This window comes from Cellvibrio chitinivorans, from assembly GCF_035117775.1.
GTDB classification, from domain to species: domain Bacteria; phylum Pseudomonadota; class Gammaproteobacteria; order Pseudomonadales; family Cellvibrionaceae; genus Cellvibrio; species Cellvibrio chitinivorans.
Genome location: NZ_JAYKKN010000010.1, coordinates 1 through 57671 on the forward strand (window position 1 = coordinate 1; position 57671 = coordinate 57671).

A 57671-nucleotide genomic window follows, 5' to 3' on the forward strand; every position below is an offset into this window, starting at 1 on the left:
TCAAAATGGCCACGTTAATCACTCCTATCTCCCGCTCAAAAAACAAGCAGGATAGTCGGTTTACGTGGGTCAATTTTCGACGCAAATATGGGGGTTTAGTGGGTCAGTTTTAAACGCAAAACAACAGCCCGAGAGCAATGCGACTACCAGCGCCAGTTTTATTTTCTTCATGATTTACCCCTGCCAATAAATTCTTGTACTGCATGTTACGCACGTTGCAGGAATGGCAGCAGAGAGGCGATGAGTGAAAAATCACCACGAAAAGTTTTTTTCCGTTAAAACCAGTTAAAACTAGTTTTAACTGGTTTTAACTGTCCGAAACTATCCAAAATAAACACAAGTTCACGTAATAATGAGAAAACCTCCAATTAAAACAAGCGATAGAATCAGTTTTAACTGGTTTTAACTAGACAAAACTCCCTAAATCCCCCGCCTTTAAATGCTTACATCGCAACGCCGCTGTCTGATCGCTTACATGATGCCAACCCCAAAGTCTCCCTAACCATACATTCAACCTAGCTCTTTCCTTAGATATAAATATCTACCGCTAACCATAATATGGTTGGCGGGGGTGCAAACTTCCTTGAATCGCTGAATTTCCCCCTAAAAAATTTACGAAAATGGCCGTAAATTAGATGTCGTAAAAAACAGGGGTTTGAGGGGGGTAAAAGGGGGGGGGGTCAACCGTAACTCTAGGTAATGTGACAGTAGTAGGCGTAAATAAAATGAGTAAAACTAACGAGGAAGGTACTGCGCTGCCAAAGTACGATGTAGAGCGCTGGGTTGAGAAGGCGGGTCAGTTTTAAACGCAAATCAACAGGGACTGAGGAAATGCTCCACCTCGACGACCTCTAACTTTGTATTTGTGTCGCAGCCACTTGCGCAACTGCATAGCGATATAACTTTCAATAGCACGATAAGCTTGCAGATGAGTTTCTACTGAAAAGTAATTCGCCCATCCCACCAACGTGCGATTTAATTGCTTTACCATTTCTGTGGTGTCCATGCACGAATAAGATTTTGTCGTCATTCCATGAAGCTTTTGCACCATGTTCTTGATGCTCTTCCTTGACGGTCGCATACCCAATCTGGCTTTGCCCGTTTTCTGTAAGTAAAGCCTGCCAAAGGTGTAACCCAGAAAATCAAAAGACTCTTCAGGTATTCGACAAATTCGCGTCTTTTCTTCGTTCACTGTCAGCTTGAGTTTCTCCATAATTTTCCGCATCAATGAAGATGCTTCGCCAGCTTTTCCACACCGACATAAAATCACCAGATCATCTGCATAAGTAACAATAAAACTTCCAAGACGTTCATTCAGACCAAATAGTTTCCACGCCACCACAAACCGGCGCATATATAAATTTGCTAGCAGTGGTGACACTGGCGAACCTTGAGGTATTCCTCGCCGCTGGTCTTTTGCTTCCGTTGTTTTCGTTGCGCGGCCTTTTGAATCTCTTTCTTCGACAGGAAATTCCAACCATGGCTTTAGTAAACTCAATACCCGTCGATCAACAACACGACGCACAAGTGATTTCAACATTTCAACGTGGGGGATACTGCCAAAGTAATCCGAAAGATCTGCATCGATAACATCGGGTCGCCCTCGATACATTTGCTCTTGCACCTCGACTATTGCCTGTTGCACATTGCGCCTCGGACGATAGACATACATCTGCGGTGGAAGATCTGCTTCGAAAATCGGTTCCAACATCAGCAGTGCTGCTGTCATACAGACTCGATCTCTTAGCATCGAGACACCCAACGGGCTAAGTTTGTCATTGGCTTTGGGGATATACATTCGCGCTACCACCTTATTTGGTGGCACGCTTCACCGGAGGTTTCAACTATTTCGTTGCCTCCATAATTGCTCCGGTTGCTTTCGACTGGAGCGATAGCCGAGTGGGATTTTCACCCACGGGGAAAGCGCCGCCTTATCACGGCCCACGCCATTAGCGGACGTTCAAGCCCGTTTAGTAGCAATGATTGACGCAGCCCCCGCAGGCAAGTATTACCCTCGGGTTCAGAATGATTTTCAAAGTAACTTTTGAAAATCGTGATTAAAAAAGTATACCTTGCAACGGCAATTGGCAAGCGGCGGAACATGAGCCTTTTGGTTTAATCGATGTAGTTAACCTTGGCATGAATCATTCTTTAAAAGCACACATGACAACCAATCGCCTGTCATCCTTTACCCATCTTTGCGCCTATCAAAAACTCACCGAAAAGCACAACGCCATTACCGATAAGAATGAATTAGGACTGATTGTGATGATATACGGGCAATTGCAGATAGTTTGTATTGATAGGCACAACAACTCTCAATATTTTTGTTTGACGCATCATACATCTAGGCTTCTGGCGCTTAGGATTTAAGCGTGCTTATAATTTCATTACTTGTGCAGGCCTCTACGTCATTGCACCTCACCCTCCACCGTGACAAGCATCTATGCAAACTCATGTATCCGCGCCAGTCGATCAAACCAAGCAACAGCAAACTAAAACCTCACAAGACCCCCCGCAGTTAACAAGTGAACAACAAGGTGTGTTTGTGGATAACCGGCCAGAAATGGCGACGTACCTGCAACTGCGGCAATTAATGAATAACAGTCGCCAATCTATAGACAATAAAGCCTTACAGGCGATGATGAATAACAGTGCTCAAGTATGTGGAGACGCGGGACAGCAAGCCAAGATAATCAGCAACACTCCTATCCGCGAAGCTCAGGCATCTCAACGCATGCCTACCTCCAGTGTGCAGTCAAACTCGCAATCAGCAACCGCCACTATGATGCCGATGCAACTCATCGAAGAGGAAAAAACCTTACAAACAAAAGAAAACCGCGAGAATAATATTCAACTTGAAACAGCAGCAGAAGCGCCAAAACCAAATAATACGGGCCTGCCTGACAACCTCAAAACAGGTATCGAATCCCTGTCTGGCATGAGTATGGATCATGTGAAAGTGCACTATAACTCCTCACAGCCGGCTCAGTTGAATGCACATGCTTATGCTCAAGGTAGTGATATTCATCTAGCGCCCGGGCAAGAGAAACATTTGCCCCATGAGGCATGGCATGTGGTGCAACAGGCGCAGGGGCGGGTGAAGCCGACCATGCAGATGAAAGGAAGTATTCCAGTCAACGACGACAATAGTCTTGAAGTTGAAGCGGATGTGATGGGAGAGAAAGCGCTGCAAATAGATGCTATGCAAAGTGTTAGGGTTGAGCAAACCAAATTAATTGGATCTGACCCTGTTTTGCCAATGATTACTGGCAATGTGCAGCGTGTGGCTGTGGTGCAGATGGTGAAAGGGGATGATTTGTTGATTGCAGCAGCCCTAATAGCCAGTAATTTGAACAACCAATTGTTGGCTAAGAACTATACAAAGGCACTTGAGCATTATGCAGAACTTAAAAATGCTGCAAAGGATTTGAATCAACGCAAGTCGCTTAGCTCAGGGGAGGATCAGGTCTTTAATCGGCACATTGATGGCGAAGAGAAAAAACCGGGGGTAAACCGGCTGCTTAAAGCTGCCATTGCCAAGTTTATTGAGGTAGCGCAAACCGATTACGATCAGAAAGTGGATGAAATTACGCTTTTTGTCGTGCAGAAGGAAGCACAATACCGGGAGGCATTTGAAAAAATGACTTTGGGTATTGTGAATGGGCAGCGGGAAGATGCAGCAATCTTACAAAAAATGCTCTCTGGTGCAGCAGAGGGATTCGAGAAAGTGGTCAAAGTCAAATCCGAGATTTTAAAGGATGTGAACGAGTATAAGACGGCTGCCAGTAAAGATACTGAGGTTCAATACATTCTAGAAAAGGGAACGAGTGGTGGCGAAGACAGGATGTCCGCCATTGCTTCAAGTACGCTACAAAAATTGAGCCTTACCAAATATGATGTACTAGCATCCAAGTATAAAGATGCTAAGAAGCTCATAAATGAAAATACAAAAAAGTTGGTCACTTTGCCCATCCCCGAAGCGGGTGAAATTTCCACTGACACAAAAACCAAGGCGCTTGTGCTGCTGGCAGGATCCGAGGAGCGTAAGGTTGAGGTTGCCAGAATTCTCCCTGATAGCATCCCCAATCAGCTTAAAGTATTCGCGGCGCTCAAGCCCCACCATTCGTCAGAGGACATAACTAATGTTACTGGCTACCTGACAGACGTGGAGCTCGTCAATCTTGACGCCGCCCTATCACTCATCACTCTGGTCGGGGGAAAGGGCTCTGTGGCTGAAATCAATGCATTCCAAAAAGCCGCCAAAGCGGTGACAGGGGAGCCAGCCCTGTCGGAAATTGTAAATTTTCTGACTGGCCTTGACTATCCTGCGCTGTCATCGCTGACATCATTCATCACCCCTGTGGGAACCCTATGTTCTTTAACAAAAGTTCGCGAGATATGGGAATTGGCAAATGCCAACAAGAGCGTGGAAACGACCCTTGGAATTTTAGGTGAAGGCAATATTCCCGGAGGATTCAAAGCCTCTACCCTAGATATACTGTCAGCATTTGCCAAGAAAACAGGTAAGAGCAAAGTTGATGATTGGAAAACATTGCTTGATATCGAGGGATGGTCGCTAGAAGAAGTACTAGGTTTGGCAATGGGGTTTGATAGCAACGATGGAAACGCCACCGCTGCAAATTGGGCGGCGGCAGCAAAAGCCGATGTCACCCTGAAAGGCAAGCCTGACGAAGTGAGGGCACAGGCTCGGTTGAACATGTTCGCGAGTGATGATTGGTACGATAAACAAGACGTAGGCAAACTCTCCAACACTGATCGCGCCAAGAAAAAATATACCCAGTTACTCTATGCATTACTGGGCAAAGAAAACCTGGATGATTTAAAGGATATTGACCTTGATTCCATACGTGGTGACTTCCTGTCTTCATTACTTTTCTTTCATAAGCATATTGCCTCCTTTCAATCAGGTGTTGGGCAAGGGTTTGACCGCGGGTCGGAGGAGCCGGGTACTTATTCTCGCAGTGACAAGACGCATCCGCTGAACAAGAAATACGAGCAGCTAGTCAATACATTGGGGATAATTCCGGGTACGCTGCTCCAGCCTTTAAATCCGAGCTTACTCAAGCTCCAAGGGAGCAGCAGCATAACAAAAGGGACGCAAAACGGCGTCGATTACCATACGGGTACGGTCGGCGTTGCGTCGGCAGGGCTTCCCTCGCATAACCTGAAAAACTTGGAACAGCAGCAGTTAATCACCAGCAAACTGATCGCCAACAAAGCCACATCAAAAGCAACCTACCTACAAAATTTATTTGAAACAAGAACGCTAGAGAAAAGCACGAAAGCTAGTCGCACCATTGATGACAAATCTGCCGTCACCGATGAACTAGCCAAGAAACAGAAGGCGGCGCTCGCCGGTAGTGTGAGTAAGACTGGCAGTTACGATAATCTACATGATTTCTTGATGACGGACAGAGGGGAGGTAATTTCCAAGCTCTCAACAGCGATCAATGCAATCACCGGTGGCAGCGAAAAACTCTACGCGATCAGTACGGAGGGGCATCCCAATCTCGTTTTATTGTGTCCATCTGCAGGCGGCAAAACCGTAAAGTATGGTGGCTCAACCTATAGCAACACCGAAGCGATCCTGCCAGTCGTGGTCAACGATTTTAATGGTGCTTCCGGTCAAGAAGTGAAAATAACGCAGCGGGGTAGCTTTGGCTTTCAAAGGCCTACCGTTACCGACACCAGCGAGTCCATACGAATTTGGCCAGGATATGCTCCAGTGGAGGCGCTCATCCCAGGGCTGAAGGCGGTTATCACCAAATTGCGCAACAAAGGCTCGTCAGAGACGCTGGCCAAGCTTAGCGACCTTGATGCAATCACAACCGCCACCAGCGGGCCGGTATTGCACATAGAGGCGCTCAAGGCTGCCATGCGTCACGCCATGATTGTGACGGAAGAAAAAGTGCCGGGCACTGCCACACCCGAGAAAAAGCGCGTGGGAGAGTGGATTAAAACCCGGCTGCTCATCAAACTTAAACAATCAGGTATCCTCATCCAAAAAGGGACGACTATTTATGGTGCGCTTTCCACGGCAACTGCAACGGAAAAGAATAATCATTATTTGATCACGGCCGATATGACCGATAAGTTGCAGGAATACAGCATGATATACACCGCTGCCACGCTGGTGGACACGGGCAATCCCAATGCATCGCATACTACCGCAGGCAAGTTCAAGGACAGCAATGATGTCTATGAAAAGCGTGTCGCATCCAAATTCAGTGGTTTGGATTACCGAGTGTATTACCTCGATAGTGGTGAGCAGGCTTTGGTTACTGCAGGCATCCTTGCTAACAGGTTTGAAAACAACAAGGACGAAAACGATACCGGGGTGGGTAAAAGCGGCTATATCAGTCACAACCCTTATTTTGAGATTGGCGTGTTCAAAGGGGATGCCCGTTCAAACTTGAAAAAGGATCCCTCCGGCAAAATCGTCCACGCGGACTTATCTCCTGTTATCACCAGTGGTCGTAACACACCCAAGCCCAGTGCCGAGATTAACAAAGAGGTGAGAGAAACCTGGCAAAATACAGATCGCCTAAAAACGGTTAAGCATGCTGATATTATCCCTATTATCGATATTACTAACAGTAGCCTCGACGGCGTCACCGGCCTAGGCAACATGCCCAACAATTTCATTATTGTCGAGAGTCTCACCAAGCATGCGCAGCTCGGCGCGGATAAGTTCATCATGGGGCGTCTCATCGCTCTGAGTAAAACAGCAGGCAGCAGCGGCGTTATCAGCAAAACCAACTTCATTGATCTTTCGCAGAAAATTGTGGGACCGGTCGCCAATGCAGCTTACAACCCACTACTTGCCAAAATCCGCGCAAACATGGATAAGGCGCTTTATACAGAGCAAACAACTTAACGTGAAAGAAGTGGGATTTTTTTATGCGAGTTAGGTTTATCATAATGAATGTTGGACTTCCCAGACTTTACTCGACACTTTCGAGCCTCTGAAAAAACGCCTCTTCGTATTTAACGGGAGATAGCCCGCCGTTATGAGAGTGGCGTTTGACTGGATTGTGGAACATCTCAATAAAATTAAATATTTCTGTTTTGGCTTCTTCCCTCGTGCTGTAAATTTTCCTGCGGGTTACACGCTTCTTGAATGTTGCAAAAAAACTTTCAGCAACGTCGTTGTCATGACAATTTCCTCGGCGACTCATGGAAGGAATGAAATTATTTGCTTCCATAAAAGCCGTGTAATCATGACTGCCATATTGGCTGCCCTGATCGCTGTGGATTAACACGGCATCTTTCGGCTGACGCCGTAGCTTTGCCATTAGCAGTGCATCAATTACCAAGTGGCGATCAATATTTTTTCCCATAGACCAACCAACGATGCGCCGAGAAAATAAATCCAGTACCGTTGCTACGTACAAAAAGCCTTCGTAGGTTCGCACGGAAGTAATGTCACTAACGCACGAAACATTGGGCGCGTTAGGGCTAAAATTCCGGTTCAACAAATTGGCGGCCACCTTGGCGGTTTTGCTTCCTTTGATATAGCGTCGCTTGTAGCCAATCTGTGTTTTATCCGGTGTTTACGCATGATTTTAGCTACGCGATGCACGCTGCATGTCTCACCCGCTTCACGCAAATCCTTGTGTATCCATGGACTGCCGTAAGTGCCGCCGCTCGCCAGATAATGTTCTTTAATTAATACCAATAGCCGCTGATCTTCTTGTTCGCGTTTTGATACTGGATTTTTTAGCCAAGCGTAATAGCCACTGGGGTGAAGCTTTAAAACATGGCACATCAAACGTACGGAATGCACCTTGATGTGGGCGCGGATACAGGCGTACTTTATTCGTGCGCCCTTGCAAAGTACACGGCGGCCTTTTTTAAAATGTCGCGCTCCTCGGTAACTCGTCTGAGTTCTGCTTTAAGGCGAGCGATTTCAGCTTGCTCGTCAACTAGAGCAGCTTGGCGGGGTTGGGGTTCATTGTATTTCTTGAGCCAGGAATACAGACTATGAGTGGTGGTTCCGAGCCGTCAAGCAACTTCCGCCACGGAATAGCCTCGCTCGGTAATTTGCTTGATGGCTTCTTTCTTGAATTCTTTGGTAAATCGTTTGGCTGACATAAACACCTCATCTTGGAGTTAGATTATGAGGCTTTTAGGTGTCTAGTGAAATCTGGGAAGTCCAGTGCCTGCCAGGAAACATTTCTTCCAGTTCTAAAACCGCTTCGTACAATTTTTTAATTGTGATTTTAAATTTATCGTGATCCATGTTTTTTATGGTTTGCTTTGTGAATTATTTCCAATCTTATTTAAATAATATTGCTTGTAATAAATTAAATATTAATTTATTTAACGTAAGTGCTTGTTGATACATCCTTAGTGGGCAATAACTCTAACTCTATCGCTGTGGTCAACTGGGGCGAAGTGGGTAAAAGCTGTGTGGAAACGCTTTAAGCGTTTTCCATGGCTTTTACCCACGGTGCGTAGCATCGTCCCGGTTGTCCATCAGCAGTATGTGTATAAGTTGGCTCTACAACAAAGTTACTAATATATGGTTATAAATACATAGTTATTAGTAGTTATTAAATAGTTACATTCTCTGAAAAGCTTGATCTATGGGGCTTAGCACGGTCCTTTGGTGTTTAAAACCACGATTTTAAGTGTTCAAAACCACGAGAGATGGTGGTTAATGTCACGAATAATGGTGGTTAAAACCACGAATACTGGGTGGTTAAAATCACTATGCAATTCACAGTAAATTCACTGCTTATTCAATGGTGGTTAAAACCACGAATGTAAAAATCAAAATAACATACCGTATGTTATTTTGGTCAAAACAACTAAACCATAAAAACTTGATGATTATTCGATCTATTGTTGATTTCTTTTATTTGTGTTGGTGGTTAAAACCACGAATCTGATGGCTTTAGTTTCATTCCGGTGGTTAAAACCCCGACTCTTTTATCCCAGTTTCTAGTGCATGTAGCTTCTTTTGCACTGATTCTTTGTCTTTATACACTTCTATTTTCTCAATAGTGCCGGACTGTTTCGCTGTTTTATATACAAGGTAATAATCAGGAATCGACTGTTCTTCAACAAGAGCTTTTATCTTGCGGCGAAATTCTTTTAACTCTGATTTAACTCCAAATTTTTTATAGAGGTTTTCGAGCCCTATTTCCCAACATATTTGATTGCCGCAATGCTTTCTACATAGTTCATACATTCTGCGATCATAAGGGGATCTTAATTTGAAATACTCGCGATTATAGGTAAGTATTTTGTTGTTAGTGATTGAAGCGAATAGGTGTTCTGACAATACAACTTCAACGTAATCTAACCGACCGTTTTTGTCTGTTACTGCGTTGCCTGAGTCAATGAGACCGAAGATCTGCCCTTTCTTATTGTCCAGATTATTGATGTTGCTTTTAAAGGTGGTACCGCGCAGCCTTGCCAAGGTGTCGGTAATTCCTGCATAAGACTTGCCATCCGTTGCTCTATTGGTACTGATCAGATAATCGTAAGCTGTGATCTTAATTCGTCTGGTAACGTCTTTGCCTCGATTCAGGGCTTCTGCTACTTGGCCGAAACAGTAGAGTAGTAAGTCTTTATCATGGATGGTTGCCCTGCCTACTACAGACGGAATAATCTCAAGCCAATTACCATTCGACCCTTCATAGCGGAATACATCTGTATCTGGTTTGGAGCTTATCGCAAAGATGGGGTATTCCATCGAGTGCAAATCTCCTTTGGGTGCAATGTCGATTATGTCTGCTACAAATAGGTCAAGTTGATCGGTTTTATCCGGCGGCTGACTCATCGAAACCTCCCTTTTCTGCAATTATCTTGGTACGTGTCTCCTGAGGAGACAGCTGCATACCTATACGTGCGAGCAGCTCTTGTGTGATCGCAGTTCTGATGATTGAACTGCGATCTGTGCGGACTTTCTCTTCAGCGAGGACTCGCTCAATTATCTGGTCGATTTGTTCATCAAGGCTGGATGAGATAGTCACAGGAATGGATTCGGTTGAACCGGGTACGATGAATTCTTCTGCAATCAAGTTAAGTGCATCGGAGCGGAGCAGAAATTTTGTTGTTACCCCTTCGATCCACTTCGATCGTTGCTTACGGTTGAAATCTGCCTCTTCCATTGCCTTATCAATTCGCACCAACATACTTGTAGGTACGCGTATGCTGGTGCGTGTGATGCCGCTGTTGGCTTTTGGTAAGGAGAACTTAGCCATTTTGGCGCTCCTCTATCCCTGCTAGTAACAGAGCAATAGCATCGTTAACCCCTGTTTGGCTGGACAGGTCAGTCTCTTTTAACAAACTATCCATTTTTAATTGCTTGGCGGCGGCTTTGATAATTTGCCCAAATTGAGGAACCTGCTGCTTACTTGTGAACTTGATATATGACTTGGGTTTAGCCTTTTGAGTTGGCGTACTGATCTTGTTTTCAAGTTCTTGTGGTGACAACTGTGCAAGTGCTGCTGCCTGTTTAAGATCATTGACTCTCCCAGCCTTTATTGCATTTAGCAGGATGGCTGATGGGTAGCGCAAGACAGCTAGATAGCGTTGGCACTCTGCCCTACTCCGCCCGATCAACTTACTGAGTTTGGTTACTGAGGTGTTATTTATCCCCTCGCCTGCTTCAATTATTTTTCTGATCAGCTCTACTCTTTCCTGAAGATTCATATCTTCACGGTGAACGTTTTCTTCCCACTGAAGTGTGTCTATCTGAGTCCGGTTATACCCCTGCTCTACAATTCGGGCCGCGATATTAAACTCGCCAAGAAGAATATGAGCGAACAAGCGGCGCTCCCCTGCTATGAGGTGAAAGGTACTTTCATCCCGCCACACTACAATTGGGTGCAATAAACGGTCTGCTGATTTCAGAGCAGCAGCAAAGGAAACCAAAGATTCCAAATCTCCTAAGGCTTTGCCAGTTAAGCCTTCTGCCTCCCCTACTCTGGAAACGTAATCTTCAATCCACTCTGTTGGATCCTCGATACTCAACAAGGCTTTGTTGAAAGGGTACTTATTCGCAATGCTTGCGACTTGCGCTTGCGTTAACGCCAGCTTACGGGGATTTTCCGGGTCGCAAATTACATAGGCAACGGGGATGGTTTTTACCAAAATTTCCTTTACGTTCGCAGCGGTAGCGACTTGAGCGGCCACCGATCCTGCCCACTTTTCTACACCACCTTCGCCGGTATCTATTTTGCCGGTTCCGACGCGATTACTGCTGCCAAATTTGCGTGCCATTTGGTTTCCTCCGAGGTGTCTCCTTAGGAGACACCCTTTATGAATTAGTTAAAAATGTGCTCTGTAATGTATGCGCCCACTGCAGAACTCTGTCTGTGGGCGGCATGTTGGGCGGAAATCTGAAAGATGCTGCGTGGTGAAATACCCTTTAGATCGCGCTCGGGAAATGCTGTCGATTGTGGTAAATAAACATCTTCCGGGAACATCACTTTGCCCAGTTCCTGATGGAGCATTTCCAGAGTGCTGCGGTGAATGTTGGTATTGGCGCGGACCTTATTGGGGCACAAACCAATCAGCTGTAACTGGTCGGTATCACTACGAGAAAAGTTTTCAGATTGGATGACCTGTAGCATCGCGTTAATACCCTGCAAACTTTTTTCTTCAGGTTCAAAGGGGATAATGGCATGGGTGGCTGCGCGGACAGCCGAACGGAAAATCGGGTTCCGGCTAGGGCCAGTATCCAAAATAATGAGATCGTAAGTCTCTGCAACATCCTCCATGTGGAGAAATTCACCCAAGCGATCAATGATCATCGAACTGATCTTTCCTGATGCGTTATCGAACTCACTGTTGATTCGTTCGAGTAGGGAAGGGTGGCCAACCATAACCTCTACGATATTTTCAAAGCCATTTTCTTCACGAATATAGGTTGGGTGAGGCAATACGGCTTTACCGAAAAAAATGTCCGCAATACTGGAGCGGGAGTCCAAATCTGGATCTCCGTCATAATCGGGGTGCAGTGGAGGGAGTTGACCACCGGTTGCTTGCGGCGCACTTTCCATGCCTACCCAATAGTCGGAGGAGTTGCATTGCATATCCAGATCGACAACCAGAACATTCTTTTTGGCAACTATTGCGGCGTATTCAGCGATTACGCTGGCGACAGTCGTTTTACCGACTCCACCTTTTTGATTCAGTACAGCAAGCACTTTACTTTTATAGGAAAACATTCTGCACCTCTGTTGTTAAAAACATACATTGCATAATATACATATGCTATTCGTTATAGTCACCCATTAATTCCTTTTCTAGTTCGATAGGATTTTGCAGGCAATACTTTCATCTGAAAGAGCCGTGAATTATCTCAGTGATATTCGAAGTCTCCTAAGGAGACACCAGTTAGAAAGAGATTGAAAATATTGTGTTAAGACCAACGAAGCCTTAACGGATAACTATCTGCTTTGTTCAAAGACTCGGTTGCCATTCGGCAGGGCGTTTCTGCCATTTCACATGGATAGCTCCCTTGGTAATTGCTCTTATCAGACAAAAGTTGTCTGGATATAGTCATTAATGATGGAATCATTGCCAGCGTAAGAGCACTTAGTTGGCTGGGATAGGGCAGGGTAGAGCTGCTGATTTAGGGCAGATGGATAGTTGATGTCTGTTTTGAAGATAAAAATCAAATAAAACAACTTTGTAACTGTATAAAGGTTGTCATGTGACAACTATTTCTGCGGGAATATGCTATAAAGTTGTCACATGACAACCAAATGGTGCCCTAATGACTGATCAAGCTAATAACGAAGTGAAAGGAAAAGAGCTATTTAATCCACTTGTGTCAGCAGGGATGACTGGGCTTGCTATTAAGAAGGTGCGATATATAGAAAATTTGCTCCATGCGAATTGGAAATCCAAAGCAATTCAGCAGCATTTAGGGATCAACAAGTTTGAATATTCACACCTGACGCGGATTTCACGGAAACTTTCAGAGCAGGTAAAGGATTTATTGCTGAGATCAAGGTTATCGCTAGGTCACGCTCGCGCGCTGACTCGTCTATCCGCAAGCGCACAGGAGAAAGCAGCACGTGACGCCATATCAAAACATTGGTCGGTAGGGAGGTTAGAACAAGAAGTTCGTTCAATAATTGAGGGAAAACCAGTAAATGACGACAACAGTTACTACGAAAACCTGGGCGAAAAAATCTCTTCCATCATCGGCCATCCAGTTAAGGTAATTCCCGGCAAAAACGACCAGTCTACCGGAACCATACAAATCACCTATTTAGGCTACGACGCTTTCGACGGAATCATGGCTCGGATGCGGGTAAATCTAGAGGAAGAGTTTTAGACCTTAATCTATTTATGTTGATTTGCATTTAAAACTGACCCACCGGAGGGGCGCAGTTTTGGCCCACCCTTAATAGTCATTTTATGGGTTTCGTTTGGTTTGAATTCTCTTTGAAACGATAGCTGTCATTGCCCGTTGGCAGTGATTGGTGACTCGATCCGATAACGCTTTGGACATCTTTGCATCACCAAACACATTCGACCATTCAGCCAAGCTGAGATTGGTGGTGATGATTATGCTGGTGTGCTCATACAACGTACTCATCGAGTGGTACAACAAAGCCCACAGTTTGACTGAAGGGTAAATAACCCATCTCATCCAGAATCACTAAATCGGTACGCATTGAACTTGATGCAATTTGCCAGGCTTCGCCTAGCTGTTTTTCGTTCTTTAATGCATTTGCCAATTCAGTTGTCGAGAAAAAACGAGCGCGCCGATGCAATTGCACAATCGCTTGAATGCCGATGGCACTGGCAAGCTGAGCTTTGCCCGTACCGGGTCGGGCACCGACAAACACGACATTCTGTGGATTACTCATAAAGTCTCCGGCACACAGTTGCAGAATCAGCACCTCATTGGCCATGCTCCTCGTAAAATCAAAGCCATTAAGATCACGATAGGCAGGGAATTTTGTGGTCTTCAGTTGATAAGCCACCGAGCGCATTTCATATTCGGCCAGTTCGGCTTTGAGTAAATGATTGAGGATGTTGGTGCTCGGCTGGAATGCTGGAGAACTGTACCTTTAACTTCCAGATGAAACCCTACTTCCCCAAAGAGGTTTCAAAAGAATTCCTATTAGTCGATTTGGTGAACAGCGTAAATAAACTGGCAGAGAATCAGGATGCGGTATTGGAGTGTATTCGTCACGTAGCTACTAGCATTAACTCATCATCTTTGAAGAAAGATGCCCAACTTTATGGTGGTGTTCGAGCCAGGAAATTATTTGCATCAATGGATGGTAGGGGTGCGAACCTTTAGCTTGCCTTGCTAAGGCAAGATGTCTTTGAGTGGGTGCTAGCCCATTAAGGCGGACTAACACTAAATGTTAACGGCTGTAGACTATTACGTCCTAAGGACGTAATAGTCTACAGCTGATAATGATTTGTTGGCAAGCTTTTCAGTACCTTAAAGACATTTCCTTGACTTATGAAAATCCGACTGCTATATGTCCTAAGGACATATAGCAGTCGGAATGCCAAAAAATGAAAGCATCAAAAGCTCTTACTCTTTCGTTGGGCGAACTTAATATGCCCGTAATAACCGAATATCAGGTGGGGCTAGCTCTCCATAAAATCTATCGCCAAAAAGAATACAAAGGCGAAACTGTGGCTCTACAAAAGGATGCAGCGGAGCGTAGGGACTTTAATAAGTATCTTTTGAATCTGATTGAAGATGGTGTCCTCAATAAGCACTCTGACCTGCCTCCAAAAGTCTTCGCTTTCGTGGGTCACCTCCGGTGGGCTCCGGAAGAGGTTGTGTGTGCTGCAGATCCTTTTTCCTACATTTCTCATTTAAGTGCAATGGCTTATCACGGATTAACGGATCGGATTCCGGTGAAGCTTTATGTTTCATCTCCTGGTCCAGCCGAGTGGAAAAAGTTTGCTCAAGAGCGAATGGAAAAAGACTTGGGTGAAAATTTAAATGAGTACACAAATAACGGACTCCCTCTGCTAACTCGATCCAACTTTTTAAAGATTGGAAAAACTGAAATTCATTCATTTAAATCCAAGCATCTTGGCGCTTATAAAAATGCGCATGAAAGAGCAATCCGGGTTTCTACAATGGGGCGCACATTTTTGGATATGCTGAGAAGCCCTGAGTTGTGTGGCGGAATTAATCATGTTCTTGAGGTTTATGATGAATATGCGGAGAAGTATTTAAGACTAATAACCGATGAGATAAATACTCATGGTGCCCCCATTGATAAGGTAAGGGCTGGCTACATTATTAGTGAAAGATTAAATATAAAAAATGATGTTGTGGAAAGTTGGATTGAATATGCACAGCGAGGAGGATCAAGAAAGCTTGATGCTACTGGTGAGTATATTCCCGAGTGGTCTGACAGGTGGTGCCTTTCTATAAATATTTTTGAGAGGGCCAAATGAATACCAAATTTGAAGAAATTAAGATTTCTCAATGGGTGCAATCTGCAGATAACGATGAAAATAAAGAGTTCAGGGCTGCTGTACATACCATTCTCTCTGCAATTTCGGCAGAGAAAGAATTAAAAGCCAATATGGTTTTGAAGGGCGGAATATTATTGGCAATACGCTATCAAAGTCATAGATTTACAAAGGATATAGATTTATCAACTGCGCAAACATTAAAGGATATTCAGCCTGAAAATATTGCTGCTGCTCTTGATCGAGGCTTGGCCAACATGGTTGAGATATTGGATTATGATTTGGACTGCAGAGTTCAAGCTCATAAGTTGCAACCAGCGAATCAGCCGGATGCAACATATCCATCAATAAAGTTCAGCATAGGTTACGCGTATAAAGGTACGTCAAAACATAAGCGTTTAATTAAGTTGCAATCTCCCAGCATAATCTCGATTGACTACAGCCTGAACGAATCAACGCCGAACATTGACAGTGTCGAGTTGACGCAAGGAGAAGAGCTTCTTGTGTATTCGTTGACTGATCTTATTGCTGAAAAGTTTCGCTCCTTGTTACAGCAAGAAGAGCGAAACAGATATCGCAGGCAGGATATTTTTGATTTATGCATTTTGTTGCAATGTATTGATGATGTTGATTCGGTTGAAAAGAAAAAAATCCGTGACTCAGTGTTAGAGAAATCTAGAGCTAGAGGTATTGATCCTACTGCAGATTCTTTTGAAAGCGAAGAGCTGAAGAGAAGAGCAAAGGAATATTACGCAACTATTGCTGATGAAATAGAGGGTGATCTGCCAGATTTCGAGGAGTCATTTAAATATGTAGCAAATTTTTATAAATCGTTGCCGTGGGAATAGTTATATCTAGTGCGCCAACATAGTTGCTGCGAGCGGTGGGGCCGTAGCAAGCAGTGTATTGAGTTCTATGCGGAAGACTGTTTAGCCAGAGGGCAAAGTAACTCGACTGTTTACACTAAACGCATACTGCTCGCTGCTTTTGCGAAGTGGTGTTTAAGTGAGAATATTCGCTTGGTTACACAGTTGGATTTGAATTCTCTGGGAGGTTATCGGCGGTTTTTAAACTGTTACCGCAAGGCGCGTGACGGTGAGCCGTTAGATCTTGCTACGCAACGTATGAGGCTCATGGCTGTCACCGGTTTTTTAGAGCGGCTTTACTATTTCGGTATTATCAAATCGGATTTCTTTGTTTATTTCAAATTACCCAGAGTAAACCGACGATTGCCAGCCGATGTTCCTGATGAAATTGAAATGGAGCAAGTGCTCCGGCAAGCAATGACGAAAGGAAAAATGGCAGTGCGTGATCGTGCGATTCTGGAAGTTTATTACGCTACCGGTGTTCGCCGCACCGAGTTGGCCAATCTGGATATCAAAGACGTTGATTTCAAGTATCAACTGGTCACTGTGCGCAAAGGTAAGGGGGGCTTGATCGAAGGGTGCCTATCGCTACCAGAGCCCTTAATTGGATTCGGCAATATCTCAAAGAGCTCCGTCCAAACCTTCAGAAGCTGGATTCCGGAGAAGCATTATTTTTGGGCGCGACGGGCAAGCGAATTCGGCCTAGTAAGCTCTCGGATATGGTTAGCGCTTGTGTACAGCGATCAGGTGTCGGTAAGTCCGGCTCCTGCCACCTGTTTCGCCATGCCGCAGCTACGGCCATGCTGAGGAATGGAGCTGATATTCGCTATGTGCAAGAGATGCTGGCCATCTGGATATAACCAGTACTCAAATTTATACCCGAGTGACCGTAATGGATCTGACCAGGGTGTATAACGATACACACCCAGCTGCCAGAAACTAAATATCAGTATTTTTGATTGCATTTTGTGGGGCACAAGCATGTCTTCATTGAATGAGTTGAAGCGGCAATTAAAGCCGGGTCAGGTATATTGCAGGGCCGATCTGGCGCAGTGGAGTAATGCCGTTGATCGCCATTTGAAGCAGTTAGTAAAGGATGGAACCTTGCAGAAGGTTTATCAGGGGGTGTATGCCTGCCCCAGGAAAGCGTCATTTGGTAAAGCTGCGCCAGAAGATTGCAAACTGGTCGAAGCCTTCTTAAAAACCAACGATTTTTTATTGTTTTCCCCGAATGCCTACAATTCGTTAGGTGTTGGTACAACACAGCTCTATAACGAGCAGGTCGTCTACAACTGGAAGCGTCACGGTAAGTTCAAGTTGGGTAACCGAACCTTCATCTTTCAGGTAAAACCATACTTCCCCAAAGAGCTTTCAAAAGAATTCCTGTTGGTCGATTTGGTAAACAATATAAGCAGATTGGCAGAAGAGGAGGAGGCTGTCTTGGAGCGCGTCAGTCAGGTAGCTGCCAGCATGAATATATCTGCCCTTAAAAAAATGATACGACGCTGTGGTGGAGCTAGAGCTGTAAGACTCTTTGCGTCGATTAATGAGATCACTGTGCATCCTGCCTGATTATTTGCTCCTCCATGAGGAAGGATCTGATTCGAATGGCGGTGCGCCACTGTCAGCATCTCAATAGTCCCAATTCCCGCATCTGCTTCGCTGCCAAGTATTGGCATGAGACTTATCTGGAGTGCTGTCCTCGCTCCAAAGTAATAGTGACTTTATTACATTAAAGGTACTATAATTATTTAGTCCATTTTATTTAAATAAAAATTACTTAAAAATCAGATACATATATATTGTGCGGAAGAAATGACAGATATAAACAAAGATTTAGTCCAGGTTGTTCGTCTTGCCCTTTCTGAGCAGACTGAAGATGTTCGCCTGTTCGTGGCTCGGCTTGTTCGAAAATATAGGGCAACTGATCCGGAGCTGTCTGAACAAATGGATGTGCAGCTGAAAACTAATGCTCCTAGAAGCCAAACCTTAATGCGAAAGGTTACCCCCCAATTTGATCAGCCGGTACCGACAGACGATCAATCTGGCTTGTCGCTGTTGAAGGTTTATAAGGGGGAGGAAGGGATTGAGACTCCAATGCTTGCATCAGGTATCCAGGAAAAAATAGAACAATTAATCCAAGAGCGGTTACAAAAGGATCTTTTAGCATCCTTGGGGTTGCAGCCTACAAAATCTGCAATTTTTGTTGGCAAACCCGGCGTAGGTAAAACGGTAACCGCTCGTTGGCTCGCCGCTCAATTGCAAGTTCCGTTATATATTTTGGATTTAACTGCTGTCATGAGTAGCCTTCTTGGGCACAGCGGAAACAATTTAAGAGCTGCGTTGGATTTCGCAAAACGAAGTCCTTGTATTTTGTTGCTGGATGAAATAGATGCTATTGCAAAAAGCCGCAATGACGATAGTGATGTGGGTGAATTGAAGCGCTTGGTGACAGTTATTCTGCAAGAAGTTGATGAGTGGCCGTCTACAGGTTTGTTATTGGCTGCAACAAATCACCCTGAGCTTATTGATCGAGCTTTGTGGCGGCGTTTTGATTTACTTGTCGAATTTGGGGTGCCGAACATCTCAATGGTGAAGGATGCTATTAAGCGCTTTTTAAGTGCAGATATTTCATTATTTGAGCGTTGGTTAGATATCTTGGTTTTTGTGTTTCAGGGCTATTCATTTAGTGATATTGAAAGAGATATCCAGCGTTTCCGACGCGCGGTTGCATTAGGAATGTCATCAGATACTCAGTTAATTGAAGATCTCATAAAAAGTCGCGTTTTTGAATTGGATCATTCCTCTCGTATTGAGCTTGCAGTAGAGCTAGCTAAGCAGGGTGTTTTTACTCAGCATAATATTCATGCATTGACGGGTGTTAGCCGCGACACGATAAGAAAATATTCCAATAGTTCATCTGAAAAAATTCAATCCTCAAGGAGGAAATCTAGCACATGAGCCAGACAAATTTTTTAATTGGTCGAGGCGAGTTATTAACTCACGATATCAAGGGGCCAAAGAGAAAGCCGGATAAAGCTGAAGTCTATACTTTGGATTATGCGAAGGAGAGATTGGCTCCGCAATTTATTCGGGCAGCTAAGGCTCTTGATAAGTTGCCGCCTGAAGCATGTCCAGATGACTTTGGTGTAATGCGGTTAGCTATGAACCCAAGTTACATTGCAAAGTCTTTTTTTCCCGCCGCTATTTTGCGTTTTGCTGGTTTGGAATCTGTTGGTAGTCGAACAGTCAAGCTTACTCCAGAGGCATGGAGCAAAAAAGGAGAGCCTAGAGAATGTACTACCACGGAGTTATTTGTGGCGGGCAAGAGAGAATCATTTCGTAATTTGGTTGAATGGACTGAGGGGCTTGAGTTGGGCACCAAAGAAGCCCTTGATCTAGCTCATATTGAAAGATTTTCCGTTTTTTCCCCGGAAGAGCGCATTGTGTCTTTGGGGGAAAAATCAGATCACTTTTTTGAGGTCGGTATTCACCTCATTTCTGATGAGAATAATCGGTTTATTCAACGATCTTTTATTGCATACGCTCAACAACTTGAGCTAAATGTTTTTGCGGATCTGAGCTTTATTGCTGGGAGCTTATGGTTTATTCCAGTTGAAGGGAATAATAAGAAGATCCAGGAACTTGCCAAATTTTCTTTGGTGCGTGTAATTAGGCCGATGCCAAAGTTACGCGCACTCCGTCCTATGCAGCGGACGGGAAATATCTCGATTAATTGTACTTTACCAACAGAGCAGCCTCTATCATCAGAACCAAAAGTAGCAATATTAGATGGCGGCTTGCCTGAAAATCATTCGATAGGGCCTTGGTTGCGCTCCTATCGGCTTCTAGACGAGGATGCTGAAGATGACTTAGGTGGGGTGGAACACGGTTTGGGGGTAACGTCCGCATTTCTTTTTGGGCCTATTAGTCCAAACGGTTTGGCCTCTCGACCTTTTTCCTATGTCGATCACTTGCGTGTTTTAGATAAGGATATTCAGCTAGAAGATCCTTTGGAGCTTTATCGTACGCTTGGTTTTGTTGAAGAAGTTTTGTTATCACGTCAATACCAATTTATTAATCTTAGTCTTGGCCCAGACCTTCCGATAGAAGATACGGAAGTGCATGCTTGGACGTCAGTAATTGATGATCTATTGAGTGATGGTGATACGTTAATGACTGTTGCTGTTGGGAATAATGGGTCGAGAGATCGAATATCTGGAAACGCTAGAGTTCAGGTTCCATCCGATTGTGTTAATGCGTTAGCCGTGGGTGCTGCGAGTAACACACAACCTGGATGGGCTCGCGCATCTTATAGTGCTGTGGGCCCTGGTCGCAGTCCTGGTGTGGTGAAGCCAGATTTAATGGCATTTGGTGGGGATGCGGGTGAATATTTTCATGTGTTGCAGCAAGGGAAGAAGGCGTCTTTAGCGCCTCAATTGGGTACTAGCTTTGCTGCCCCATATTTATTACGGAATGCGGTAGGTATTCGTGCAATCCTGGGAGCAGATCTTTCACCTCTTGCCATAAAGGCACTGCTTGTAAATGCAGCAGATTCTGCGGGTCATGACAAATTGGATGTGGGCTGGGGAAAAATTCCCGAAGATTTGATGAGTGTTATCACTTGTCCATCCGGAACTGCTCGCATTGTGTATCAGGGTGAGCTTAAGCCTGGTAAATATTTGCGAGCCTCGTTGCCTCTCCCGGTTGGTGGCTTGAATGGAAATATTCGGCTCAAGGCAACCTTCTGTTATGCATCGCCAACTGATCCTCAGGATGCTGCTGCTTACACAAAAGCTGGGTTGGAAATTGTGTTTCGGCCAAACGATAAAAAGATCAAAGAAGGAAAGGCTAACGCAGATACTAAGGGCTTTTTCGATTTGAAGAAGTATTCAACGGAGGAGGAGCGTCGTTCGGATCTGGGTAAATGGGAGACCGTAATACATGGTAATAAAAGTATGCGCGGCTCAAGCCTTGATAATCCGGTTTTTGATATTCATTACAACGCTAGAGAAGCTGGTGCCAGTGCTAAAAGCGCGGAGAAAATTCGCTACGCACTCATCATAACCATAGAAGCACCAAAACATTTAGAGCTGTATAACGATATTTTAAAATCTTATGTGAATACATTGGTACCAATTCAGCCTCAAATCGCAATACCTTTGCGTATTCGTTAAGGGTCTAAGATATTGATTATAGCCAGGGGTTCAATGTAGATGCTGCTGCGTCTAAGTTTTATCTAAGCTAAGATCAAATGAAATTTTTGATAAATACAAAGAGGATGGTGTTATGGTGTGGGAAGATTTAATAGGTTACATACTAACTTTTATTTTTGGCGGTGCAGTTGGAAGCTTGATAACAATTAAAGTTCGATCTGACGCAAACACGGTTCAGCAAAATAATAATAATGTTAATAACGGAAATATTGTTGGTCGAGACAATAAGTAGGTTTTTGCACATGTCGGACAGTATTTATCAAAATAATAATCGAGTTGTTAATGGAAGTATCGTCGGTGGCGATCTAACTATTAATCAAGCAGTTTCACCAAAAATGATTATAGGGCCAATACAAAATATATTGACCTATATAAGACATCGCAATCCTAATGTAGCACAAGAAGTATTGGATATTCTGCTTTCCACCTCCCATCTTGATAGTCAAACAAAAGGAGTTTTGGATGTATTGGCAATACTCATTGCCGTTGCTAGAAGTAACCCTCCAGAAAATGCATATTCTAAAGTAATGAACTTTCTTGGTGGTGGCCTTGAGTCAATATGCTCAGATATAGCCTGTTCTGCATTAATGCGCCTCGATATATCTAATCGTCGCCTAGCAGATGCGAAGAGTCGTTATGAAAAAATAGAATCACCGGCGAGCTACTGCCAAGAAGTGTTTTTTGAATATGTGGCTGATCAGAAATCACTAGAAGATTGTCTTGATAATGCACATCAATTTTCTGAAGCTGTACTTTGTGGAGTTGCCAGAGGGCTGCTCAGGTGTGAAAGTTATGATTTGGCTCTATCCGTTAGTGAAAAGTTAAATTCAATATATCCTTGCTTTAATAGCAAAATTATCCAGCTTATTGTCAAATGCGCTAATCTCAATAAAAACTTATATCCAACCCATTACTGGTTAACAAGCAACTCCAATAGAAAAGAAATTAGAGCGTTAGCCGATGAGACTACTCTTTTAATCGAAGAATGTAAGGGTATGGATTATCGTGCAGTGGGCCAGGCATATGCATTTTTGAATTATTTGCATGGTGACCATAAAGAACTAATTAACGTATGTTGGAGCTATATAACGAATATAGAGGCATTGAATAAAGAGTTTTCCTTCTATTTGCGCGCCACAATGGAAAAAGATTTTGAAGATGGAGAGGGTGTTTTATACGATATGAAAAAATCGGAAAATGATTTTTCATATCGTAAATCTCTCATTCAACGTTTAAGCGAAAGCGAAGAATTATCTACCGAAGAGGCTATTTTATTTGGCCATATCGCCGATAGTAAAGTTGTTAGAGATTGGGTGGGTCGAGGCGGCGTTGTAGCTACCAAAAGCGATTTGGAGCGGGATTTTATTGCAATTGAGCTAAAATGTTACGCCCATGACGGAACTAGGAGATCTAAGGAGGAAATTAAGAATTCTGTAGAAACTTTTTTAATCCATCAAAAAGGAAATTTCCATAATTTAAATCTTCCCAAGTTGTATGATTTAACGACTAGGCTTCTTGATATCAATTTGGCTCATCAAGTAGCTGTTCTGCTGCAACCAATCATTCCGCAAATAGATTTGTGGCCATCGCCAATAGTTAAAAATTATGTTCGTGCTTTGTTGGAAAGTGATCAACTGGCAACCCTCAAGAATATAGTATCGGAAATAAGCCAGGGTGATTGGGATGTTTATATTTGGCAGATAAAAGCCAGGCAGCTTGATCTAGTTGATGACAAGTCAGGCGCTATAGCAGCTATTGAGTCAGCGCTTAAGTTGTCACCATTATCTCTACAGTGTTGGCATCATTGGTTGCTTTTGAATAAGCGTAACAGTATTCGAAATGAACAATATTCAAAATTATTAGGGGAAATCCCTGATGACATTTTTGCTCATAGGTTTAAGTCTCAGCTCGCTTGGCAAATACTCTACGAGCTTTCAATGAATGGGGAGTTTTCCAGGGCAGAAAGAATTATTGTAAATTGGTTTATTCATGATCCAGATTTGTGCGCTAAAGCAATTACGAATTTTCATTTTTCTAGATCATTTGCTGGCGGCGATGAAGCTGTCGATGCTGTTGCAGCCACAACAGAGCATTGTTTAGGTGGATATCAATATACAATTAATGGAAAATCATATCTTAAATTGATTGTTCAAGGAGTGGATAGCAACCACTCTTGCATTCTAGATAGCGCGTCCAGGTTGGGTAATATTTTACAGGAGCTAAAAGTTGGCGAATCAAAGCAAAATGGAATGCAAGATATAAAACTGCTAGAGACTCTGCCGCCATATGTAGCTGTATTTAGATTGTCCTTAGAGTTAAGGCAGGCAAACAATGATGGAAGCGATTGCTTCCACTCATTCTCATTGCCTGAAGATCCAGAGGAAATGATTCGCGAACTGGAAAAGAAAATACAGGCTACGGATGATAGAAGTAAACAGCAATTGATTTATGAAAACCCGCAGTTTCCTCTTTTTCTAAAGGGGCATGCCATGGGAAGTGGCTGCCCTGTTCATTCTGCTTTGCATCATTTAACAAATAAAAATTCTGTTAAATTGCCTTTGCCAACTGTTGGAGAAATGCAGCTAAAAGGCATCATAATAGATATCTATGCTGCGACCTATCTTGGTTTGACAGGCCTGATTCACGGATTTATTGAATCGAAAGTCGAATTTACTATTACTGCTGAAACTAGAGCTTACCTAATAGATTTTGTGCGGCAGGTGACAAGCGATGACTATATGCGAATTGGCGTTACAAATGAAGGAAAGCTATGGCGTGTAATTTCTGACGAAGTTCAGCCGCAGATAGAGGAGGTGTTGCTTTCGATTAACTATATTCTTGAGTATGCAAAAAACGTTTCGCCAAAGTTAGTTGATATGCCACCTAGCATAATACAAATTGAAGATGCGTTAGATGGATCTACATATTCAAGTTTACGATTATCAATAACTAATGATTTACCTTGGCTATGTATTGATGAAGCATTTGCGCAGCTTTCCTTTAAATCAGGCTATAGAGTTATAAACGCGAGAGAGTTTTTTTCAACGATAGGAGCAGCTATTGAAATAAGAAAAAAATTACCTGGCTTGTATCATCATGTTTGTTCTGGATTGCCATACCCTCTGACCTATGAAGAAATTATTCAAATGGCAAGTTTGGATGATGAACATGTGCACTATTATCTTGCAGAAATACTATCTATGTACCCGAATGCACATGCAGATATTAATTCTGCTGTTGAGCATTTAAGTAGAGTTGTTATTCTGACTTTGGTAAAGGCTTATGTTAATGGAGAAATTTTGAATGGACTGCGAGTCGATAATCCTAAAAATAATGGCTATGCAGAAAGAGTTTTTAACGTTTGTTGTTTTATTTCCATGCAGGTTAAGAATGATTTAAATGCAGAAAGAAAATTGGCTTTTTTGCTTTTTACTCTTATTAATAGGCTTCATGATGCAGGTGACATGATACAGATTGTAAAAATATTAGGCTCGCACTTTATTTCAGGGCATTTCTTAAATTTTGAGGAAGTAAATGCGGGGGTTAGAGATTACAGTCTAAAAAATGGATTCAACACCTAAAATCTGCCTTATTATTTAGCTGGAATTAGTTTACAACTACTTTCGGGATTATGATCCGAGTATTGGAGGAAGGTTAGGGGCAGTTTTTGCATCTCCGCGATGATTCATTAAATCAAGTTTTTTTGATTTATCTAGGTAGCTAGAAAATGAAGCTACGTATTTTATTATAAATCTCTTGGTGAACCGAGGCCGAATCAATTTTGAATTTTGTTTCGGCGTAATACTTTGCGTTATCAGAATACTTCGAGGTTGAGAAAAAACTTGAAAGCGAATTACGAATTTCAATTGGTGAGTCGTTTCTATTTATTATAATACCAATGCCCCAATCTATCACTTTGCTGGTGATGTAATATTGCTCAGCCTGTGTAGGGACAAGAATTAATGGAATTCCACGGGAAAGTGCATTATTTACTACTCCTTGACCACCATGACAAATAATAGCGGTAGCATCTCTACTTGCAGCAGTGAAATCGAATGGAATATTGGTTACATTCAAGGAAGAATTTGAAAATTCCATTATCTCATCTTCTTTACCTCCTGAGTAAAAGCATAGTGTTCTGGCTTCCAAAGATGCAAGAGTTTTTAAAATGGTCTTGGAGCGAGGATCTCGGTGTTTCAAATAGGCGATAGATTTTTTACATAGCCCGGGCTTCCAATGTGGTTTTCTATTACTAATAGAGGCAGATAATGCTGCGCCACAATAGGTTGTGTTTACACGGGAGTCACAAAAATAATCTGTTTCACTGTAACCGGATAGGTATGTTGCATCTGCAGTAAAAAGATCTCCGATTGCTTGTATGGCGGGAGATAGATACTCGCGTTTTACTAAATTTATATTTCTAATAACCGCTTGATGAATATCGTTTGCTCGGTGTTCGTCAAATCCAATACCTGGCGTTAGATTAATGACGGAGCTTCCAGGGGGTGGGGTTAGATAAGGGTTACCAATAATTATTTTGGGGGTAGTTAAGCCGGATGCTGCAAGTAACGCAGTAGGTGCATAGTCAAATAAAATCACATCTGGATTAATGGCTTCAAAAATAGTTAACCATGCATCAGAAAGGATCCTCAGGTGACGGTGAGAATCATAACCTTTATAAAATAGAATCTCCGCAAAAGACGATGCTTTAAGCGACAAAGGGTTTGCTTGAAGACAAATAGGTGCTTGAATAAATTTAACGTTACTGGGCCACTCAATTTTACTGGTAGCTGATAAATTTTTAGATACCACGAAAAAGTGGATAGGATCTTCAGAAAATTGTTTCGTTAAGGCAAGAATTTTTCCGAGGTATCCATAGTCCTCGCCTAGCTCCCAACAAAATAGAATTTTACGCATACGAATTATCTTATTTAAATGTATTTAATTGGACGAGTTGGTCAAATAATTAGGTTCCGCGCCTAAATACTAACTTTCAATTGTGTATATATTGGCCTTGACGCTAGAAGTGTTGCTGCTCTAGAATTGGCGCAAAAATATGCAAAGTGCTGCTTCGCTGCTCCAATTCTAGTTCCCTCCTTAATAGTGGTGATTAATAGGAAGTTGATCGCGAGCCTCATAATTTTATGTAATTTTAATTTCCCCTACCAAGCTCGTCTGTTTACAGCTTAATAGGGTGTTCGTTATTTCTGGATGAATGACGGCGGGAATTATCCCTGTTCGTCTGATGCAATAATTAATTATAAAGAACATGGGTTTAAGGATGCGAAATATAAGCTTTATGCTTAAAAAAGTGGTGACTCTTGGGGTTTTTCTTTTATCGATTGTCGGTATTGCTTCTGCAGAAGCTCAAATTGACATACGAACATCCGCTCCCTTTGGCAAGATTGCAGGTTCCGATCCTGTAGAAGCGACGTTTACCGCTGCTATCAATACCTGCTCTTCTGTCGCAACAGTAGAAATTGGCTCGTCGACTGGACTGAAATCCTACTCGGTGGCTGATGCGCGTCGCGATTCTTCTCTGCCTGATACCTGCCTTTTCGACTTTTCTCTCAGTGGCACTAGCACGCTCACACCAGTAGTTAAAATTGTGACTATTGAAGGTGAGGTAAAAAACCATAGTGAAAGTTTTAGCTACGATGACCAGGCGCCCTCTGTTGAATTTAAGGCAGTATCTGTAACCCCTCGTGTAGATGGGCAACAATTATTAAACGTTGCATTGGTCGCAACTGATGATACCGATGTGCAATATGTTGGTTTCAATGTTACCGGTTTAAGAGCGTCCGATATTCGCAAAGCAGGCGGTGTAATTGCGGAAGCAAAAAGAAATGCATTTGCTAAAACTGATCGTGTAGTGCGTGTTTATCCTGAACGGAATAATCAGGAAAATTTTACACTTTCACTTCCGATAGCTAGCTCCCTGTCAAATGAAGCTATTGCGCAAGATGTTGTTGTTCTAGTTGATGCATTTGTAGTTGACGCATCGGGCAATCAGGCTGCTGTGTCAAAAATTGCGTTCACTGGTGATAGTATTGAAGAGCAGGCAAAAGCACTAATCCTCTCTAATAATAAAATCATTATTAATGACACCCTGCAGACACCTGTACTCAAACCTGCCGTTGATTTTCAATTTCGCGGTGTTGTCGATTTATCCGGTGCAGGCAATGGTGTTAGTTATGTATCGTCACACCCGGATTTCGTAGGTGTTACGGCGGGCGGCGTTGTTTACGCGTTGAAAGAAACGGCCGGCACACCGGTTGCTATTACAGTGTCCTATGCCGGTGTGACGCCGGTCGTTGTTCCGGTAGAGGTGGATTTCACTAAAAATCTCACCGGCATAGTGTTTAAGGGTATTGGGTCAGGTGATGCATTCCAGCTTGATCAGTTAAATGCGTTTTTTGCGTTACCCGAACTCGAAGGTATTTTTAGTGATGGGACGCGCGCGCAGATATCTTCAAATTGGACGCCAGTTGTTACCATTAATTCACCTTATAATGCTGTGCTGGAAAAAAATCGACTCGGCCAGATCAAGTCAACGGCTGTTATTAGTGCTGCTAGCCCTTCCTACATTAGTGTTTCATTAAAAGAATTGCCGGCTATCAAATCTAACCTCGCGGTGATAGCGCGTGATGCATTACCGATTGTAAGTCTGGATTTACCCAAAACCATACAGCCTGCAGAAGAATTGATTTTAAAAGCAGTTGTTGCTGACGATGTAGGTGTAGCGGAAGTTAAATTCCTGCTGGATGGAGTGCAGATCAGTAGTAAAAGGCGCGCACCCTTTGAATTGGTAATGCCAATATCTGAAGCACAGGAAGGAAAAGTTTTAAATATTAATGCGATTGCGGTAGATACCGCCGGGCAGCAACAAATTTCCCCTGGTTATCAGGTACAAGTTATTCCCAAACAGCGTCTGTCTGTTCCCGCATATGAATTTGAATTACCTACAGATGGCCAGCGCAGTGTTGAACGCTCGCGTGCAACCATGCAAATTGCTACCTCGCTTGGTATGTTCCCCGAGGTCTTGTCGGCAAGCGGTATATCCCACGTTGAATTTTTCTTTGACGGTAACAAGGTTGGTGAAGCCAGCTTTCCCATGCTGGAAATCAGACCAGTTCCTGGCACGGAGGACGGAAAGGAATTATTCGAATTGTGGCGCGTGCAAACGAATTTGCCATCCATATCTACCAAAGAAACCAGTTTGTCTGTTTCTGCACGTATTCATGGATTTAATAAAGGTGTATCGGACGCACCGGCCAAACTGATTCGCGTTATCCAGAATACCTCGCCCACCGCACGCATCGTTCAACCGGTTGCGGGGGCTACATTAACGGTAGGACAGGACACCACCGTTAGCGTTGAGGTTACCGATGATACCTTGCCGCTGGGAACAAGAATCGAGCTTTACAGCAACGATAAATTTGTACAAACCCGGACTATCGAAGAAGAGGCATTTGATTTAAATAGCCTTGTACCCATCGTGCGCACGGTAAGTTTTAAGTATAAACCGCAAGCCAGCCAGTTAGGAGATACCCTGAGATTCCGTGCGAAGGTAATCGATTTCCACCAGGAAGTTGCCTTCTCCGAGTACGCAAAAGTAACGGTAAAAGGTGATCAGGCACCGACTGTGACTTTATCGAATCCGACCGAAGGCGCGTCGTTTGTTGCTGGGCTACCGATTCCGATACGAGCTAACGCGACGGATGACCTCGGCGTTGCGCGCGTTGATTTTTTTGTGAATGACCAATTGGTAGGCTCGGATAAAACCGCGCCTTTTGCGTTTGAGTATGCAACCAATAAAGATATTAAAAAGGAACAACCGTTAAGCATTTATGCGGTAGCGACCGATACTATTGGCTCGCAAACGAGCAGCAATAAAGTGAATGTCACTCTGGGATTTGACGTCGATCCTCCGGTGGTAAACCTAGCTTCCCCTGCGTTCTCCGGTACTCACGCCGGTAAAGATAAGGCGGATCTTATTGAGAACAGCCAGTTTGTTTTCAAAATAACTGGCTACGATAATGTGCGCGCAACTCGCTTTGAAATCCGTGGCATAAAAAAACAAGATAATCAATTCACGCTCACGGGAAATGAGGCGGATCTATTAACGCAGGCAGATCTCCCGCTCCAGGAAATACCTGGCGCGCTTAACGCTTACTCAACGCTCGCGTTGATGATGTCACCGAAAAAACGGAATGATGGTGCTCCGTTTGATCCTTACCTAGTCACAGCAACCGTATTTGATGACGCTGGTAACAGCTCGAAAGTGGAAGCTTATCTGGCGGTTATTGATGACGTTGCGCCTAACGTTACAGGTATTACTTTCAATCAAACCAGCTACTTTGCTAAAGACAAGATTTCTACCACCATTCTGGCGAAGGATGATAAAGCGGTAGTGAAGTTGGATGTTAAATATAAAATCGGCTCTACCGTTCTCGCATCAAAAAGTTTTTCTGGCAATGATTTAAAGCCCATGAGCCATGTCCAGATTCTCGACATTTTAGATCTTGCCACACTGTCTATCGCAAATCAGAAACAAAAATTAATCGTTGAGGTTGTTGCGACTGATATTTCCGATCAAGAACACTTCAAATCGGAAGAGGTTGCAATCCTACAAGATTCGCTGGCCCCAGTTGCTGCGATTTCTAGCCCGGCACCGGGAAGTATTCTTTATGCAGGTGAAAGCATTAATCTCCAGTGGCGAGCTACCGATGAAAGTTTTGTCACCGAAGTTAGTTTAAAAGAAGGTTCCAGAGTCATTGGAACCCGTTCAGGTTTAACCGGAAAAGTAGAGACGGGCTCTTTCAGTTATACCGTTCCTGCGAACACCAATGAAATTACGCTTACTCTAGAAGTAAGCGATATTTATGGGAACAGAGCCAGCAAACCCTGGGTTTACAACACGAGTAGTGATGAGTTCCCTGTAATTAGTATCCGTCATCCGGCAGAGGGTACGCGCTTTGTTGAGGGTGAAAGTGTTGCTATAAACGCATTGGTGACAGATGACCGTGAATTAAGGAAAGTTATTTTTCTAGTCGATGCAGCTGAGCAGATGGTTTACGAAGGTAATGCTTTGCACAATGTTATTGAAAAAGGCGGTTACTTCAGTGCAGTTCTGCGCATTCCAAACAGCACTGCAAAAATTTATGTTAAAGCGATTGATAGTGTTGGTCATGTAACAACCAAAGAATTGGATATTAAAATTCTGGATGACAATATTGCGCCGGATGTTTTAATTAGTGTGCCTGCACAAAAACTGGAACTCTACCCAGGTGAAAGTTTTAATCTGGCGGGTACTGCGTCAGATGATAAATTTGTTAATAACGTCGCTGCGATTGTCATCGATAGCACTGGTAAGGAAACAAAACTCGCTGGCCCATTGGCCGGTGTTGATCGCACGGAAGAAATCCGGGTATCCAACCCGGGCACGTTAGGTTCGATTGTTGCGGCTACTCGTCACTTTAAAGATTACAAAGATCGTGTGACGATTCCAGTCGAGTTCAGTTCCTACGCAGGCCAAACACTTCTACTAAAAGCGCGTGCTGCTGATAATGGTATTAATCATAGTGACTCATTGCCGATAGAGTTGCTTATCAAGCACGATGATGAATTACCCAAGATTCAATTAAAGAGCCCGGCTGCCAATTTGTTTGATAGGCAGTTGGTTAATCTTGATTTAACCATCGCTGATAATGTGAACTTGAGTTCATACAGCGTTTCGGTAATTGACACAGCAAAAAGAACGTTGATTAATCAAACTGGCGTTAACAAAGCGTCGGTAAATGTCAATGAGCGTGACTGGATTAATATTGCGATAGCGCCTTACCATCCATTACCTGAAGGTGGTACAGAATTTACCGTACTCGTTGAAGCTACCGATACCAGCGGCAACAAAGCGACCTTATCGCAAAGAGTTAAAATTAATCCCGATCAAAAACCGACGCTTTCTCTCCTTTCGCGCAGTCCTGATGTGGAGCCAATGGCGGGCGCCTTGGCGTTTTATAAATTACAAGTGAACGATGATTTGGTCGCACCGGAATATCCGGCGTCGGCCAGCCTGTTGATTACCTCGTTGAATAAAATGGTTGATCGCGCTGTAACAGGCGGATTGGAAACGACGGATAATCAACAATCGATCGGGCGTTTTGTATTTAATTATCAGGAGGCAACTGGCTTCATCGGATCGATTAAACTCAATGATAAAAACACCCTGGAATTTAAAGATGGTAAAGCCAGATTTGGCGCTATTCCTGATTCAGAAATTTCCAGCTTGGCGATTACGTTTACCGGTGTGTCTACGTCCTATGATTTGACTTTCCATTCGGTCGATGTGTGCGGTGATCAAGCCAAAACTATTCATGTAAGCAGCACAGACATTGCGGCCAATGGAGGCAAGCTGGAGCTTAATCGTTGGTTGCCGCAGGGTGTAACCAATGTCAGTGTGAGCCCCATTTTCAGTGGAACCAATGTTCCGCAATTCCTGAAAGAAATTGAGCTGGAACTGGCAAGTATTCCCGGTACATTAAAGTATGCCGATGGTGAAACATCCAAATCAGTAAAAGGCACTGCGCGCGCCACAGTATTTCTTGCGGATAAATCGTCTGATACCGAATCAATCGAGTTTGTACAACTCAGTACGCTCAATATGGTTTCGAAGCTACCTGCGGTATTTAGTGAATATATTTCGGTACCCAAAATCCACGCTGGCGATAACTATTCGCTCTACGGCGTGGCGGCAGATCGTTTATCCAGTGCGCGTGGTTTATTGCCTTTGCAGCCATTGTTGACTGGAAAAATTGCTAGTGACGAGGTTGCACCAACGGTGAGTATCCTCAAACCTATTGAGGGTAACCAGATTGCACGCCGTGCACGTATCCCTGTATCAATTGAAGTTTCGGATAATTCCTTGGGGCTTGAGAAAGTTGAATTATTTGATGACAGTGGACTGTACGCCGAACTTGGTGGGGTATTTGCCAAAACCCAATACGATTTTATGTATGACGTTGCCGATACTTATCGTTCAGGCGAGTTGAGCTTGAGAGCTGTTGCAACAGACAGAGCCGGACGTTCTACGATGCAGAATCTAATTCTGCCAGTTATTAATAATGAACTCCCACAATTGGCATTTAAGGAGTTTGCATCGTATAAACATGACGGCCGTTATCAAAAAATTATAAATGATGTAAGCCGTCTTAATTATGGCGAATTCTGGCTAAGAGTAGGTGAAGCATTCAAGGTCACTTCAGCGCTAACGGATGATGTTGGCCTAGCGAGTTATGTTATTAATCGCATTGATCGTACCGGTGTGTCCCATCCGGTTTTCCCAGAGCGCAATTTGTTAACACAATGTCCAGCAGAATTAAAATACAAGTCCGATGAAGTCGATGAAATTATATTTGATCAGAGTGAAACGACAGAATACGAAATTATCGTTAAGGATAATGTAGGCCAGCAAACTCGCCGTACTTTCTTGGTCCATCCTCTGTCAAATGTTGCACCAGAAATACGCATTACTACACCTGCTAACAATGCAAAAATTGTTGCTGGTACTTTCCTGATCAAAGTAGGTATGGTTGCCAGTGATGATCGCCGGTTGGATTGGGAAAAAATCAAACTTTTTGCAAATGGGGTTGAGTTACACGGTAGTAAAGTTAGTAGTGGTAATACTGGTGGCGCTGCGATTATTGATAGTGCCTTTAGTTCAATTTATTCCGCATTTGCCAATAAATATTCAACGGATATCGCCAAAGAATTTGGCCAATCAAATAGTCCTTACGTGCTTAAGCAGGAATTTGCGTTTGCGGTACCGTCCGGATTGTTGCGTGCGGATGAAGAAATTGTGCTTACCGCACAAATTGAAGACGTTGACCATGCGATAGGTCGCCATGAAATACGATTTACAGCTGCGCGCGATGACATCAATCCTGAAGTTGCGGTGGTGCGACCAGCGGTAGGTTATGGCCCAACAGAATTTTCGGATTTTGAATTGGCCGTGCGCGCATACGACAACGTAAAAGTCGCCAAACTGGAAATTTACACCGCTTATGGTGTGAAGGAATCCAATAGCCAATATCACCAGCCAATCTACACCAATCCGATTCGCACTATTCACTCAATACCGGATGTAGATGTGGATCCAATAACCACAAATAACATCGATACTCCAGTGTATTCACAGCTAGTACATGTGGATCGCCTGACCGAAATTCTTGGTCGGTTCCCTGGCCTGATGTTCACTGAAAATTCACGGGCAGATATCTGGATAAAAATCATTGCTTATGATGCATCGGGTAATGCGCGCACACGTGAAGTTAGTTATCCCGTTCGCGCTGATCAGCGTCCAGTTGTGGATTTCATTCAGCCATTAAGCAACAGTAAGCAAGTTGAAAGCACTGCGCTTTACGTTAATGTAAACGCGTACGACGATGTAGGTATTGATTCGCTACGTCTAGTAGCCTATCGCGGTACTGGAACCAGTGAGGCCGAGTTTTACGAAATGTCGCTGAAGCAGGCACCTTATAACTTCAGCGTTAATTTGCCGGCTCTTGATAAAGATAATCTCGAAAATAATAAGGTTCGCTTGTATGTAGAAGCGATTGATTCCTATGGTGCCGCGTATGGCGATCTGGATAATCACATCGCGACGGAAAGTATAAGCATTGAGATTGTCGGTGATGTACCGCCGACGGTGAATATTGCCAAACCGATTAATGGTGCTGATCCTGCAACGGAAGGTGAATACCTGTTAGTGCAGGTGAATGCCGTTGATGATGTCGGTATTGATAATTTGGTGTTGAATGTAGCGAATTTGATTACTGGCGATCGCAGCATGAGCGATGATTCGTACCCGTACGAATTTTTAGTGCAAATTCCTTATGGCCAAGCGGGGAAAAATCTCGAGTTAACGGCGGTGGCTACTGAAAAGCGCTTGAATGGCGCTGCGCGTTCAGTAGAAACTCCGACACCTGTTATTGTTCAAGTCGTGAAGGATACTTCCAAACCCGAATTCACTATTGAGCTGCCGTTAAGTAGTGGAACGACGGTGGCTGAAAGCCGTCTGTTACCCTATAAATTAGCTGATGTAAAAGATAACGTGCGTGTTGCTTCTGTGCGCACGCAACTATTTGTAGACATCAATAACAACGGAACAATTGATAGTACTGATCCTAAAGTTGATGAAGCACTGATGCTCGCTCCACCTTATGCAGGCAATATGCGTGTGGGCAAAATTGCAGATTATTTTTCAACAGGCGAAAGCATTCCTGATTTTCTGTCATTACTCTTTGTGGCAACTGCGCGCGATGGAGCGGGCAATGAAACAGTTTCACCGGTGCGCCCGGTAAACTTGGTGCGTAATTTGCCGCCGACAGTTACTGCTATTCAAATTCTTGATTCCCGTGGATTCGCGTTATCCGATGATTTGAAGGAAATTACCTCCGGACGTGAAATTGTTATAGCTGTAACTGCAGAGGATCATGAGGGTGGTGGCATCGGTAATGTTAACTTGTCCATAGGGCAGGGGCCTGTTGTCAGCAATCTGACTTATAACGTTCATTCCACAGACTCAACCGCGCCGTTTCAGTTCCACATTCAAGTACCAGCAGGGCATGTTGGAGAGTTCATCAGCTTCCGTGCAACTGCAAAGGATGTTGATGGTAATACATCGGAATTGTCGGCACCGCGCACGCTTACCATAGTCGCGGATCAGCCACCGACAGCTAACATCACTAAACCTGCAAATGACAATACTGTGATTATTGATGGCCAAGATCTCGAGATCTTGGTGGAAGCCCTAGACGACATGGGTGCAGAAGGCATAGACCGCGTTTCATTTTTGGTAAATGACAAGTTGGTTTACACCACCTACACCAGTGAAACTGCCGCGAAAGGTACTACTGGGCTAGATCATGTCTATCGCGCTGTCATTACCCCACCGGAGAAGGTCGATGGTTTTGCGATTCAAGCTATTGCATATGACAGGTTGGGGCAACAAGGTAAATCGCAAGTTGTACATGTCGGGCGTATTGATGACACAGTCGTTCCTAAACTCAGTGTGTTGCAGCCTGTTAATAAAGATATCCTCAGCATCGGGGAAACTTTTATAGCGGCGGTATCCATTCGCGATATCGGCGCGGAAGCCGGACGCGAAGTAACGGCAAAGTTTATTCGCGAGGCGCAAACTGTAACCGGTGAATGGGTGACCGTAGAAGAGCTTGGCACTACTGGTCTGGAGAAAGTGGAAAGCGTAGCCACCCTCTACCGTAATGATGACAGTGCTGGCAGACCGGCGTTACTGCCGGTTAGCGATCCCGACAACCATTACTACGTTTACTGGGCACCATTTAACCACAAGGTCATTAATCGCAGTGGCGCGCGCAACGAACGTGTAAAAGCAGAGTTCCGTGTTAAGACCAATGCGGTAACTCCTGATCCTGTAGTGCAGTACTACGAAGTGGGTATGCCGGTCAGCGAGCGCCGCTTCCTGAAGCCTGCGGATAATACAATCAGTAAACTTGCCGCCAAGGAAGTCTATTACGGTTCGGTGGCTCAATTCAAAGATAGCGAGCGCACTGGCGCTATGGTCGGTGCCTGGTCCACTATTGATCCAACCATGGTCGAGCAAGGCTTGGGGCTGGATTATCCCATTAATGCCGCAGGTAGCTGCCCCGTGTGCTCTGGAATCTTCCTCGCTGATTTTGGCTCCGAGACATCCGAAAATGGCGATGTATTCGTGTATTCACCGCTGGTGAATCGCTCTAGTGAAATTTTTGCTGGCACCATCGGTGAATTGCATGCGGATGCCAATATTGTCTTGGCAGCAAAACAAGGTGTACCCGCATCATTTGGTGATGATGCTTCGTCGCGCTTTATCAGCGAGCTGAAAGGTCAGTTGAATGAACACGGCAAGGTCTACCCAGAAAATACGAATGGGGAATTACTGATTTTTAACATCAGTAATGGTGATGAACAATTCGGTTTGCCTTATCGACTTATAGGGCGAATTGATATGCCCTACATTCAGGTGTACGGCGTTGACCGCAAGGATAACCTTGCTTTCGTTGCTAACGGCAATGGCGGTGTACAGGTTATCGATATTTCCAAATTTAATGCGCCATACCATATTGGTTACATTAAGCCCAATGGCTATGCGCGGGATGTGAAGGTACAGGGTCGCTTTGCGTTTATAGCCGCATCTGAAGAGGGCGTGGTAATTGCGGATATCCTTGATCCGACTATGCCGATCATTGCGCAAATAGACACGCTGGGAATCGCCAACCGTTTGCAAATTGTTGGCAGTAAGCTCTATGTCACCGATATGTCTGGCGAAGGTCAGGTTTCCCAGCTCAATGAAATTGATATCAGTGATGCTTACAACCCGAAATTGGTGCGCATCGTTGAATTGAAACCGGCACGTGAAGATCTGGTTTCCAAGGGTGTATTTGATGTGCGGGTTGCGGGCAACCTCGCCTACGCTAGCGTACTGTATGCTGATCAGGAAGACCGCCCAGCACAGGCAGTTGTTGAAATCATTGATTTGCAAAAAGTGGATGATGCGAGCCTGGATGCAACGATTCCGGTGATGATTAATCGCAACGCCACTACTGATAATTACGCGGTGCGTGAATTGTTGTTTGTGCGTGGCGCAATGCAGGTTGCCGCAGGTAAGAAAGGTATTAACCGCATTGAATTGACCGAGCTGGTTGTTGCTGGCCATGCGCCGGTAGCGGCTGAAAAGCACGTGAAGACCGATTTGCCGGAAATCACGATTGAACTGTCTGCTGCTTTGGCGGCGGATACTAACGTTGGATCGTTTATCAGCGTCTATCGCGGTGGTGTTGTGCCTCAGGCAGATGGTAACTATGCAGTGGGTGAGGATGTTACCGACAACTTCATTATCGATTTTGCCGAGCGTGATGGCTCGCCTTTACATCGTAATCTGAGCCTGAAACCGTCGGCGGCATTAACCGCTGGGACCGAGTATGTAGTGGTAGTCAAAGCAGGACTCAAACCCTTAACCGGTTATACACTTGCGCAAGACTATCTCTTCTCGTTCTTTACCTCTGCGGCTGGCGATGCCGCTGCGCCGGATATCACCTACATCACTCCGGATATTGGCGGTATTGATGGTGGAACCAGTGTCGTCATTCGCGGCAAGCACTTTGGTACGGCGCCGCAAGTACATATCGGTGGCCAAAGTATCCCAGTCGATGAAATTTTGTCGGTCGATGACAAGGGTAATGAAGGAGTTCGTATTACCACCATACCTAACTATGCAGGTCCAGCAGCAGTTGAATTGACCAATGACGTTGGTTTGCAGGACGTGGTGATCGGTGGTTTCACCTACGTAGATTTGCTGCAAATTTCCTTCGTAAGTCCGGCAATTGTACGTGTGAACCAGACCGGTGAAACAGATGTGGTGGATATCGTCGGTTACGGTTTCCATGATGACTTGACCTTGACTGCTTATCCAAGCGGAGTGCCGGAACGAGCCAAACGCATCACTGTTGATAACGACAAGTTGCGCCTGTATTCCTCCGAGCGTATGAGCTGGAGGGTGAGTGGGTTTGATAGCAGCTATCGCGGCTTTGTCGATATTGAGTTGAGTGATACCTCTGGTCGTCGATTTGTTGCACCGAATGCTTTGTTCATGGGCAAACTGGATGTCACCAAGACCTTGGAAAACAGGGTCACACTCGATACCTCTGTAGATACCCATAAGCTCCCTCCCGGCCGCGTTATCGGCCTGGCATCTGACCCTGACCTGAATTTGATATATGTACTGGGTGCGCCAGTTAGAACAGAGGGTTCACCTCTGCCATCACAAATTACCGACCCAGAAGGCTGGCGCCAATTGCGCACGGGCTGGATTAGCCTAGTGAACTACGATCGCAGTAAAGTCCAGGATGCAGCACCTATGCATGGACTCGGCTATTTCGATTTACCGAATGATCTGGACTCTACCGCTATAGCCCTTGGCGATAGCCATGTTTATGTGGCGGCGGAAGGCTATGACTTTCCGTTCATCAACACGACCTACGAAAACCAACGCTGGATTCTGGTTTATGACCGTGAAACCCGCCGTCTGAGCGAAGTCGATGAAGACAACCAGGCCAAAGACCGCGATGTCCTTTACAGCGTGCCTTTGCCTATCAGTCGTTCGCCCCGTTCGTTGATCGTAAAAGACGGCTTATTGATTGCAAATGCTGGCGATGAAGGTGTAGTGGTGCTGACCATTGCTGATCCGCTCAAACCGGCGGTCGTCAAGGTGATCAATTCTGCATTGTTTGAAGGTGCTCGCACTGCGCTGAATGTCATTGATATGGCGGTCATTGAAAACCGCCTCCATGTGACAACTAGCAATAAAAACTACGTATTTGATTTGAGCTTGCCAAGTGTTCCCCAACTGGGTGCCCAAGCTATCAATACCAATTTGTTCAAAAAGTACCAAGCAACATTTGGATTGCATACAGCCACTGCAAAACTTAATAGTTTGGCATTCGGCGTGAGTGGTTTGGAATTGCTAGATGTTGGTAACCCCAACAACATAAAACCGATTGGCCGCTATGTGGATAACGGTTTCCCATTAAAGGGTAATTTGTCGGCCATTGAAGCTCGCGGAACTATGGTTGCGCAGGTTCGTGCTGCGGGATGTGGCGATCAGGTTTTGAACTACAACCTGCATTTACTGGATACCGGTCGCCCGGATCTTGTTGAGGTACTCGACGCGGTGCGTTTGAGTGACTGCGGTAGATTCGAAATTCCTCAAGGGTATATTGTACCTGCGCCGAACCAACAACCGATTTCCTCAATGTTTACGGATGATGGCTTGGTTGTCACGGCATTGCCCAACAAGAGTCATAGTTTGCTGACTATTGTGGATACTCTGATACCGGAATTTGTATCCAGTAATCCTGCCGCAGGCAGTGTAGGCGTTGCGCGTAATCAGATAATTAAACTGCACTTCACACATGCGTTGCAGGCATCGCAGCTGGATAAACAATACCTGTCGCTGATTCGCGACAACGATACAGCGGCCGGTGTGGAAGTTGCGGTTACTGCAGTGCTTGATCCGGCCGATCCAAAAACAATCTTGTTGAGTCCATCAGCAAACTTGGATGCAAATGCTAAATATCGTATTGAAATGAAAACGGCTTTGGGTAGCCGTCGCACCACGGGATTAGTAGATCATCAAATTAATTTCACAACGGCTTCCGGTACTGCAGCTGCACTAGCTATCAAAGGTGTGGCACCAAGCTTTGTCAAAGTGAGTGGCGGCAACCTTGAAGTTGATGTTGAAAACTCGTCGAATCCGAGTTTCCTGATTTCCGGTGAAGCGACCACCATCGAGAGTGCCAGCCCTCAGGAAAATAACGTTATCCGTTACACCCTAAATGTACCTGCTTACTCACCCGGTGCAGCCAGTATTACAGTAATTGAAAGCGATGGCAGACGAGTATCGCGCTTGGGTGCTGTGCAATATGTTGAACCATTATTGCTCGACGGAATTACTCCCAATATCGGTAGTGCTAATGGCGGAACCCGCGTCACTCTGACAGGTAAAGGTTTCCAGACTGGCTCCGCCCATACCCGTGTGTATGTGGGTGAAACCTTAGTTACCGTAGAAAACACCAAAGTTATTAGTCCAGAAAAATTGGAATTTGTAACGCCCCCCGGCAAGTTGGGCCCGGCAGATGTCCGTGTGGAGCTGGCGAATGGCCAGATGCAAACATTGACAGCAGCATTTGATTACCAACAACCGGTTAAAACTAATATCGAGCACAACAGTGGCATTTATCATGATATTGCGATAGATCCATCGGGCACTTATTTGTTCGCTGCCGCTGGTGAAAGCGGCGTGATTATTTATCACATTGACTCTTCTAAATTTATTGCCGATGCCAAGTGCCCAACCAACCCCGATAACTTGTTGCGCTTGGTGGATTGTAATGGTGATGGCAAAGACGACCGCATTGTTTCCCGGGTTGAATTGCCTGATGGCTACCATGCGCTGGGCGTGGACGCTTTCTTTGAAAACAATCAGGACCGTCTGTTTATTTCCGCAGCGAAGATCAGCGGCTCAACGGCGACGGAGGCCAAGCTTTTTATCGTTGCTTTGGATACCGAAGCCGGCGATTCGAGTTGGCCAATAACCATTGTGAAAGAATTGCTATTAGACGCCAGCTTTGCGCGCGGCATTGTCGTTGATAACGACCAAGTGCTGTTGGCTGCTGCCGAGAAGGGCTTAGCTATTGTCGATGCCTATTTGCATACCAAGGCTTACGTGGGCGAATCCCTGCAATTACCGCAAGCGCGTCAAGCGCTGGATGTGGCGCGCGTTGCCCGGGCACAGGGTGCTAACGCTGCTTACGCCGTGGTGGGTGGGAACTACAACTTCTCAACTCTGATGCTTTCCGATGAGGAGCGCACCGGCGCCGGCGGCTTCCAATTGATCGAACGTACAGAGCAGGGTGGCCTGCAGTTGCGTGGTGGACTGGATATTCCAGCTTCTAACTTGGCCGTGAATGGCAATACTGCCTTCCTCGCAGCGGGTAAATCCGGTCTGGTAATCGTCGATATCTCAAATCTGGACAACCCGCGCGTATTGTCGCGTGTTAACAACCTGGGTTATGTCTACGATCTGGCCTTTAACGGCAATCTGGTTTATGTAGCGCTGGGTGATGCGGGCATAGTTACATTTGATGTCACCAATCCGGCAAAACCTATGCGGATGGGTGGTTTTGAAAATTACGGTGGCGCAAGCGTGACAGCAATCGCCGCCACTGCTTACTCTGCTATCGGCGCCGGTCGTAATAATCGCGGCGCCAGCTTTATTCAGGAAACACCGGATATCGCTCTGAAACTGCAAAGTGTTGACCCAGAAAATCGTATTCTGGATCGTGATCTACTTAATGGAAAGCTAACGGTTACCCTGCGCTTTAACAAAGACATACGTAGCGGATCGCGCTTGCCTCGCAATGAAGATTCTTTCTACGTTGTAGATAAGCTGGGTAAGGTATTACCAAGATCAGTAGAAATTGAAAACAACAACGCGAAAATTACTCTAAATGAACCTGTGACCCTAGCGGTGGGTGAAGAATTCACTGTAGTTGTTGAAGCCGGTCTGCGCAGCCAGAAGGAGCTTGCACAAGCGGCAGAAGGATTGACGTTGTTCAAACTTGCCAGCGAACAACAGGTTCATTTTGTTTACCGCGGTGCGCGCCCGGAAGCGCCTCGCATCCAATCAGTAGTACCGCGCCGCGTGCCTGCGGGTAAAACTTATCCAATTACTGTTGCCATGATTGGGGTTCCGGTAAATAAGGAACAAATCAATCTCTATGCCGGATCCTACAAGTTACAGGTTGAATCCTTGCAGCGCAGTCAGGATGACAGCCGTGTGGTAATCATCAAAGCGCAAGTACCGGAAATTGCAGCACCGGGCTCCTATGACCTCACCGCTAGCGTTGAGGTGAACGGCGTGCGTGAAATTGCTACGCGCTTCGGTGGCATTCAGGTTGATGCTCCAATCAAATTCACTGCGATTGAGCCTCAGTGGGGCCCCATGGTTGGCGGTACCAAAGTAACGCTTTACGGCGAAGGATTTGAACCGGGCAATACGGTGGCTGAAGGTTTGTCGATTGTGGTTGGGTCATCTCCGGCGCTGAGCGTTGAAGTGCTTTCCAGTAACAAAATTACCTTTATCACGCCGCGTGGCTCACCCGGTTTGGTGAACATCCACGGAAAGGATAGTTACGGCAATACTACCAACTTAATGGGTGCCAAAGGCTTTGGTTACGGTATTCGCCACCTCGCCAGCACGCGCGCGGCAAGGTCGAATTTACTTGATGTTTATGTTGATAAGGAAACCGGTGTTGCATTTACGGCAGCAGGCTATTTCCATAACAATTTCTCCGCTGCGGATACGTTCACTGAAGCCAATCAGGCTAGCAACACCATCATTCCGGAAACATGGCGCGCATTAAGCTTTGCCGTACAACAAGCGAACAATCCGTTGCTGGTCGGTGGCGTAGGCTCATTGCCAAGTGGCGAAAAGGGTGCGGCAGAAATCAAGCGTTTCCTAGAGCACGGCCGCTTAAATAGCAAGTCGCAGGGCAGCATTTTGGGCAACACAGCGCCTACTATCACCGAGCAGGAAAAAGTGGAATTGGCTCGCCTGCAAGACACTTATATGCCGCTATCAGTGGACTCGTTACGTCTGAAGGCAGTGACCGAGTGGGATGAAAATAGCTGGCGTAAACGACTGTACGTGTCTAACGGTCATGGGGGAGTATCGCGCCTCAACCTTGAAGAACAGAACGGCATGCAGTTGCTGAGCGAGGCTCTGATTGATGAGGGGATGATTCAGGATATCGAGAAACAAGGCTATGCATTATTTGCTAGCAGTTTCGATAGTGTTGACGCGAAAAATGTACCCAATGAACCTTGCCAATATGTTGCTGGAAATGGCGTAGGTTTGAGTCTGCGTGGTGCTAACCTGATGGTTCCGCAAGATCCGGTCAATATGGGAAGCCTGGCAGTACCGGGTGGTGGTACTGCTCTTTCGTACAATGCCGGCTGGCTCTACTCAAGTAACAGCGCGCGTGGTGTTCAGTGGAGTACATGTCCGTTCATTATTGATACCAATGTTGCCGCTCTTACCGATCGCGCTTCTGACTCAATTACACTGACCAATATTTATGATCTCGCCCAAACCCGTGAATACGCCTTTGATGGGGCCGTTTACGATATGGCGGTTTATGGTAAATACCTCATCGTCGCCTTAGGTAGCAAAGGTGTCGAGATTTTGGATTCTACCCAGCCGGATGTGAAAACCCGCTTTGAAGTAACCAACAAACTGCAAGACGGCGGTGGCCGCGCGGTTAGATTGCTGGTACTCGGAAGTACGTTGTTAGTGGCGGCGGAAAATGGTTTGGTGGCCTTGGATATCTCCGAACCCTTGGCTCCGCAAGTGGTATCAGCTGGTAATAGCGAAATCATCTTCGGAGTGGATTATTTCTCTGATCGACTTATCGCGGTTGGCGGCACCACCGGTCTGCGTAGCTTGCAATTGCCAGCGGCGCTGGTGGTTGAGAGTTCGGTGAAAGAAGGGGGCTTCCTATCGATTGATCAGGATTATCGTATCCGCTTTAACGAGCCGGTGACCTTGGGGTCCCTGCAAGCTGAGGGTGCTGTGAAAGTGAAGCGCCTTGATAGCGGTGCTGTTGTACCAGCAGTAGTAGCAGCGATAGCGCCGGAAAATGATTCATCTAAAGAGTTCGCTATTAACTTTGAGCGTGAATCGGGTGTTGGTTACGAAGTAGTAGTAGATCAGGCACGTAACCTACGCGGCAGCGGCCAATGGGCGAGATTTACCGGCCGGTTCGAGCAAGCAAATGAGGCGGCGATCCAGCCGGTAATCCAGCGTATTACTAACGGTAGCTATCACCGCTTCAAGCAGGCACCGATTACGATCCATGGAAATAGCTTCCGCAATTCACCTGATTTGAAAGTGTATGTTGACCAATATTCAGTGCCTTTTGATTGGGTTGACGAAAACACGCTGCAGATCCCAGCGCAAGCATTGGCTCTAGTTCCGCTAGAGGTTGGTCAGCATCACTTGCGTGTGCTGGATAACGAGCTGACTGCTGAATTCCCCGGAGCGATTGTGACCGGTGACGATATTGATTTGACCCGCTTTAGCATCAGCCCAGAGACGGCTGATCTAAAGGGGGGGCACAAAGTGACGATAAGTGCTTCCACTGGTGTGATTTTGCCGGGCACAAAAGTGATTATGCGCCCTGTGGATGGCGGCCAGCCAATTCACAGCTTGGAATCGGTCATCGACTTGAAAGACGATGTTGAAACGCTGAACACTTTCAGCTATCGCCTTCCGACGGCTATTGAGCCAAAACTGTACCGTGTCTATCTAGTCATGAATGGCCAGGAATTCCTGGTGGGTAATGTTTCCTATACATTGCAGGCTGGTCGTTCTGTTGGTTTGCCAAACTATCCACCGCATGTGATCGGTGGTTCCAAAGCGGTCAACGACTACCTGTATGTGGGTGTCAGATCCGGCGCTGAGCCGACTGATAAGAATCGTTTCCTAATCCCGAGCGGGTTGGAAATATTTGATGTCAGTATCTGGGAAAACCCGATTCGTCTCAGCCAAGTGCGCACTGATGCGCCGGTGCTAGGTGTAGAGGTTGTAGGTAATTCTGCCTTCCTAGCCGCCAGTCAGAAAGGCTTGATGCTGGTGGATGTCACTAATCCGAAGACCCCATTGGTGCTGTCCGAAATGCCAGTTCCGGGTCATATAGCGACTGATGTGGCCTATGACTCGCTGAAAAATATCCTTGCGATGTCAGTTGCCGATGACCTAGGCACAGGATTTATCCGCTTCTTCGATCTGGGGGATGATGAACTGGGCCCACCGCTCGGTTATCCGCCGCTAGTATTCAATACCGACGCTCTCAGAGGCCAGCCATTGGATGTGCAGTGGTTGAATGGTGAGCTGTATGTGCTGTTGAAGCGTGACTACGATTTGTATCTGGCAGTGTTCGATAATCTGCCGAATACCAGCAGCTATCAAATCCAGAAACTGGATCGCGCTAAAGTGAATAACTTCAATGCGTCTATGCTGGTGCAATACGGCCAAATTACCATTACCAGCCAGAATGAGCGGATTGTTTATCGGGCTGATCCGGTAACCGGTTACAAAGCTTCCTATTGGGAGAGCATTTCGCTTCCCGGCGCGGAGCTAATCGCAAATCAGGGTGGATTGTTTGTTGCTTCCTCTACGGGATTGATAGATAGCCGCAGTCCTGGGTTAACTATTACTGGCCTGTCCCCGGTAAATGGCAGTCGCCTGAGTGCCAACGAGACCATCAGCATACAGTTGAATAATTTGATTAACACCAGTGAGGCTGTACTGCGGAGCGCTATTAGCGTGAGCGATGGTAATGGGGTATTACTAGCGGCGAACCAATACACCCTTAAGGGGATTAATACTCTCGTTGGTGGTTACGTTGAAGTTGCGATTACCGGAACGCCGATTGCCGGCAACAAGGTCTCGCTCAACATCAACAGTGAACTGCGTACTTTGGACGATGCGCGCTTGGTTGTACCAGTTAGCGCAAGCTATGAACTAGGTTCAGGCACACGTCCGCTCATCAACAGCGTGGTCAGGAAAACGGGTGAAACCCTGGCTGCCCATTATTTCCATGCGGACGGCAGCGAGCAGGCCCTGATCCAGGGTAGCGACTTCGGTACCAACGCTGCAGACCTGCGCGTTTATATCGGCGAAACCTTGTTGCCGAACAGCGCAATCAAGAGTGTGGCCGACAACCAGATACTGGTTGATGTGCCCAACCTGTTCCTCAATGCCAATACCACGTCCCTGTCGGTACGCGTGCTTAAAGGCAACCTCGCCTATACCCGTCACGGCGCTGTAGTGGTGTTGCCACGGGTGGTTATCGAAGACGTCAATCCGTTACGCGGACCGCCTGAAGGCGGCAATGTGGTCGATATTTACGGACGCGGATTCAACTACGGAACCCGCATCAGTATTGGTGAAAAACTTGCGGGTGACTTGCGCGTAATTAGCGGGAACCACATCCAAGTTAGAGCACCAGCCAATAGTTTTGGCTTTGCCAAAATCAAGGCGGAAAATCTGCAATTCCCTGGTGAACAATCTATATCAGCAGTGGATTATTTTTATGCAGAGAAGGAGACTGCTTCTGTAGACTTGGTCTCTGACAAGCCCAGTCCGATAGCAGCCGTATTGCTCCACAACGATGTACTTTACACCGTTACCGGTGGCGAATACGAAGTAATAAATCGTGAAGGCCGTGTGGCTAAACGTCTACGTTCCAATGTTGCCCGCTTGGTGGCGGCAGACGTTTCTGATCCAGTGCATCCAGTGATCCTCAACAAAGAGTTCGCCGGCGTTAACAATCCGTATCACTTCGATGTGACCGGCGGCTTGGGTACCACCGGCTTTGTTGCTCTGGGAGCCTCAGGTAACAATCTGTTTGCGGCGGGTGGCGATCATTTGTACCACTTCGATGTGACCCTGCCGGCAGATCCGTTGTTGATCAACCAAATCACGCTGACTGGTACCGTGCGCGACCTGGTGGTTAAAGATAATCTGTTGTACCTGTCGACTACCGAAGGCGTAACGATTTATCAAATTACCGCCGCACGTACGCTGGAAAAACTCACCACCGTTGATCGTGTGAAACTGAAAGGAGTGCCTTACTCGATTGAAGTTGTGGGGGATAGCTTGTGGGTGTCCCTGACCGATTTGCGCCGTGTGGTTCAAGTCGAGTTGATGAGTGGCAATTACAACCTATTGCGTGATATCAATGTGCGTGATCCAGGCGGCAATCGCTTTAAGCCGAAAGATATCCTTATCCAGAACAACCTGATTCTGGTATCCACCGGTACCTCCGGCTCTGTGTTGTTGTTCCAGGAAAATGCGGAAGGCGGCGCTGATTCGGTTGCTACTCTTAACCTCGCGTATCTGGTACGCAACGGTGAAATCAACGCTGGCCAGATGATCCTTCAAGGCCAAACCCTGTTTGTCAGTTCGGGTCAGGGTGATTTGCAGCTGTACGACATCTCCCCATGGCTCGAAGGCCGTTACAAAGCGAACATAGCGCTGAAAAACTACTTCTCGGTTATGGGCGATGTGGGTGCAACAGCGGTTCATCCACGTGCGATCTACGCCGGATCAACCTTCGCTTACTTAAACGATAAAGCGGTCGAGAACCCGGTTGACGATGCCACCAAGGTCAACCATATCGGCGGGCGCTTGAATACAATCGTCAATAAACAATTGATGATTGTTGAGCACATCCCGAATGCAGAAGGTGAATTGCAAGCCAATACCCCGGTAGAAGTTCAGTTCAACCGTTTGCTGGATGCGCAACAATTGCAGGCGCATAAAAATGCATTATTCAGCGTGACACAGGATGGCGCATTAGTAGCGGGAACTGTCAGTAGCCAAGTCAATAATTTTGGAACCAAACTGGTATATCGCCCAACAGCGGCATTTGCAGATGGCAAACGCTATCGTGTGACCTTGTCGGCGGCTATTCGCGACCTGCATGGCGAGACGCTGGGAACGGATTACAGCTTCCGCTTCATCGCCTCTATTCATCAGAAACCTAGCATCGATACCATAACTCCGTCTTTTGCAAGCTGGCGCGGTGGTCAGACAGTTAGCATTTTCGGTGAAGGTTTCTCTGCTCAGACCAAAGTAAGTTTTGGCGACCAGTTGGTGCCAACCAGCGAAATCACCGTGGTTAACAACAATGAACTGCAGGTTAGGTTGCCGGCACTGGCAGCTTCTCCAACCGATAACTATGTGGTCGGCGTGCGTGTTAGCAACGGAAATCTAGGCGTCAGTCGCCATGCTGGGTTCACCTATATTGCCGACCCGGCGATTGATGGTATTGGCTTGTACAATACCGTTACCAGCACACTTAACACTGCCGTGAAGAACTACCTATATAACTCAGGGGAAACGGTAGCAATCAAGGGGCGTGGTTTCAGCCAAATGACGCAAATTTTGGTCAACGGTAAAGCGGCGCAAAATGTCCGTATGGAAGCGGCCAATCTGGTTAGCTTCCGTTTGCCGGACAATACTCTTGGCAATCTGCGTATTGCGATAAGCAACACATCATCCGGTGTTGATACGGTTCAGAACAACGAACTGACTATCGAGTTGCCATCCGCACTGCGCTTGACGGGTGTACAGGGTTTCCAGCGTTATGAAGACTTGATACTGACTTACGAAAATACCAGTTGGTCACTGTCGAGCACGCGCGAAAGTGAGTTGCCGTTACTGTTATCCAGAGGCGGTGTACCTGCGACGATTGTGGGCGCGGCATTGAATAACCATTATTTGTCGTTACTGGTTAACGAAGGTCGCAAAGTGGTTTATACCTATGACCTGTCCAATATATATGATCCAAAACAAATAGGCCGTTTTGATAATCCGACAAGCTTACCGATCAACGAGATCCATCTCGCTGGCGACAACTGGATCGGTGAAGGTAACAAGATCCTCTACACTGCGTCTGTTCGTGGCTCAAATGCGCAGGTAATTACCCTCGCTGCAGAAATGCGTGATGTGGCATACGATTACGATGGTGTTGCAATCCTAAACGTGCGCAGCACAGGCGTTGGTGCAGTGGAGTATCGTCCTTACTCGTCTCTGGGTGTGAGCGGAACCCAATTTGAGTTCGCGCTGCTAGATGCAGAATCAATCAGTCTGAATAGCCACCACATCATGGTTCGTTCGCAATCTGCTATCGAGCTGTTGCATTGGTCGATGATTAAAGCGGGTCGTACGGGGAGCTCAAGTGTAGTTTCCCTAGGAACGGTGAACACCAATAACAACCAAGCGGCATTGAATGGCGAATTGCTGGCGACACTAGATACCAGCGCTCAGCGATTGAGTGTTTATGATTTGAACCAAGTTGGCCCGATACTGGCTCTCAATCATTTAAGCAATATTCGCCTTGATTCCACGAATATCGATCAACTTAACTTCGACGGCGCCTTGTTGGAGTGGCGTAGTGGTACGCGATACATCAATACCCGCTTGCCATTTAATAACTTACGTAAATTCACTCCAGAGCGTATCGGTTCAGCAAATGCCATTCTCACGGCGGATATAGCCGGTGAACCAGCGAACTGGGATCAGGTGTCCGTCAACGTAATTGCACGTTCCACCTCGACTAACCTTTCAGGTGCTACTAGCCAAGTAGGCGACCAGTTGTTATTTGAAACCTACGGTGCCGTCTATAGCCTTGGTGGGCATTACCAGGCAGGCCTTTTTAACCAGCCGAAAAATCATATTGATGGGGCGCAGGTGAATATCGATCTGCCGTGGATGCTGGAAACCGAGTCGCTGTTTGGTTTGTCACCCATTCGTGCGCTGGCGATTGCGCCGCAAAATACCATCACCAATCGTACGACGAACTACAAGGTTATCGGCCAGCAATTGCAACTGGTTGATCAGGTAACAATTGGCGAACAAGTATTACCAAGTGGTAGCTGGACAATAAATGCTGCTGGAACGGAGCTGGAATTCAGTGCGTCTTTTGCAGCTTCTGGGCTTAAAACCTTAAGTTTGGTGCGCACCAGCGCCAATCAGGAAGTAACCATTCCCGCTGCATTGCTGGTTACCCAAGCAATCGAAATCCAGAGCTTGTCCACCAATAACGCTAAAGGCAACAAACTGCTGAGCGACAGTGGAGGCAATCGTATCCAAGTGGAAGGTCTGGGCCTTGAAGGGCGCCTAGTTGTACATGTATTCCCCCATGGTTCCGGTCATGAACCTACCGAGGGCAATCGAGTTGTCCATCGCCTTGAAAGCGGACGGTTGATTATTGATAACTCTCCTAAGGCAACTCCAGGCATGAAGTATCAAGTCGTGATCCTGCGCGCTGATACCGCCGAGACCGTGACAACACCGGTTAGTCTGTTGCTTGAGGGGGTAGATGATACTGCGCCCGTGCAGCTGATGGCTAAAGATGGCTTGCAAACCATGGGCATGATTGAGCCGTTGCGCCTGACCTTCAACGAGCCAGTTACAGCGAGCAGCTTTGCGGTTATCAAGAAATTCATGGATTACAGTGCTACGCCTGACCAGGATATTTCTTCGCGCTTTGTGCTGGATATTGTGAATGAGAAGTCTGTCCGTTTGCGTCTGAAAGACGGACAAAGCTTGGAAAATAATGCCGCTTACCAAATCACCGTCAATGGTATTACGGATGTGGCGGGCAACATTGCTACCGGTTCCAGCATAGCCGCCGGTGGCAGATACACCTATTCACTGACTGCGCCGGATACGCTGGCACCACGTACGTTGAGCATTGTGCGCTTACCGGATGGTACTGCTGTAAATCCGGCTATGACGCTGACCCGTGGTCGTAAGTACACCTTTGCGGTAAGCGCGGCGGATAACTACCCGGGCAAAGTGACATTCAAACGACGTGTGCTGGTAGACAGTAATCAGGTTGCTTGGACGAACGTCAATGCCGACACCAACCGGTTTGAATATAGTGCCTTCCAAAATCATCAGTTCTTAAATGTAGAGCTTGAAGCGGTAGATGCAGCCGGTAAAACGATTGTTTCGTCCTTCAATGCTGGTTTGGTTGATCCAATAATTAACTTGGAAGGTTTCCGCACCAACCCGGATGAGCCAGAAGAGTCAGTTAGATCTGAAGCCCACTTCGATTTGATTGGTGATGTGGATATGGTTTCTGCCGCCGTCATCACGGTGGAGCAAATGAAGTCCGGCCGGATGGATGCGACCAGCAAATACAATGGCGCTACTGGCGAAGTTTATGCCTCCTATATTAACCCGAAGCTTCAGGATATTCCGGGCGTCGTGGCTGGTGCACTGTCTGCGCAGATGAACGTGAACCTAGTGGTTACCTACGGTTTTGGCAGCACCAAGGAATTTAAGCAGACTTACACTCTGGCCAAAGACAAAACCAAGCCGACGCTGGAGATAGTTTCTCCTGCGAATGGCGATTATGTCGCCATAGGTGAACGCGCTGATGTTGTGATCCGTGCGTTCGACAAATACGGCATCGACAAAGTCGAAGTACAGCGTAATGGTGGTGCTTGGCAAGTGCTCACCGATCCAACGGTATATAGCTTCGTGCCAACTGAAGAGGATCTGGCGGCTGAGATAATCATCTCTGTACGCGCCACGGATTCTAGCAACCTCGTCAGCGACGTGAAGAGCGTAACCTTGTATCCGTATGACGCAGAGGCTGGCGCACCTAAGGTTGACATAATCACTCCTGCCAACGGCTCCACCTTCCAGGAAGGTGAATCCGTGCGCTTTGAAGTATTGATGCGCAATGTGCTGGCGGCAGATTTGTATCTGGATATCGGTGGTATTGAAGGCAGTTCGCCGGTAGTGCAGCTGACTCGTGGCCCGAAAGACCCAGAACGTCAATTCGTGACGGTGAATTTGCCAACGGTTGATGAAAATGTGGTGGTTTTGGCTCGTATCCAGAAAACGACACTTACACCATTACTCAGGGGCTTCAAGTTCCTGAATGTAGTAGACGACGAAGGTATCGCGGAAACGTTGGAAACCCAACTCTTACCAGCAGAGCGAGTGCTGACCGGTTCGGTATTCCAAGTAGATACCTATGTACCAGAAACCATGGTGGACTTCTCACCGTTATCCTCGGTATCAATTAAGGATCCTGAAGATGCCGCGACGGCAATTACCGGTGCGATTGGTCAGCGCTTAGTGGCTAATGTATCTGCCGCAGGTGAAGCGTTAAGCGTGCAGACTGTATTGAAAGACAAATCCGGGCATGAAAAGACGGCTACGCATAGCATCACCAAAATTCCGTTTTTTAGTGATGCGGCTCCAGTTGATCAACTTAAAGCGCTGGATGCTGATGAGGTATTGGTAGATGTATTGCACATCGAAGGTATGGTCCCGACGGACTCATTGGTGGCAGGCTTTAACAAACGCGTAGGTGGGTATAGTCTGGTGGTTGGCGCACGTACGCTGGAAACAGCAACGAAAGGCCAGATCTTGCACATGTATAACGCCGGTACTGCGCTGGTGGTACAGGTGCAGGTTGATCAGGATTTATTAATCAAACGCTATCCATTGACTGGCGGCGCTGTCGCCTCATCAGATAGAGCTTGGCCGGTTGCTGCTGATCTGATTGCAGCTCAAGGTGCCAATCTGTGGTTCACCTATGGCAATACAATAGGTGCAAGCCGCATCACTGCGGGTAGCCCAGTTCCGGCCCTAGCCTTGCCATTGCGCGACACCATCGTTGCAACTCAGGTTGTGGGCGATAACCTTTATGTACTTACTGACGCAGGTGTTTATCGTTTAGGGATTGCTGCAGCAGTTCTTCCGAGCGTCGATCAGGAAAGTTTTGTAGCTCTGCCTAACCAAGATGGTTTCCACCTCTCGGGTAACTCTCTGTATACATGGAAAGGTGCCAACGTCAGCCACTTTGGTCTGCAGAGTGACGGTTCCCTGTTGTTGCTGGGAACAGCGATGTTGCCAGCGGAAGTGGAGCAATCCACCAGCGATGGTGAAATTCTGTGGTTAGGTGCAACAACGGCAGAAGGTCGCCAATGGTTTGCACTGGAAGGTGAATCTATTGTTGGTATCTTCCCCAGCGCTGCGCGCAAATTGGTAATTACCCCGTCTGCTGCATTCTTTGATGTGACCCGTGACGGCGTAACCTATGTTCAGGCGCGTTCTATTGCGGTTGCCGCCGATTCCCTGACGTTGAATGTAGTTGCCAGTGAATTACCGCATGCGGTTGAACTCAGGGTCAGTCCGTCTGCAGATCTGCTTGGCGCGTTGACTTTGCACGTCGAAACTACTACCGGCCAACGGATTCCTGCGGTGATCAGCCAACTTACAGAGGGCTACTTGGTACAGATAGACCGTGATCAACTGTTGTCGGGCAATCTGGTAATTGTTGGACGTACTCATGGTGCAGCTACCAGTCAGGCGATTTCTGTCTCAACTGTGGCTGTGAGTGCACCAGTGGCGGTGAGAGTTGCGACCAATGCCGTACAAGGCGCATTAATCCCGCTAGTTGCAAGTGCGGGTGAAGATACTCGTATCATCAATCAAACGGCAGATGTGGCAGGTCAATCCTTGCCTATGGCTATGTCTGGGACGACGGCTTACCAGTGGATGCAGTTGCCATCCAGCGGCACTTCCCAGTCCTGGTCGCTTACTGCTAATGGCAGTGAAGTGGGCAATGGCTCTGTCAGCCTGATAGCTAACCCGACAGAAACTGGCTCAGTTACTTTGCTGGCACCAGCAAATAATGTGGCAGCCAAATCCGGTGAATTGTTGAGTATTCATTATTCTGCGTTGGATTCAAGCGGCGATAGTTTCCGCTTCGCGGAAGTATCGCTGTTCGATTTTGAACAGCATCTGGTCAATCGCGTCCTAGTAAATACAGTGAACGGACAAGTGGCGATTCGCATGCCGACAGTCACCCAGAAAGATACCTTCAGCCTGCGAGTACGAGCCTATTGGGGCGATAACTTCCACTTTAGCGAACAAACCATTTCGGTCCAGTTGTTCCCGCAACAACAAATTCCGCAACCAATACTTAAAGGTGTGACCAATACCGCATTTGCTGGAAGTTGGGTTAGCTATCAGATGACCACCCTGAGTATTGAGAACTACCTAGCCAGTATTGAAGTACGTGATCGTGATGGGAAATTGTTGGCTTCAGGCAGTAATTCATTGGAAATGCTGATTCCGGAAGCCGTGGATGGGTTTGATGTCACAGCGAGTTTGGCGGATAAAAACGGCAATATCGAAACTACTACTTATCCGGTACGTGTTGTTGCTGGTGTGAAGCTCAATGAGTTCGCAACAGGTAAGATCTTCGATTTGCTGCTACCTGATGTTGATCAAGCTTGGTTCACCCAAGGCCGTGAATTACGCAATCGCGACGGCGAATTACTTACCCGCCTCGATGCCGATATCACCACGATTGCACGTGTGGGAGATCGTTTGCTAGTTGCTCTTAAAGAGCAAGGGTTGGCAATTATTGATCCGGTTGAAAACTTCCAGATACTCAGTTTCTACCCACTGACCGGAACCGTCACTGATGTCGCGATGCAAGGTGAAAATCTGTTGGCCATCGTGGATGGCCAGTTACAGGCATTCAACATAAAAGGTAACTGGATCAGTCCAATTGCACTTAAACAGACTGTTTCAGGTAAGCCTTCCATTGCTTACAACAATGCTGAAGAGGCTCTGGATATCCAGCCATTCGGTAATGATTTTGTGGTGTTGCGGAGAGAGTCGGCTGTATTCATTCAAAATAGCTCTGAGGCGGAATTACTTGCCAAAGTCGCTACGCAGATAGCCTTGCAAGATCCGATTTCTCTGGTGCAATCGGCGGATCGTCTGTTTGTAAGTACTGAGTCTGGTCTGTTGGTTTCCTTCGACAGCCAGGGCCAAATGTTGCGTCACGGTACTTTTGCGGTAGCAGATCGCTTGCTGGCGTATGCGCCTTATCTAGTTGCGATCAATAGTAAAGGCATTCAACTATGGGATGTGACCAACCCTTATACCGTTAGTCTGGTGGGAGATTACAAGCGTAGCATCGCTGGAGATGTCAGCGCGGCGCAGATTTCTGCTGGGAAACTCTGGATTGGTGATGACGCCGGTCAGGTACTTGAACTACAGCCTCAGTCCGGTGAAATTTTCACAGCGTATAACATTGCGCGTGGTCAAGTAGTCGATGTCGCCGTTGAGCACGGTCAGGTATTGGCTGCAGGCAGCTACTATGGTGCTCTCTACAATAGTTACAACGCTGGTAGCTGGACCACTAAATCCTACCCGGAAAAAGGTTATTCGCTGGCTGTAGGCAGTATTCATCTGGATGCTGGCATGGCGTATATGACGCTATCCGACAAGCGTCAGGTCATCGCCTTGGAAACACTGGCTCTTGATCAATCCGCCGTACCTTCGCCGAAAGTAGTATTCAACAATGTAGCCGTCACTGATTTAGCTACGACAACGCGTTTGTTGGTCGCCGTTGAAGGCAACAAGCTGCATTTAGCGAATAAATACGACTTGAAACAAATCGATGTTCTGTCCCTGCCTGCCGGTGAAAATGTAATCAGCTTGGCTGCGTTTGGCGATACGATTTATGCCAGTACTATCAACCGTCGTATCTACCGCATCCAACCCGGTAATTTACCGCTAGATACATACGCGGATGTTGTGGATTCGATCAACGATGGTGCCAGTAGTACAGAAACAGTGAGTCATCTGACCATGTCAGGTGATTACCTATTCTTCACAGTCGGTACCAGCATCCACCGGATGGATCTCAATACTTTTGCTGATTCAGTCGTCGAGCTTCCCGGCTCACTGGCAGTTAATGCAATGCACTATGCGGATGGCGTGCTGTGGGTTGCCTATCGCACCGAAACCAGCAGCGAATTGCGTGCAATTGCCCCGGCTAATTGGACTGGCCCGATGGATATTCAGATCAGCTTGCCGCAGCTGGCAACCAGCCTGGCAGCACATCAAGGCCTTCTGGCGATTGGCATGGGCGATGGTGGCGTTCGTATTCTTGATTTGAATGGCAAGGTGCAATCGCTGAATGCATCGCTGCAATCACCAGCAATTAATACCGTGTATCGTCAGGGCGATTACCTGATGTTGTCGGTGCAAGCATCAACACGTATTAACAGTATCCAGTACTTTGTGAATGAGCAGCTAGTAGGTGGCTCGGCAGATTTCCCATATCAGTGGAATCTGCAAGTACCTGCGAACCTGCGCAACGGTCAGCCGTTTACCATGCGTGCGCGTATCGAGACTGACAAGGGCGAATTGGTTTGGTCCAATGCTCGTAAAGTGATGCTGCAAGGTGAAGGTTTACCGACCAACCCCTTCCTCAGTGTATCGGTGATTAGTCCGAAAGTCGGTGCCGTCAGCTATGCGCCAAAACCGGTGGAACTGCGTGCGGTCGTGCAGAATTCGGCTGAACCCATCAGTATGGTGGAGTACTACGAAGCGGAAGGCGCGGGTAAGCCGTTCAAGATTATTGGTAAGCACTATGGTCCGGAATTCGTTATTTATCGCGATTATCCCGCCGGTACTTCGCGCTTGCTGAAAGTGCGCGCTATTGATATTTACGGCAATGTTGCTGAATCTACACCAGTAGAAATGGTGCGTGTTGAAGATGAAAACTCACCATCGATAGGGGCGTTTAAGCTTAGCGGCGCGGTGATCAACGGCAAGATTATTGAGAAGAACGCTTATGCAGTGAGTGTGGCAGTGAGCGATGCAGAGAGTGGTATTGAATCTGCGATCCTGCGTCGTAACGGAATTATCGTAGCCGCACGCTTTGAAGATGGTGTGTTAGTAGTTAATGAACGCGGTGCCAATAAAGGTGTACCCGTGGTTTACCAGCTCGACGTAAAAGATAAAGCTGGTAAAACCAACAGCGAGACTCATATCTATGAAGTTATTGAAGACGCGCCCCCGGCAATTAACTTGTTTGCTAGTTCCAGCTTGCAAATGATCGAGCGCGGTTTCGTCACGGTAAACCTGAACGTGACTGACGAGATCGCCATCGCAAAAGCGGAAGTCATTTGGAACGGATTTGCTACACCTTTGGCGATCCAGACGCCGGCATTGCTGGAGCATAACAATGTCGTGATCCGTGATCGCCGCACTGAGCGCGTTACTGCCAACAGTAACGAGAATTTGGTGCTGCGCGTTGTTGACAATCAAGGTCAGGTATCCGAGCAATCTGTGCCGCTGACGCTTGTCGCTGACAAGGTGCCCGACGCATCACAACTTATCGTTACCCATCCGTTGAATGCGTTTTATGGCGATAGGATCCAGGTGGGGGTTAAAGGTTTCACCGCCGCAAACGATGGTTTTGATCCAGTGGTTGTTTCCTTCTTGGAAACTAATCCGGCGACGGGCAACAGCACCCAGTTTGCGGTGAATAATCTCAATAGCGAATTGAAGCAAAGCCTGACTGTTCCATCGGTTGATATCGCAGATAACCAATACCGCTTCCAGGTTCAACTTGCCGACCATCTCGGTCAGTCTGGGCGGACTACCGAGCAGGTAATTAACCTCACCTACAAACCTAACGCACTGCGCTTCTTTAACAGCACGGCGGATATTGGTGTCAATAACGCCTACCTTACAGTGGGTGATACTGCGGGTTATCAGGTCGAGATAGTTGATAAAGCTAATCGCCGCGTACCATCGCAAGAGGTGACTTGGAAGTTGCAGGAAATCGCAACCGGAACCGAACCTGTCACTGACCTTGGTACCACCATGGCCAATATAAATGGTTTGGCGTATATCAACTTTAATACCGGTCTCAAGGCAGGCCGTTATCGTTTGACTGCGCAACTAACTGCCAATCCAGCGGTTAACGTTAGCATGGGCTTGCGTGTGGCGGCGGGTGCGACCAGCGAACTGCGTATCAGTCACGTTCCAGAGATCGAAGCCGGTAAGAACTTCCGCTTTAACATCCAAAGTTTTGATGCAGGCGGCAACCTTACAGAAAACGACTCGGTTACTACCTTACGTATTGCTTTGCCA

18 protein-coding genes and 3 pseudogenes (1 of these 21 running past the window's edge) are annotated in these 57671 nt (G+C 46.2%); 13 read left to right on the top strand and 8 right to left on the bottom strand.

Going from position 1 to position 57671, the window contains the following annotated elements; genetic code table 11:
- Nucleotides 1-802 precede the first annotated feature (802 nt).
- Nucleotides 803-1798 carry a reverse transcriptase domain-containing protein gene (locus SPL68_RS17635; RefSeq protein WP_323816492.1) on the bottom strand — a complete coding sequence of 332 codons (996 nt, stop codon included), beginning with the start codon at nt 1796-1798 and terminating at the stop codon, nt 803-805.
- 648 nt (nt 1799-2446) lie between these two features.
- On the opposite strand from SPL68_RS17635, the gene SPL68_RS17640 reads away from it, so the two are divergent.
- The gene (locus SPL68_RS17640) at nt 2447-6901 is read left to right on the top strand and encodes an eCIS core domain-containing protein (protein ID WP_323816493.1); all 4455 of its coding nucleotides are present in this window, start codon (nt 2447-2449) and stop codon (nt 6899-6901) included.
- A 67-nt stretch (nt 6902-6968) separates the two neighbouring features.
- Here the strand turns inward: SPL68_RS17640 and SPL68_RS17645 are convergent.
- From SPL68_RS17645 to SPL68_RS17665, 5 genes and pseudogenes are all read right to left on the bottom strand, one after another.
- Nucleotides 6969-8118, bottom strand: a pseudogene (locus tag SPL68_RS17645) (IS3 family transposase).
- A gap of 823 nt (nt 8119-8941) precedes the next feature.
- Complete coding sequence (locus tag SPL68_RS17650) at nt 8942-9814, bottom strand: replication initiator protein A (protein WP_323816494.1); 873 nt, start codon at nt 9812-9814, stop codon at nt 8942-8944.
- Nucleotides 9795-10238: a hypothetical protein gene (locus SPL68_RS17655; RefSeq protein WP_323816495.1), complete on the bottom strand. Its 444-nt coding sequence runs from the start codon at nt 10236-10238 to the stop codon at nt 9795-9797. The genes SPL68_RS17650 and SPL68_RS17655 overlap by 20 nt, the downstream gene beginning before the upstream one ends.
- Nucleotides 10231-11259: a ParB/RepB/Spo0J family partition protein gene (locus SPL68_RS17660; protein WP_323816496.1), complete on the bottom strand. Its 1029-nt coding sequence runs from the start codon at nt 11257-11259 to the stop codon at nt 10231-10233. Before SPL68_RS17660 ends, SPL68_RS17655 begins: the two co-directional genes overlap by 8 nt.
- Nucleotides 11260-11303: 44 nt before the next feature.
- Entirely contained in the window at nt 11304-12209 is a 906-nt protein-coding gene (locus tag SPL68_RS17665) for a ParA family protein (protein WP_323816497.1), read from the bottom strand.
- Nucleotides 12210-12760: 551 nt separating this feature from the next.
- Between SPL68_RS17665 and SPL68_RS17670 the strand changes: the two genes are divergently transcribed.
- Nucleotides 12761-13327, top strand: coding sequence for a hypothetical protein (locus tag SPL68_RS17670; RefSeq protein WP_323816498.1), 567 nt, complete (start codon nt 12761-12763; stop codon nt 13325-13327).
- A gap of 76 nt (nt 13328-13403) precedes the next feature.
- On the opposite strand, the pseudogene SPL68_RS17675 reads toward SPL68_RS17670, so the two are convergent.
- A pseudogene (locus SPL68_RS17675) lies at nt 13404-14060 on the bottom strand (ATP-binding protein); the annotation flags it as partial.
- Here SPL68_RS17675 and SPL68_RS17680 point away from each other — a divergent pair.
- From SPL68_RS17680 to gapS6b, 10 genes and pseudogenes are all read left to right on the top strand, one after another.
- Nucleotides 14051-14305, top strand: coding sequence for a hypothetical protein (locus SPL68_RS17680; RefSeq protein ID WP_323816499.1), 255 nt, complete (start codon nt 14051-14053; stop codon nt 14303-14305). The pseudogene SPL68_RS17675 and the gene SPL68_RS17680 sit on opposite strands and share 10 nt — an antisense overlap.
- Before the next feature lie 224 nt (nt 14306-14529).
- A complete protein-coding gene (locus SPL68_RS17685; protein ID WP_323816500.1) occupies nt 14530-15432 on the top strand; it encodes a type IV toxin-antitoxin system AbiEi family antitoxin domain-containing protein in 903 nt (300 codons plus the stop codon).
- Entirely contained in the window at nt 15429-16298 is an 870-nt protein-coding gene (locus tag SPL68_RS17690) for a nucleotidyl transferase AbiEii/AbiGii toxin family protein (RefSeq protein WP_323816501.1), read from the top strand. Before SPL68_RS17685 ends, SPL68_RS17690 begins: the two co-directional genes overlap by 4 nt.
- A gap of 411 nt (nt 16299-16709) precedes the next feature.
- A pseudogene (locus SPL68_RS18455) lies at nt 16710-16871 on the top strand (tyrosine-type recombinase/integrase); the annotation flags it as partial.
- 23 nt (nt 16872-16894) lie between these two features.
- Entirely contained in the window at nt 16895-17176 is a 282-nt protein-coding gene (locus SPL68_RS18460; RefSeq protein WP_416377440.1) for a tyrosine-type recombinase/integrase, read from the top strand.
- Between the two features lie 121 nt (nt 17177-17297).
- On the top strand, nt 17298-17888 hold the full coding sequence (locus SPL68_RS17700; RefSeq protein WP_323816503.1) for a hypothetical protein: 591 nt from the start codon (nt 17298-17300) through the stop codon (nt 17886-17888).
- Between the two features lie 243 nt (nt 17889-18131).
- Entirely contained in the window at nt 18132-19277 is a 1146-nt protein-coding gene (locus SPL68_RS17705; protein WP_323816504.1) for an AAA family ATPase, read from the top strand.
- The gene (locus SPL68_RS17710; RefSeq protein WP_323816505.1) at nt 19274-21493 is read left to right on the top strand and encodes a S8 family peptidase; all 2220 of its coding nucleotides are present in this window, start codon (nt 19274-19276) and stop codon (nt 21491-21493) included. Before SPL68_RS17705 ends, SPL68_RS17710 begins: the two co-directional genes overlap by 4 nt.
- Nucleotides 21494-21605: 112 nt before the next feature.
- Nucleotides 21606-21764, top strand: a complete 159-nt coding sequence (locus SPL68_RS17715) for a hypothetical protein (RefSeq protein WP_323816506.1) — start codon at nt 21606-21608, stop codon at nt 21762-21764.
- Nucleotides 21765-21774: 10 nt separating this feature from the next.
- Complete coding sequence (gene gapS6b, locus SPL68_RS17720; RefSeq protein ID WP_323816507.1) at nt 21775-25113, top strand: GapS6b family protein; 3339 nt, start codon at nt 21775-21777, stop codon at nt 25111-25113.
- Between the two features lie 139 nt (nt 25114-25252).
- On the opposite strand, the gene SPL68_RS17725 is transcribed toward gapS6b, so the two are convergent.
- Entirely contained in the window at nt 25253-26449 is a 1197-nt protein-coding gene (locus SPL68_RS17725) for a glycosyltransferase (protein WP_323816508.1), read from the bottom strand.
- 364 nt (nt 26450-26813) lie between these two features.
- Between SPL68_RS17725 and SPL68_RS17730 the strand changes: the two genes are divergently transcribed.
- A protein-coding gene (locus tag SPL68_RS17730) for an RCC1 domain-containing protein (RefSeq protein WP_323816509.1) crosses the window boundary here: on the top strand, nt 26814-57671 show its 5' portion. Its footprint extends 7227 nt past the window's final position; the window shows 30858 of its 38085 coding nt (coding positions 1-30858); the start codon lies at nt 26814-26816; the stop codon falls past the right edge of the window.

Bases quoted from the DNA above. Each gene is read 5' to 3' on its own strand.
- SPL68_RS17635 (WP_323816492.1), bottom strand. From the start codon at position 1,798: ATGTATATCCCCAAAGCCAATGACAAACTTAGCCCGTTGGGTGTCTCG.
- SPL68_RS17640 (WP_323816493.1), top strand. From the start codon at position 2,447: ATGCAAACTCATGTATCCGCGCCAGTCGATCAAACCAAGCAACAGCAA.
- SPL68_RS17650 (WP_323816494.1), bottom strand. From the start codon at position 9,814: ATGAGTCAGCCGCCGGATAAAACCGATCAACTTGACCTATTTGTAGCA.
- SPL68_RS17655 (WP_323816495.1), bottom strand. From the start codon at position 10,238: ATGGCTAAGTTCTCCTTACCAAAAGCCAACAGCGGCATCACACGCACC.
- SPL68_RS17660 (WP_323816496.1), bottom strand. From the start codon at position 11,259: ATGGCACGCAAATTTGGCAGCAGTAATCGCGTCGGAACCGGCAAAATA.
- SPL68_RS17665 (WP_323816497.1), bottom strand. From the start codon at position 12,209: ATGTTTTCCTATAAAAGTAAAGTGCTTGCTGTACTGAATCAAAAAGGT.
- SPL68_RS17670 (WP_323816498.1), top strand. From the start codon at position 12,761: ATGACTGATCAAGCTAATAACGAAGTGAAAGGAAAAGAGCTATTTAAT.
- SPL68_RS17680 (WP_323816499.1), top strand. From the start codon at position 14,051: ATGCTGGAGAACTGTACCTTTAACTTCCAGATGAAACCCTACTTCCCC.
- SPL68_RS17685 (WP_323816500.1), top strand. From the start codon at position 14,530: ATGAAAGCATCAAAAGCTCTTACTCTTTCGTTGGGCGAACTTAATATG.
- SPL68_RS17690 (WP_323816501.1), top strand. From the start codon at position 15,429: ATGAATACCAAATTTGAAGAAATTAAGATTTCTCAATGGGTGCAATCT.
- SPL68_RS17700 (WP_323816503.1), top strand. From the start codon at position 17,298: ATGTCTTCATTGAATGAGTTGAAGCGGCAATTAAAGCCGGGTCAGGTA.
- SPL68_RS17705 (WP_323816504.1), top strand. From the start codon at position 18,132: ATGACAGATATAAACAAAGATTTAGTCCAGGTTGTTCGTCTTGCCCTT.
- SPL68_RS17710 (WP_323816505.1), top strand. From the start codon at position 19,274: ATGAGCCAGACAAATTTTTTAATTGGTCGAGGCGAGTTATTAACTCAC.
- SPL68_RS17715 (WP_323816506.1), top strand. From the start codon at position 21,606: ATGGTGTGGGAAGATTTAATAGGTTACATACTAACTTTTATTTTTGGC.
- gapS6b (WP_323816507.1), top strand. From the start codon at position 21,775: ATGTCGGACAGTATTTATCAAAATAATAATCGAGTTGTTAATGGAAGT.
- SPL68_RS17725 (WP_323816508.1), bottom strand. From the start codon at position 26,449: ATGCGTAAAATTCTATTTTGTTGGGAGCTAGGCGAGGACTATGGATAC.